The 57,671-nt window shown below is 70.2% G+C and carries 42 protein-coding genes (2 of these 42 running past the window's edge); 15 read left to right on the top strand and 27 right to left on the bottom strand.

Annotated elements, in window-relative coordinates; genetic code table 11:
* A protein-coding gene (locus ACT3T9_RS07960; RefSeq protein ID WP_444606256.1) for a sensor histidine kinase crosses the window boundary here: on the bottom strand, positions 1-1,095 show its 5' portion. It extends 483 nt beyond the left edge of the window; 1,095 of the gene's 1,578 nt are visible here — the first part of the coding sequence; the start codon lies at positions 1,093-1,095; the stop codon falls past the left edge of the window.
* A gap of 194 nt (positions 1,096-1,289) precedes the next feature.
* Between ACT3T9_RS07960 and ACT3T9_RS07965 the strand changes: the two genes are divergently transcribed.
* The 5 genes from ACT3T9_RS07965 to ACT3T9_RS07985 all read left to right on the top strand — a co-directional run bounded on the left by ACT3T9_RS07965 (position 1,290) and on the right by ACT3T9_RS07985 (position 7,217).
* The gene (locus tag ACT3T9_RS07965) at positions 1,290-2,432 is read left to right on the top strand and encodes a glycosyltransferase (protein WP_444606301.1); all 1,143 of its coding nucleotides are present in this window, start codon (positions 1,290-1,292) and stop codon (positions 2,430-2,432) included.
* Positions 2,429-3,598, top strand: a complete 1,170-nt coding sequence (locus ACT3T9_RS07970; protein WP_444606257.1) for a glycosyltransferase family 4 protein — start codon at positions 2,429-2,431, stop codon at positions 3,596-3,598. The genes ACT3T9_RS07965 and ACT3T9_RS07970 overlap by 4 nt, the downstream gene beginning before the upstream one ends.
* A 74-nt stretch (positions 3,599-3,672) precedes the next feature.
* The gene (locus ACT3T9_RS07975) at positions 3,673-4,518 is read left to right on the top strand and encodes a hypothetical protein (RefSeq protein ID WP_444606258.1); all 846 of its coding nucleotides are present in this window, start codon (positions 3,673-3,675) and stop codon (positions 4,516-4,518) included.
* A 37-nt stretch (positions 4,519-4,555) separates the two neighbouring features.
* Entirely contained in the window at positions 4,556-5,704 is a 1,149-nt protein-coding gene (locus ACT3T9_RS07980; RefSeq protein WP_444606259.1) for a polysaccharide pyruvyl transferase family protein, read from the top strand.
* On the top strand, positions 5,694-7,217 hold the full coding sequence (locus tag ACT3T9_RS07985; RefSeq protein WP_444606260.1) for a lipopolysaccharide biosynthesis protein: 1,524 nt from the start codon (positions 5,694-5,696) through the stop codon (positions 7,215-7,217). The genes ACT3T9_RS07980 and ACT3T9_RS07985 overlap by 11 nt, the downstream gene beginning before the upstream one ends.
* Here the strand turns inward: ACT3T9_RS07985 and ACT3T9_RS07990 are convergent.
* The 8 genes from ACT3T9_RS07990 to ACT3T9_RS08025 form a co-directional block, all read right to left on the bottom strand.
* Complete coding sequence (locus ACT3T9_RS07990; RefSeq protein WP_444606261.1) at positions 7,194-8,414, bottom strand: Coenzyme F420 hydrogenase/dehydrogenase, beta subunit C-terminal domain; 1,221 nt, start codon at positions 8,412-8,414, stop codon at positions 7,194-7,196. The genes ACT3T9_RS07985 and ACT3T9_RS07990 overlap by 24 nt on opposite strands.
* Before the next feature lie 166 nt (positions 8,415-8,580).
* Positions 8,581-9,948 (bottom strand): polysaccharide biosynthesis tyrosine autokinase, encoded by a 1,368-nt coding sequence (locus ACT3T9_RS07995; RefSeq protein ID WP_444606262.1) that lies wholly within the window; start codon positions 9,946-9,948, stop codon positions 8,581-8,583.
* A 52-nt stretch (positions 9,949-10,000) separates the two neighbouring features.
* Positions 10,001-11,281, bottom strand: coding sequence for a hypothetical protein (locus ACT3T9_RS08000; protein WP_444606263.1), 1,281 nt, complete (start codon positions 11,279-11,281; stop codon positions 10,001-10,003).
* A gap of 10 nt (positions 11,282-11,291) precedes the next feature.
* A complete protein-coding gene (locus ACT3T9_RS08005) occupies positions 11,292-16,907 on the bottom strand; it encodes a PKD domain-containing protein (RefSeq protein WP_444606264.1) in 5,616 nt (1,871 codons plus the stop codon).
* 39 nt (positions 16,908-16,946) lie between these two features.
* Positions 16,947-17,405, bottom strand: a complete 459-nt coding sequence (locus tag ACT3T9_RS08010; RefSeq protein WP_444606265.1) for a hypothetical protein — start codon at positions 17,403-17,405, stop codon at positions 16,947-16,949.
* Positions 17,365-17,604, bottom strand: a complete 240-nt coding sequence (locus ACT3T9_RS08015; RefSeq protein WP_444606266.1) for a hypothetical protein — start codon at positions 17,602-17,604, stop codon at positions 17,365-17,367. Before ACT3T9_RS08015 ends, ACT3T9_RS08010 begins: the two co-directional genes overlap by 41 nt.
* Before the next feature lie 217 nt (positions 17,605-17,821).
* Positions 17,822-18,451, bottom strand: coding sequence for an arsenate reductase/protein-tyrosine-phosphatase family protein (locus tag ACT3T9_RS08020; protein WP_444606267.1), 630 nt, complete (start codon positions 18,449-18,451; stop codon positions 17,822-17,824).
* Positions 18,448-19,170, bottom strand: a complete 723-nt coding sequence (locus tag ACT3T9_RS08025) for a CDP-alcohol phosphatidyltransferase family protein (RefSeq protein ID WP_444606268.1) — start codon at positions 19,168-19,170, stop codon at positions 18,448-18,450. Before ACT3T9_RS08025 ends, ACT3T9_RS08020 begins: the two co-directional genes overlap by 4 nt.
* A 216-nt stretch (positions 19,171-19,386) precedes the next feature.
* Between ACT3T9_RS08025 and ACT3T9_RS08030 the strand changes: the two genes are divergently transcribed.
* The 3 genes from ACT3T9_RS08030 to ACT3T9_RS08040 are packed head-to-tail and all read left to right on the top strand — an operon-like array spanning position 19,387 to position 22,654.
* Positions 19,387-20,334 (top strand): glycosyltransferase family 2 protein, encoded by a 948-nt coding sequence (locus ACT3T9_RS08030; protein WP_444606269.1) that lies wholly within the window; start codon positions 19,387-19,389, stop codon positions 20,332-20,334.
* On the top strand, positions 20,331-21,287 hold the full coding sequence (locus ACT3T9_RS08035; protein ID WP_444606270.1) for a glycosyltransferase family 2 protein: 957 nt from the start codon (positions 20,331-20,333) through the stop codon (positions 21,285-21,287). The genes ACT3T9_RS08030 and ACT3T9_RS08035 overlap by 4 nt, the downstream gene beginning before the upstream one ends.
* Positions 21,284-22,654, top strand: coding sequence for a phenylacetate--CoA ligase family protein (locus ACT3T9_RS08040; RefSeq protein ID WP_444606271.1), 1,371 nt, complete (start codon positions 21,284-21,286; stop codon positions 22,652-22,654). Before ACT3T9_RS08035 ends, ACT3T9_RS08040 begins: the two co-directional genes overlap by 4 nt.
* Here ACT3T9_RS08040 and ACT3T9_RS08045 read toward each other — a convergent pair.
* Together ACT3T9_RS08045 and ACT3T9_RS08050 are read right to left on the bottom strand one after the other, a co-directional pair.
* Positions 22,632-23,627 carry a glycosyltransferase family 2 protein gene (locus ACT3T9_RS08045; RefSeq protein ID WP_444606272.1) on the bottom strand — a complete coding sequence of 332 codons (996 nt, stop codon included), beginning with the start codon at positions 23,625-23,627 and terminating at the stop codon, positions 22,632-22,634. The two genes, ACT3T9_RS08040 and ACT3T9_RS08045, sit on opposite strands and share 23 nt — an antisense overlap.
* Positions 23,628-23,853: 226 nt before the next feature.
* Positions 23,854-27,309 carry an efflux RND transporter permease subunit gene (locus ACT3T9_RS08050; protein WP_444606273.1) on the bottom strand — a complete coding sequence of 1,152 codons (3,456 nt, stop codon included), beginning with the start codon at positions 27,307-27,309 and terminating at the stop codon, positions 23,854-23,856.
* 149 nt (positions 27,310-27,458) lie between these two features.
* Between ACT3T9_RS08050 and ACT3T9_RS08055 the strand changes: the two genes are divergently transcribed.
* Positions 27,459-28,820 (top strand): MATE family efflux transporter, encoded by a 1,362-nt coding sequence (locus ACT3T9_RS08055; protein WP_444601019.1) that lies wholly within the window; start codon positions 27,459-27,461, stop codon positions 28,818-28,820.
* 19 nt (positions 28,821-28,839) lie between these two features.
* On the opposite strand, the gene ACT3T9_RS08060 is transcribed toward ACT3T9_RS08055, so the two are convergent.
* From ACT3T9_RS08060 to ACT3T9_RS08070, 3 genes are all read right to left on the bottom strand, one after another.
* Positions 28,840-30,057, bottom strand: a complete 1,218-nt coding sequence (locus ACT3T9_RS08060; protein WP_444606274.1) for a glycine C-acetyltransferase — start codon at positions 30,055-30,057, stop codon at positions 28,840-28,842.
* 227 nt (positions 30,058-30,284) lie between these two features.
* Positions 30,285-31,352 carry an L-threonine 3-dehydrogenase gene (gene tdh / locus ACT3T9_RS08065; protein WP_444601017.1) on the bottom strand — a complete coding sequence of 356 codons (1,068 nt, stop codon included), beginning with the start codon at positions 31,350-31,352 and terminating at the stop codon, positions 30,285-30,287.
* Between the two features lie 551 nt (positions 31,353-31,903).
* A complete protein-coding gene (locus ACT3T9_RS08070) occupies positions 31,904-34,837 on the bottom strand; it encodes a hypothetical protein (RefSeq protein WP_444606275.1) in 2,934 nt (977 codons plus the stop codon).
* A 401-nt stretch (positions 34,838-35,238) separates the two neighbouring features.
* On the opposite strand from ACT3T9_RS08070, the gene ACT3T9_RS08075 reads away from it, so the two are divergent.
* Genes ACT3T9_RS08075 through ACT3T9_RS08085 form a run of 3 tightly spaced genes read left to right on the top strand, consistent with a single transcriptional unit; the run spans position 35,239 to position 38,131 of the window.
* Positions 35,239-36,306, top strand: coding sequence for an ABC transporter substrate-binding protein (locus tag ACT3T9_RS08075; RefSeq protein WP_444601015.1), 1,068 nt, complete (start codon positions 35,239-35,241; stop codon positions 36,304-36,306).
* Positions 36,303-37,358 (top strand): FecCD family ABC transporter permease, encoded by a 1,056-nt coding sequence (locus tag ACT3T9_RS08080; protein ID WP_444606276.1) that lies wholly within the window; start codon positions 36,303-36,305, stop codon positions 37,356-37,358. Before ACT3T9_RS08075 ends, ACT3T9_RS08080 begins: the two co-directional genes overlap by 4 nt.
* A complete protein-coding gene (locus ACT3T9_RS08085) occupies positions 37,355-38,131 on the top strand; it encodes a heme ABC transporter ATP-binding protein (RefSeq protein WP_444601013.1) in 777 nt (258 codons plus the stop codon). The genes ACT3T9_RS08080 and ACT3T9_RS08085 overlap by 4 nt, the downstream gene beginning before the upstream one ends.
* Before the next feature lie 37 nt (positions 38,132-38,168).
* Here ACT3T9_RS08085 and ACT3T9_RS08090 read toward each other — a convergent pair whose 3' ends face one another.
* The 6 genes from ACT3T9_RS08090 to ACT3T9_RS08115 all read right to left on the bottom strand — a co-directional run bounded on the left by ACT3T9_RS08090 (position 38,169) and on the right by ACT3T9_RS08115 (position 45,870).
* Positions 38,169-39,023 (bottom strand): PHP domain-containing protein, encoded by an 855-nt coding sequence (locus tag ACT3T9_RS08090; protein WP_444601012.1) that lies wholly within the window; start codon positions 39,021-39,023, stop codon positions 38,169-38,171.
* A gap of 61 nt (positions 39,024-39,084) precedes the next feature.
* Positions 39,085-40,503: a sugar nucleotide-binding protein gene (locus ACT3T9_RS08095; RefSeq protein ID WP_444601011.1), complete on the bottom strand. Its 1,419-nt coding sequence runs from the start codon at positions 40,501-40,503 to the stop codon at positions 39,085-39,087.
* A gap of 44 nt (positions 40,504-40,547) precedes the next feature.
* Entirely contained in the window at positions 40,548-41,552 is a 1,005-nt protein-coding gene (rfbB, locus tag ACT3T9_RS08100; RefSeq protein ID WP_444601010.1) for a dTDP-glucose 4,6-dehydratase, read from the bottom strand.
* The gene (gene rfbA / locus ACT3T9_RS08105) at positions 41,549-42,472 is read right to left on the bottom strand and encodes a glucose-1-phosphate thymidylyltransferase RfbA (protein WP_444601009.1); all 924 of its coding nucleotides are present in this window, start codon (positions 42,470-42,472) and stop codon (positions 41,549-41,551) included. The genes rfbB and rfbA overlap by 4 nt, the downstream gene beginning before the upstream one ends.
* 129 nt (positions 42,473-42,601) lie before the next feature.
* Entirely contained in the window at positions 42,602-44,935 is a 2,334-nt protein-coding gene (gene metE, locus ACT3T9_RS08110) for a 5-methyltetrahydropteroyltriglutamate--homocysteine S-methyltransferase (RefSeq protein WP_444606277.1), read from the bottom strand.
* Positions 44,932-45,870: a methylenetetrahydrofolate reductase gene (locus ACT3T9_RS08115; protein WP_193115767.1), complete on the bottom strand. Its 939-nt coding sequence runs from the start codon at positions 45,868-45,870 to the stop codon at positions 44,932-44,934. The genes metE and ACT3T9_RS08115 overlap by 4 nt, the downstream gene beginning before the upstream one ends.
* Positions 45,871-46,149: 279 nt before the next feature.
* Between ACT3T9_RS08115 and ACT3T9_RS08120 the strand changes: the two genes are divergently transcribed.
* On the top strand, positions 46,150-46,596 hold the full coding sequence (locus ACT3T9_RS08120) for an adenylyltransferase/cytidyltransferase family protein (protein ID WP_193115768.1): 447 nt from the start codon (positions 46,150-46,152) through the stop codon (positions 46,594-46,596).
* Positions 46,597-46,821: 225 nt separating this feature from the next.
* On the opposite strand, the gene ACT3T9_RS08125 is transcribed toward ACT3T9_RS08120, so the two are convergent.
* The 7 genes from ACT3T9_RS08125 to ACT3T9_RS08155 all read right to left on the bottom strand — a co-directional run bounded on the left by ACT3T9_RS08125 (position 46,822) and on the right by ACT3T9_RS08155 (position 55,962).
* Positions 46,822-48,345 carry a sugar transferase gene (locus ACT3T9_RS08125; RefSeq protein ID WP_319021458.1) on the bottom strand — a complete coding sequence of 508 codons (1,524 nt, stop codon included), beginning with the start codon at positions 48,343-48,345 and terminating at the stop codon, positions 46,822-46,824.
* A 322-nt stretch (positions 48,346-48,667) separates the two neighbouring features.
* Entirely contained in the window at positions 48,668-49,744 is a 1,077-nt protein-coding gene (locus ACT3T9_RS08130) for a transglycosylase family protein (RefSeq protein WP_193115769.1), read from the bottom strand.
* 184 nt (positions 49,745-49,928) lie between these two features.
* On the bottom strand, positions 49,929-50,720 hold the full coding sequence (locus ACT3T9_RS08135) for an ABC transporter ATP-binding protein (RefSeq protein WP_441446241.1): 792 nt from the start codon (positions 50,718-50,720) through the stop codon (positions 49,929-49,931).
* Between the two features lie 4 nt (positions 50,721-50,724).
* Positions 50,725-52,671 (bottom strand): SIP domain-containing protein, encoded by a 1,947-nt coding sequence (locus ACT3T9_RS08140; RefSeq protein WP_319021459.1) that lies wholly within the window; start codon positions 52,669-52,671, stop codon positions 50,725-50,727.
* A gap of 74 nt (positions 52,672-52,745) precedes the next feature.
* Positions 52,746-53,819, bottom strand: coding sequence for a FecCD family ABC transporter permease (locus tag ACT3T9_RS08145; RefSeq protein WP_319021460.1), 1,074 nt, complete (start codon positions 53,817-53,819; stop codon positions 52,746-52,748).
* Positions 53,816-54,895, bottom strand: a complete 1,080-nt coding sequence (locus ACT3T9_RS08150; protein WP_193115771.1) for a FecCD family ABC transporter permease — start codon at positions 54,893-54,895, stop codon at positions 53,816-53,818. The genes ACT3T9_RS08145 and ACT3T9_RS08150 overlap by 4 nt, the downstream gene beginning before the upstream one ends.
* Positions 54,892-55,962 (bottom strand): ABC transporter substrate-binding protein, encoded by a 1,071-nt coding sequence (locus ACT3T9_RS08155; protein WP_441446239.1) that lies wholly within the window; start codon positions 55,960-55,962, stop codon positions 54,892-54,894. The genes ACT3T9_RS08150 and ACT3T9_RS08155 overlap by 4 nt, the downstream gene beginning before the upstream one ends.
* A 284-nt stretch (positions 55,963-56,246) precedes the next feature.
* Between ACT3T9_RS08155 and ACT3T9_RS08160 the strand changes: the two genes are divergently transcribed.
* Both ACT3T9_RS08160 and ACT3T9_RS08165 read left to right on the top strand, forming a co-directional pair.
* Positions 56,247-57,350, top strand: coding sequence for a helix-turn-helix domain-containing protein (locus tag ACT3T9_RS08160; RefSeq protein WP_441446238.1), 1,104 nt, complete (start codon positions 56,247-56,249; stop codon positions 57,348-57,350).
* On the top strand, positions 57,347-57,671 hold the 5' end (the start) of the coding sequence (locus tag ACT3T9_RS08165) for an alpha/beta hydrolase-fold protein (RefSeq protein ID WP_193115774.1). The gene runs 968 nt beyond the window's last position; 325 of the gene's 1,293 nt are visible here — the first part of the coding sequence; the start codon lies at positions 57,347-57,349; its stop codon lies off the right edge, out of view. Before ACT3T9_RS08160 ends, ACT3T9_RS08165 begins: the two co-directional genes overlap by 4 nt.

Below are 57,671 nucleotides of genomic sequence, written 5' to 3' on the forward strand. Positions count from 1 at the left end.
GAGGATCCATTCGCGCTCCGCGATGTGCTCGATCCGGGCGAAAGCGGAACGAGCGAAGCCGGCCAGGTCCAGTGACGTCAGTCGCACATAGTCGGGGCGCGCCGAGGCTGCGAGCTCGGAGAGATCGCCGACGACCCGCCCCATCCGGTCCAGCTCCTCGAGCGCGATGTCGCGGGACTCGCGCACATCGTCGACATCCTCGATGTCGGTGGTCTCCAGGGTGCCGCGCACAATGGTCAGCGGCGTGCGCAGCTCATGGCCGACGTCGCTCATGAAGCGGCGCTGCTCGGCGAAACCTGCCTGGATGCGGCCCAGCATGCGATTGAAGTTCTGCGCGAGCGCACCGATCTCGTCCTGCTCCTCGGGGACCGGCACCCGGTACTCGAGATCGTCCACGGTGATCTGCTCCGTGGCCGCACGGAGATCCTCCAGCGGCCGCAGCAGGCGCCCGGTGACCACATAGCCCACCCAGCCCGCGACCAGCAGCGTGACCACCGCAAGCCCAGTAAAGGTGAGGACGCTCTGCCACAGGTCGCGGCGCTGGGCACCGATGTCGTTGGCGACCACGAAGATGCCCTCGGCCTCATCCCCCTCGACGTTCACGGAGACGATCAGGACCTGCAGGTCCCGGCCGTGAGCCTCCATCGGGACGATCACCGCGGAACCCGGCTGATACGCGGCCAGCAGCTGCTCCAGCACCTGCGGAGACTCCGCGGACCCGCTCGGCAGCAGCGCGAAATCCTGCTCCCGGGGCTGATAGAGAGGCTTCCCATCCAGGAAGGTGATCACGGATTCATAGTTCGACGGCGCCGCGGAATCGGTCGCATGGAGCAGCACGCTGTCCACTGTGGTGTGGACGCGGCTGCCATCCTCATTCACGCTCTCGGCGATCAGGGTGAGCTCGCTGTGCTCCTGCCAGAGCTCCGCATTGACACGCGTCTCGAGCGCGCGGAACTGCGCCGCATAGGTGAGCACCCCGGTGACGGCGAGGCCCACGGTCATGAAGGCCATCATCGCTGTCAGCACACGGAGACGGACCGTGCGCCCTCGCGTGAAGGCGCCGACGGGGCGGGCGCGGGGGCGTTCCTTGGCCATGGGGGAATGGTAGGCGAGGGGGCTGAGGTGGGGCCGGAGGTGGGCTGGCGCTGGACCTGACGACGAACACAGCGTAACTTAGGACAATGCCCCCCAAAACGGACATTTCGCCCTCTATAGCTGCTCGCCGCGTCGCCGGGGTCCCGGCCGTGGCGCCGACCCGCGTGACGCCGACCCGTCAGCTCTCCATCGCCATGGTGGGGACCCGCGGGGTCCCTGCAGCCTACGGCGGCTTCGAGACAGCGATCGAGGAGGTCGGACGCCGTCTCGTCACCCGCGGCCACCAGGTGAGGGTCTACACCAGGAACGCCGAGAATCGCAGCCGCGAGCACCTGGGCATGGACATCGTGCACCTCCCGGCGCTCCCCCAGAAGCAGCTGGAGACGCTCAGCCACAGCGCCCTGTCGAGCCTTCACCTGCTCCTGCGGAACCGCCCCGATGTCGCCTTCCTCTTCAACGCCGCGAACGCGCCCTTCCTGCCGATGCTGCGCGCCGCTCGCCTGCCGGCGGCACTGCACATGGATGGCCTGGAGTGGAAGCGCTCGAAGTGGGGCGGTCGGGGCAAGGCCTACTACCGGTGGGCGGAGCAGTTCGGGGTGCGCCAGGGCGATGCGCTCATCGCTGACGCCCCCGGCATCGCCGACTACTACCGCCACCAATTCGGTGTGCCCACGGAGATGATCCGCTACGGTGCGCCGCTGCTGGACGAGGTTCCCGAGGGCAGGGTGCGCGGTCTGGGCCTGACTCCCGGCGGGTACCACCTCGTCGTCGCCCGGTTCGAGCCCGAGAACCACGTGCTGGAGATCGTCGAGGGGTACCGCCGCAGCAGCGCTGCGGCCCCGCTGGTCGTGGTCGGGTCAGCGCCCTACAGCGCCGACTACACCCGCGCGATTAGCCATGCGGCCAACGGGGACCCCCGCATCCGCCTGCTGGGCGGGGTGTACGACCAGGGGCTGCTGGACGCGCTCTACTTCCATGCCCTCACCTACGTGCACGGCCACTCGGTGGGCGGCACCAACCCGTCCTTGCTGCGCGCCATCGGCGCCGGCACTCCGGTGATCGCCTATGACGTCGGGTTCAATCGCGAGGTGCTGGACGAGGACGGCTGGTTCTTCTCGGGAGCCGACGACATCGCCGGGCTGTTCCCCCGGACCGAGTCCGATCCCTCCGCCGTCGTCGCTCGGGGCCGACGGAACCGCGCCCAGGCCGCCCGCCGGTTCTCCTGGGACGACGTCGCCACGGCCTATGAGGACCTCGCCTTGCGCCTGGCCGCCGGCGATTCGATCCATTCCGCGGCCCATCGATCGCGGCGCAGAATGGACGAGTGGGTCGGATGACTCGCCCCGCACGGACCGTCCTGGTCGTCCACCCGGGCGCCGAGCTGTTCGGCTCGGACCGCATGCTCCTGGAGAGCGTGATCGGGCTGCGGGAGGCGGGGTGCCGCATCGTCGTCGCCCTGGCCTCGGACGGGCCGCTCGTCGCTGAGCTGCGCCGGACCGGGGCCGACGTGCGCATCGTGCCGATGCTCGTGCTGCGCAAGGCGCTGCTGAAGCCCCGCGGCTGGCCAGCGCTCCTGGCGAGCACCGTCAGCGGTCTGATCTCCGCCTGGCGACTGCTCTCCCAGGAACGCCCGGACAGGGTGTACGTCTCTACGATCATCATCCCGATGTGGCCGCTGCTCGCCCGGCTCCGCCGGATCCTCGCGGTCAGCCACGTCCACGAAGCGGAGCGCTCGGGCAGCCGGCTCCTCAACCGACTGCTCTACCTGCCACACCTGGCTTCTCGGCGCACCCTGGTCAACAGCGAGTTCAGTCTGCAGACCATCCGCTGGGCGCTGCCCGCACTCGCCCGGCGCTCGGAGATCGTCCATAACGGAGTCGCCTCCCCTGAGAATCCGAGGCCGCCCCGGGAGCCGCTCGAGGGGCCGCTGCGGATTCTCTACATGGGCCGGCTCTCACCTCGCAAGGGCCCCGACCTCGCCATCGAGGCGGCTGCGCTGCTCAACGAGCACGACCACCCCGCCGAGCTCACGTTGCTCGGCACTGCCTTCGACGGCTACGAATGGTTCGAGCAGGAGCTGCGAGACCAGGCTGCCCAGAGCAATGTGGAAGTCGAGTTCGCCGGCTTCCATCCGGAGATCTGGCCCTTCCTCGCGGACGCCGACGTGCTGCTGGTCCCCTCACGACTCGACGAGCCTTTCGGCAACACCGCCGTCGAGGGAGTGCTTGCCCTGCGCCCGGTCATCGCCAGCGACTCCAGCGGGCTGCGCGAAGCCGCCGGCGGCTATCGCACCACCCGCCTGGTCCGGCCCGGCGATGCTCAGGCGATCGTCCGCGCCCTTGCAGACATCGCCGAGAGCTGGTCAGACATGGTGGACTCGGTCGAGGCCAGTCGGGCAGAGGCTCTGCGGCGCCACGCACCCGAGGTGTACCGGGAGACCATCGCTCGGGCGTGCGGCGTTGAGCCATCGACACGGGAATCTTCGATCGGAGTCGGGATATGACAGACCCTGCGAGCGAGCGTTCACCTCGTCCAGCCTCCCCTCGAGCACGGAGAGGTCCAATAGGAAGGACATCCGTGCACAAGACCCGGGCCGTGGTCGCGTACAACGGCGCCACCACCGGGCTTGGGAACCGCGTACGGGTCACGCTCGGCGCTGCCCGCTACGCCACATATGTTGCTGCACCCTTCTACTACGTCTGGCCGACGACTCCTCACTTCGCCCCGCGAATCGACGAACTCTGGGAGTGGAGTGCTGGACGGAGAATTCCTCGATCCGTATCGCGGATGGCGGGCCCGATGACTGGTTACACAGATAACGATCTTCGTTCTGCAGGCCCTCGACAGATCATTCAGATCCGCACTGGCGCCGAATTGCTCCTTCCACCAGAGGCGGGCGACTGGAGACAAGATCTGCGAGCTCTCGTACCCGTCTCGGAGATTGCTGAAGACGTAGTTCGGATTCATCGTGAGGAGTTCGGAATCGAGCCGTACGTAGGGGTCCAGATCCGCGCGCACGAGGTTTCCCACCAGCGGACGAAGGACACATCCGCCGTCGAATGGTTCACGAGTCACATGGAACGTCTGGTGAACGAGCGCCCTGGGACTCGCTTCTACCTCTCCTGCGACGTGCTCGAGGTGAAGCTCCGGATACTCCAGGACTTTCCAACTGCGACCGCGAACGTCACTTCCGCCCCGTATAACTCCACCGCGGCTGTGCGCGCCGCGCTTGTGGATCTCTACCTTCTGGCCTCCTCGTCGTACATGCTCGGTCCACACTTCTCGAGCTTCATCGAATTGGCGCAGTTCCTCGCAGACCTGAAGGTGCCGACGGACAAGCCTGTCCAGCCGCCGTGCGGAGTCGAAAGCTGGTGGGAGCTCGGCGCTGCGTCGGACCCCCTCGCCCCGGCCATGCGGCGCTGACAACCACCATCCGCGCCACCGCTGGAGAAAGAGAGACATGACAGAACCTATGGACGCCTCGCCCCGCATCCTCGTGCTCTGGGCGGAGGAGACCTCGCCGAACCTCGGAGTGGCGGTCCTCGCCCGCGGCTCGCGTGACCTCCTACGGCGCGTGCATCCCGAGGCAGAGTTCGTCTTCGCGAACTACGGGGCGAGGCCGCCCCAGATCCCATGGGGCAGGCCCCGCTCCCTGCTGCGCGAAAGGGTCCAGAGCCGTTTCGGTATGCAGGAGTTCCTGCGGGGGTTCGACCTGGTATGGGACACCCGCTCCGGGGACAGCTTCGCGGACATCTACGGGATCGACCGCCATCTGACGATGAGCCTGGTGCACGAGTTCGCAGTGCAGGCCGGAGCGAGGGTGGTGATGGCTCCACAGACCGTCGGCCCGTTCGGCACCCGGCGCGGCCGTGCGCTGGGCCGCCGCACCCTGCACCGCTCTGCGCATGTGTTCGCCAGGGATCCGCTCAGCGCCCGTGCCGCCGAGGAGCTGGGACGGGCCGCGGACCTCATCACCGCGGATCTGGTGTTCGCGATCGACCCGCCGGCCCCGGGCCCCGAACGGGACATCCTGCTCAATGTCAGCGGTCTGCTGTGGCACGAGAACCCCCATGTGGATCACCGTGCCTATCAGCGGGTCGTCCGCGGGACCATCGACCAGCTCCGAGCCAAGGGGCGGGAGGTCGCACTGCTCGCCCACGTGCTCGACTCCCCGAACCCGGACAACGACGTGCCGGTGGTGCGCGCCCTGGCCGCCGAGGTCGGGGACGGGCTCGAGGCAGTCGTGCCGACGGGACTCGACGATGTCCGCGCGACGATCGCCGGAGCGAAGGTGCTGATCGGTTCCCGTATGCATGCCTGCCTCAATGCTCTGTCGGTGGGCGTCCCCGCCATCCCCCTCGCTTATTCGCGCAAGTTCGCTCCGTTGCTGCAGTCCGTGGGGTGGGAGGTCGGGTTCGATCTGCGCACCGATGACCCTCAGCGCCTGCCGGATGACATCGCGGCCGCGGTGGATTCAGCAGACCCGATAGCAGCCCGGGCAGCCGCAGCACGAGGACGCGAGAGCTTGGATGCCATCGTCCACCTGCTGCGCGAGACCTCACCGGACCGCATGCAGGGCAGCTCCGTGAGGAGCACCGGTGGCCGCTAGCCTCGCCTCCTCGGCGGCCAGAGGCGCAGCGGTCATGCTGTCCGGCCAGGGCATGCGCATCCTGCTGCAGTTCCTGGGCGTCGTCACCCTTGCCCGGCTGCTGACCCCCCACGATTACGGGCTCCTCGCGATCGTGGTCGTCCTGGTCGGAGTCGGTGAGATATTCCGAGATTTCGGACTGTCCTCAGCAGCGGTGCGCTCTCCGACGCTGAGCCGTGCCCAGAGCAGCAATCTTTTCTGGATCAACACCTCGATCGGGGTGCTGCTGGCTGCGCTGCTGTTCGTGGCCGCCGCACCACTGGCAGCCGCCTTCGGCCAGGAGGAGGTCCGGGACATCGCCCGTGCGATGGCTGTGGTCTTCCTGCTCAACGGTGCAACCACCCAGTTGCGAGCACTGCTGGTCCGAGGCCTGCGCTTCCGCTGGCTCGCCGGGACGGACGTGCTCGCCGCCGCCCTCGCGCTCGGCGTCGCGCTGCTCGGCGCCCTGGCAGGGTGGGAGTACTGGGCGCTGGTGGCCCAGCAGGTCACGCAGGCTCTGGTGGTCCTGGTCGCGGTGGCGATCGGGGTAGGCCGTCCCCCGGGCCTGCCCCGACGAGGCGTGCCGATGCGGTCGTTCCTGCGCTTCGGGGGCAATCTCGTGCTGTCGCAGATGGTCACCTACGCAACCGGGAACGTCGACACCGCCGTCGTGGGCCTCATCCATGGGGCGAGTCCGCTGGGCCTGTACAACCGGGCCTACCAAGTCGTAGTGACACCACTGAGCCAGATCCAGTCCCCGATCACCCAGGTCGCAGTCCCGATCCTGTCCAAGATCCAGGATGACCAGCAGAGGTTCTCGGCCTACCTGGTGCGCGGACAGTTCGCACTGGGGTACCCGATCTCGATCGGGTTGGGCATCGTGGTCGTGGCCGCGGAGCCGATCACCGCCCTGATGCTCGGCGATCGCTGGGATGCGGCGGTGCCCCTGCTGCGCTTCTTCGCCCTGGCCGGAATCGCCCGGAACCTCGCCTTCGTGGGCTACTGGGTGTACGTGGTGCGGGGCCTGAGCAACTCGCTTTTCCGCTACTCGCTGGTCACCGGTGCGATCCGGGTGGCCTGCGTGGTGGTGGGCGCACATTGGGGAGTCGTCGGCGTCGCCGCGGGCTTTGCGCTCGCCCCCTGGCTCGCGTGGCCGATCTCGTTAGCTTGGCTGTCCAGGATCACCGATATCCCCACCCGCTTGTTGTACGGCGGGGCCTTGCGCATCATCGCGGTGGCGGGGACGGCCGCGGGCGCGGCAGCGGTAGTGCAGGCCTCACTCCCGCCGCTCCCGCCACTCGCGGCGATCGCGGTGACCGTGGGGGTCGTACTCTTCACGCTGGTCGTGCTCTGCCTGGTCCCGGCCCTGCGCGCGGACGTGAGGGCGCTTTGGGAGATGGTCGCCCTGCTCCGGGCGCGACGAGTCACCGGCGACGGGAAGCCCGCGGCAACCTCGACGCCGTCAATGCCCTCAGCGGGCGCGGCTCGCCGCTGACGCAAGCGCCCGACGGCGCGCACCGCGGATCGCCCGCACAGTTCGGCGGAGGTCCTGCAGCGCCAGTCGTTGCAGGGGGAAGCCTCGGTAGCGGGGCACATGCCGCCCACCCAGGCGAGCTCCGACCAGTCGACCCCACAGGTTCGATCGGCGCCAGGTCTGGCCTGGCTGGACTGCAACAATCTTCTCGGCAGCAAGCGGCTCTCCGAGGAGCACCCCGGCCTCCAGCGCCGCGTGCAGCACGTCCCGGCCGCGTTCGGTGCGCACCAGCAGCCCACTTCGCCCGTCACCTTCCTCGAAGAGCGGATACCCCCGCTCATCGGTCTCCCAGTAGTCGCATGCGGCCAGGTCAGCAGACTCCCCGACTCCGTCGGGACAGATCTTGCAGCGCCACTGGACCGAAGGCCCCAGCCGGTCTCCCCACGAGGTCCGGTAGTCCATCGTGTGCTCTGCCTGCGGGGTGGTGACAGTGAAATCCCCGGGCCAGCCGCAACCTCGGTAGCGCAGCCCGGTGACGGTCTCGGGGTCCTCGACCCCGAGCTCCCGAACCAGGTCGTCCGTCGCCTGCTGGCTCGGAGTGCCAGCGCAGAAGAAAGACAGGATCACCGGCCGCTCTGCCTCCGGCAGCCCGGCGGCCATCCGCGCGAGTGCGCTGGCCTCACACGGCTTGGCGACCACTGCCCCGCGTGGATCCAGCACGTCCGGGACCGCCGCAGTGGCGACCGGTGCATAGCGGGACCCGGCGGCGGCCAGCGCAGTCGCTTTGTCGGTGATCGTCACGGAGATCGTTCGTCGCGGCTGCGGAGCGGCGGTCGCACCGACCACCCGATTCACTCTGCCGGTCTCGGTCAACCAGGTCGACAGCGCCGTCAGCGAACCACCGCTGGCTCCACGGTGCCTGCTCTCGGGGTCAGCCGCCCACACCACCCAGGACTCAAGATAGGAACCGAGCTGCGGGTGGCGGGACGCGCCGCGAGGGCGCGGCGAGGAGACTATCCGGCCCGGACAGGCGTTCTCGAACTGTGACAGCCGCTGGGCATCCGGTGTCGCGCTCCCCTCCCGTCGCACCGGCCGCAGGAAGCCGTCGCGATCCAGCGCCATCGACAGCCCCGGGTCCAGCAAGCAGCAGGCTCCGCAGCCGCTGCAGTTGTCGGAGACCACGACCTCGGAGATCGCTTCGTCGAGAGTTCTCGTCACACCCTATTCCTTCCCCGGGAAGACTGGGTCTGTCCTCTCCCCTATCAGGGAGCACCAGAATCCTACCGCCCGTAATGTCCGTTTTTCCAGAAGCCTGGAGTTGCCAACGCCGCGGAACTATGGTTCGCGGCTGGCATTCTTGGCACGCTCCGGGCCACGATCCGTTCTAGGAATCTGCCGGGGAGTCGCTGTAATAGGGTTCGCGTCGACGTTCTCGTCGAGCTCGGTTGAGCACAGTGCCGAGGATGCGCCCGCCCCCCGTCTCGAGCGAGCGCAGGCTCTTGGCCAATGCCGCCCGCCTGGTCCTGCCAGCGTCCACGACAAGAATGACGCCGTCAGCGAGCGGCAGCAGCAAGTTCGTATCGGCGACGCTGAGGATGGGCGGCGTATCGACGACGATGTAGCTGTACCGGTCCGAGACCGATGCGATGAGCTCCTCCATCCGGTGAGAGGTCAAGAGCTCCGCCGGATTCGGCGGGATCTCCCCTGCCGGAAGGACATCCAGGGTGGTCCCTCGCACGGTGTGCGTGGCAACCCCTACGTCGACCTCACCGACCAGCACGCTCGTGAGCCCGACCACGCCATCGATCCCGGCATGCTCATGCACACGTGGGCGCCGCAGGTCAGCATCGATGAGAAGCACCGATCGCTGCTGTCCGGCTAGGGTCATCGCCAGGTTCACCGAAACGGTCGATTTCCCCTCCCCAGGCATCCCAGCGGTCACCAGCAGCACTCGCACCCGTGAATTGACGTTTGCGAAGGTGAGTGCCGAACGGATTCTCTGGAACTCCTCCGCCGTCGCGCTGAGTGGCTCCTGGGCGACAGCGATCACTCGACTGGCCAGGAGAGGTGACTTGGTCACCACTCCGAGCACCGGGTCTCCACCTGCTTCCGTGAGGATCTCCTCGTTGCGCACCCGGGTATCGAGCAGTGCGATCAGGAGAGCGAGCGCCACACCCACTATGCCGCCGAGCACCCCACCGAGCAGCCCGTCCCGGGTCTTGTCCGGGGAGGACTGGAACTGCGGCGGCACCGCGCTGTCGAAGATCGTGACTGTGATCGAGGCCGAGCCGTTCTCCCCAGCCGCGCTGGTCCCATGCACCACCGAGATGAGTTGCTCGGAAACTGCGGTCGCAAGATCAGCGGAGCGCTGCGGGTCCGAGGTGGTCGCCGTGATCCGCATCGTCGCCGTGTCCTGCGGAATCGCGACCTCGATCGATCTGGCGAGTTCGCGTGACGTGGTGTCCAGGTCGAGCTCCTCGATCACCGGGTCGAGGACGAGAGATCCCTCCACGAGCTGGGCATACGAGAGCATCTGACCCTGGGTGTATTCAGAGCCCTGCTTGAGATCCGAAGCGGAGCTCCCCTGGGCCATAGCGAAATGCAGCGAGGTCGTCGACTGGAACTGTGGAGTCTGGAGCGAGGCGTAGCCATACGTCGCCACTGCTCCCAGAGCACCGCTCACCACGACGACCCACCACAGCTTGCGCAGAGCGCCCACGATCAAGCCCAGAGTTATCCTCGATTCAGACATTTCGCCCCCTTTAAGTCGATCGTAGCGGCCCGGTCCTTCTTGTGCGGACAGCTCACCCTCTGGAACCCACGGAAGCTTTGTGTGGAGTTCGTGCCTCACCGAGCACTTCGCCGTCGGCGGCGCCGCGGTCAGCCTGATGCCAGGACACCGCGAGTCCCACACAGAACCAGAGGAACATTCCGTACTGCGTGATCAGCGCTACCACGACGAGGCTCGGCAGCTGGCCCAGGACGGCGAGCGCAGCAGGACTGCGAGTCGCCGGCCGCGCGGCTGCCACGATGGCGCACGTGATCACACTCAGGAGCAGGAGGCTGGGCACTACGCCGAATCTGAGCAGCATCAGCACAAGTGCGTTGTCGATCGAGCGGGCGAAGTATCCGAGGTAGTAGTCCCCGGAGACCAGACTCTGCCAGTGGCCCGGGTTGCCGAACAGCTGCACCTCCCGGAGCAGCACCAGCAGGTCGGTGCGGTATCCCGCGCTTCCCTGGGCCTCTTCACCGGCGGCACCGAGCACCCTGCTCAGCACCGGCACTGCGATCGCAGCGGCACCGATTCCTGCCGATACTGCCACGGCACGGAACCGCGCAGACACCCCAGGCATGAGGCAGACCGACACTACCAAGGTGATCACCAGCGTGATCAGACCTGTGCGGCTGAAGGTCAGAACGGTCGCAGTGGCAATGACGCCCAGCGCGATGACCTTGGGAGCCGTTTGCCAGCGAGTCGCGACCACGAATGCTGAACACATCGCGAGCACCGCTCCCAGAGCGATCGAGTGCCCGAAGGCACCCTCCGCACGGATGACGCCACCCCGATCCTGCAATGGACTGAAGTCCTCATGCGCGGCGCCGCTGCCCGGGATGAGTACGAAGGGATTGAAGGAGGTGATGAATTCGAGCACCGCGAGTGACGCCGCCGATACCGCCATGATGGACAGAACGTTCACCACCAGATTGGTGCTCACCCGACCGAGCACCACTCTTCCGAATGCGTATGGCAGCACCCACTCCGACAGTGCCGTAACCGTATCTGGCAAACTCGCGCCGCCCACCACCAGCAGACCGACCACAAGCACGACGAAGGCCATGAACCATCCGTCTGCGGGCTGCAGGGGAACCTTGACAAAGCTGACCACGAGCAGCCCCATTGTGGCCAGCGTGATGATGGCCCAGAACGGCCCGACCGCGATTCCCACCCACACCGGGACGAAGAAGAACAGAAGCGCCCAGGCGACGAAGGCCGCTCTCGGAGCCGCTCTGACAGTGATGACGGCAATCGTCACCACTGCCAGAGCGGTCAGCGCGAGGAGCGCGTCCGGCACGGCTGTGCTCATGGTGCGGATCTTACGCGGATGCCTCGACCTCGAACCCCTCATAGAGCACGGTGACGGACGCGGTGGAGCCGTCCTCACGTCCGACCATGAGTCCGACAGCTCCGGCGCCCTGCAGAGGTTCAGAGTCGTCGGTGGTGGTCAGCTGCCATTCAGCCGGTGGCTCTGACGTCGTCTTCCAGAGCTTGGCGGAGATGGTGGTCAACCCGGTGCCGGTCACCGACACTTGGAGCGTGTACGAAGCCCCTGGCTCGAACTGCAGGTCTGAGAGTTCCACCGCGTGGATCTCCTCGTCGCCGGTGTGCACTCGCAGGGTCACGGCGCCATCCGTTTCCACGATTGCGCTCACCAGGTACCGGCTCTCATCCGTTGCACGGGCGATGATGCCCGCCTCGGTGCCATCCGGTCCATTCTCGCCATCGATACTGAACTGCATCTCCATCACGCTGTCGGTCACCGACGAGGTGGACAGGAGCGCGGTGCCGGCATCCCCGGCCTCAAGCTCGAGCAGCCCCGCGCCCGCCTCCAGGCGGACCGCCGATGACGGAAGGCCACGGATAGTCCATGGATCTTCCTCTGCGGAACGCTCCCAGCTCGGGGCATCGTCCCGCTCGAAGTCATCGCCGATCTCAGCACCGGAGGTCAGGACCGGATCAGACTCGGGGGCAGGTTCAGGCGCGGGCTCGGGGGCCTGCTCCGGTTCAGGCGCGTGCTCCGGCTCCGGCGCGGACTCCGGGACCGGCTCCGGTTCAGGCGCGGGCTCCGGCTCGGCCTCGGGCTCGGGCTCGGGCTCGGGCTCGGGAACGGTCTCCGCGCCAGGTTCCTGCGCGACGGGCTCCTCGGGCACTGTGGCCGGGGGGTCCTGCTTCTCCGCAGCGGGCTGCTCGGTCGGGGCCTGCTCTGGCCCGTTCGCCGGTACGGCCGTGCGCGCCGGGGCGTCCACGGTGCGGGCCGCGATGGCAGGAGCTGCCGCGATCTCTTGCACCCGCAGGTCGTCGAAGGCGACGGGTGCCAGTCCGATCGCCGACCCCACTCGATAGGCGTAGATGCCCGGCGAGCCCGGGGCCGTCACCGCGGTACCCGCGGCGTCAGTGGTCTCGAGCTGCCAACTGGACGGCTCGGGGAGGCCATCGGTCCAGAGCTTGACTCGGATCGAAGTCGCGCTGGTCCCGGTCACCTCGGTGCGTATCCGGAAGGTGTCGCCGGCACTCCAGGAACGGCCGGTCAGCGGCTGGGACGCGATCACTGCGCCGCCGCGCTGCACCAACAACCACATGGTGCCGTCGGCACGATGCCACACCGTCGAGCGATAGGCGGAGCCGGCGTCGAACCGGGACTCCAGCCCCACGTACAGAGCGCCGCTCGAGGGCGCCCCGGTCAGGGTGTAGACCATCGACGACTCACTGTCCTCGAGCGAGGTGCTCGACAGCACCATGCTGCGCCCGCCACTAGCGGGGAGCGTGAGCGTTCCGACACCACTCTCCACAGAGGCAGCAGAGCTCCCACCGCCGGTCACAGCCCATCCGCCGCCGGCGTCCGCCGTGCCCCACCCATTGGTCGTGGTGCGGCTGAAGGTGTCTCCGGCTGCCAGCACCTCGGCAGTGACGACCTGGGTCGCTGTCGTCGAGTGTGTGGCGCCGTCGTCGTCGGTCACGGTGAGCGAGATGGTGTAGGTGCCGGGATCGGCGTACTGGTGCGTCGCGGTGACGCCGGAGGCGGTCTCACCATCGCCGAAATCCCAGGCGTAGGTGGTGATCGAACCGTCGGAGTCGGTCGAACCGCTGCCGTCGACTGCGATCTCGAGTCCGGAGGCAGAAGTGGTGAAGGAGGCGACCGGAGCCTGGTTCGGGGCCGGCGGCTGTGGCCCGCTGAGGTCCTGGAGACGGTAGTCGTCGAAGGTGACCGGGGCCTGTCCGGTGCTGGATCCAGAACGATACGCATACAGCGCAGAGGCCCCCGGAGAAGCAAGGGCGGCCCCCGCGGTGTCGGTGGTCTCCAGCTGCCAGCCCGTCGGCTCCGGTGTCGCAACCGGCCAGACCTTCATCCGAATCGTCGGAGAGGTCGTGCCGACCACCTCGGCGCGCAGGTGGAAGGAGCTTCCTGCCGCCCACGTGCCCGGAATCCCTGGGAGTGAGGCGATGACCGCCCCGTTGCGTTGGATCAGCAGCCAGGAGGTGCCGTCGGCCCGATGCCACACCACGGTGCGGTAGCTGCTGCCGGCGACGAACCTGGCCTCCGTCCCGACGTAGAGCGCGCCGGTGGACGGGGCTCCGGTGAGCGAATACGTCACCGAGGTGCCGCTCTGGGAGAGAGGCACGTCCTGCAGGACCATGCTGATACCTGCGCCTGCCGAAAGCGTCAGGGCCCCCTCGCCGTCGGAGACAGAAGCCAGGGAGGCACTGCCTCCGGTGGGCGCCCAAGTGCCACCGGTATCCGCCGCACCCCAACCGCTGCTCACGGTGCGCGAGAACGTATCCGACGCCGCGAGGGACACTGCGGCCACGGTCACCGACTGCGAAAGGAGGTCGGAGGCGCCCAGCGAGTCGGTGACGGTCAACGTGATCTCGAAGACGCCGTCCTCGGCGTAGCTGTGAGTGCCTACTGCTCCGCTGGTGGCAGCGCTGCCGTCGCCCCAGTCCCAGGAGTGGGTGAGGGAGGCGCCATCGGACACGCTCGAACCGCCAGCATCTGCGGTGACGTCCAGTCCTGCGGCCACCGTCGTGAACCGGGCGACCGGAGCGTCGTGGGTGGTGAGGACAGTACGGCTGCTCTCGGTGGTAGCGCCGCGATCATCCGTCACGCGCAAGGTGACTGTGCGCTCACCAGCAGCGGCGTAGGCGTGCGAGGCGACCATCCCGGTGGAGGTGGCGCCGTCACCCCAGTCCCATTCGTACGAAGTGATCGTGCCGTCCGGATCCGAGGCTCCGGCGGCATCTGCGGAGGCGGTCAGGCCGGTAGCACTCACCGTGAAGTCGGCCAGAGGCGGCGCGTTCGGTCCGAGCACCGAGATCTCTCGGGTGGTGCTCGCGAGCAGCCCATTGCTGTCGGTCACGGTGAGGGTCACGGTGTACGTGCCGGTCGCGGCGTAGGTGTGGGAGGAGGTCGCGCCGGTCACGGAGGGACTGCCGTCCCCGAAGTCCCAGCGGTGCTCGACGAGGGTGGCGTCGCCAGCTGCCGCGGAGCTGCTGCCGTCGACGGCGACCTCCGCCCCGTCGGTGGTCACCGTGAAAGCTGCGCTCGGCGCTTCCAGCTCGGCACCCACCGCGAAGTGGGCGCTGATCTCAGCCGCGGTGAGAGCGCGGTCGTAGACGGCGACCTCATCGAGGGAACCGCTGAAGTAGTCGGAGGAGGGACGGTTCGGCCAGCCGCTGAGATTGTCACCGCCGAGCCGCCAGTATCCGCTGTACGGCTGCGCCGAGATCGTCGATGCATCCGACGCCACCAGTTGGCCGTCGACGTACAACTGCTGACCAGCGGCACCGAGGGTGGCGACGGCGTGGTGCCACTGTCCGTCGTCATATGCTTCGGGACTCCGCACCGTCCGGACCTCACCGGGGTGGACTCCGAACACGAGGCGTCCATCGTTCCTCATGTAGACGTGCCGGTCGTAGCTGCCCGAATTGCCGGAGCTCGCGTCCCCATAGCCGATCAGCTTCCCGCCACGTCCCGTGCTGGTGCGGAACCAGAGCTCGGTGGAGAACTCCGCTCCGACCGCGGCTCGTGTGCTCGAGGCGAGGCGCCCGGAGCTGGTTCCGCTGAGGTCGGAGCGGCCGGTCGCTGAGTTCGGGATACCGGAGGAGTCGGCGCTGACCCCGCTGCCGGCCACAGCCGGATTTGCCCCCGCCCAGTCCTGCAGCGTGCTGCCCAGTGGGTAGTACAGCTGTGGGGAGTCGTCGAGCACGGTCTGCACGTACTCGGGCGCGGTACCTGCCGCGACCGTGGCGGTGACGGAGCCGCTGGTGCGGCTGTTCCCATCGCCGTCACGCGCCACGACTGTGTAGGTGTGGGTCGACCCGGGAGCGGCCGTGGTGTCCTCCAGGGTGACGGTCGGCTGGTTCCACCAGGTGGAGGCGAGCGTTCTCGTCGCGACCGGCGTGCTCATCCCGGCGCGGCGCAGCTCGTAGGTGAGATTCAGGTCGTCGCGGTCCCAGTTGGCCGGGATCGAGACCCTCATCCTGCCGGGTACCAGCGAGTTCGCTGTCGGCTGCCAGGCGGAGGAGGTCAGCCGGGGGCCGTCCTTCGCTCCCCCGGGCGGGTTCTTGGCGAAGCGGACGATGCCCTCGAAGCGGCCCTGGTTCACACCTTGGAACTCGCCCGCTATCGAGATGGTGTCGCCCACCCCGGTGATCGAGAGTCCAGCCTGGCCCATGCCGGTGGTCCGACCGACGTAGAAATCCGGGTACCAGGCGTAGACGGAGGGTGCCGGGGTGCCCTCCCAGTTCTGATAGGTGCCGCCAGCGTGCGGGTTGCGTCCCAGGGTGCCGCGCACATCCGCGGTGTAGGCCTCGGCATAGCGGTGCTCACGAGGGCTCTGCTCAGGGTGGAGTCCCATCGTCGAGCAGGCATGGGTGTGACTGGTGGTGTAGACGGTCTCGCCGGTGGAATAGACGCCGTAGTGGTCGCCGAGGCAGTCGGCGATCCAGCGCACCTCACCGGAGTCGGCCTCGGCAGCGAAGGTGCCCTCGAGGTTGCCGATAGTGACGCCCGCGTAGACCCATCCGGTGCCGAAGACGGCGGTGTCGTCCGCGGCGAGCGAGAAGATCCCGGCCTTTCCAGTGGTGGCGCCGTTCTTGACGGTCTGCACCAACTGCCAGTCGGTGTCGACCTCCCCGGTCATCCTGTCCAGAGCCACCGCGCCGCGCATGCTCGTATTGCCGTTGACACGAGAGAAGCGGCCGCCGGCGATGATCTTCTCGCCACCGGGATCGGCCACCATGGCATCGATCTGCAGATCGGTTTCGGGCGCCCACGGCATGAGCGCACCGTTGCTCGCGCTGAACGCGGCGAGATTCTTACGCGCGGTACCGTTGCCCTGAGTGAACAGACCTCCGGCATAGACCATCGAACCCTGGGCGACCAGAGCGTAGACGCCGGTGCCTCCGATCGCGGGATTGAAGCCCTGCAGCAGCGCTCCGGTCGTCGCATCGAGGGCAGCGATATTCCACCGGTTCTGTCCGTTCACCGAGGTGAAGGAACCACCGATATAGATCCGACTGTTGTCCGGGGAGACGGCCACGGCCTTGACCACACCGTTGACCTGAGGCGCGAAAGGCAGCAGCGCTCCAGTCTCGATGTCATAGGCGAGCACGTTCGAGCGTGCGGTGAGCTGGGTGCCGGGATTCGCCATCGGTGCGCGGGCATTATCGAAATCACCGACGGCATAGACCGTGGTGCCGATGGTCGCCTGCGACCACACATACCCGTTGTCGATCTGCACTGTGGGGATCGGGTCCGAGGTGACGACGTTCTCGTCGCGCTGCAACAGCGGGGGCGGAGAAGGGAGCACGGCATCAACGGCCTGAGCACTCGGCTGGAGCACCGCCGTCAGGCCGGCACCGATCATCGCTGCCGCCAGAAGGGCGGCAAGCAGCCGACCCGCCGTCGCGGGCAGTCGTCGTAGGTTCTGCATGGTGCTGCTCTCCGCTTCCCGGCCCATGAGGACGGCGTGTCAGGAGGTATGCCCGGCGAAGACCGCAAGCGGTTCACCGGCCGAGGGATTGACGCTCACGGTCACAGCACGGTCAGGTGCCGGATCGAGCATGAAGACGTAGGTGCCCTCGGCGCTGCCGCCGCTGGTCACTTCGCCCTGAAGTGGTGCGTAGGGGGATGCCCAGGTCGGGATGCCCACCTCGCCGTCGTCCGCGATCAGCGAGACGACGGCCGAGTCGAGATCCTGTGAGCCGGGAGACGCATTGTCGACGTGGACGACCACGACCACGGCGGGTCCGGCGTACTCCCCGGGGGTCTGTGCGGTGAGATCAGTGGTGGTGATCGACGTCAGCGTGACGATGACGCCGGTGGGAAGAGCGAGCTCCTCCCCTGCGGGGCCATGGACCTCTGGCAGCTGCGGCGCTGCGGTAGGTCCTTCAGCGGTGGGATCCTCGGGAGCGCTCCACTCGGTCTCCAAGGGCTCGTCCGTCGGGGATCGCGATCCCGACGGATCGCCCGTCGGGGACGGCGATGCCGACGGGCCACTGGTCGGGGACGGAGCGTCCGAGGGCGGGTCGGCAGGACGAGGTGCGGGAGATCCCGACGGGATGGTCGGCGAGGACGTCCCCTGCGAGGGAGTGCTGGGGGCACCCGCTGGAGGGGGCTCCGGCGAGCATGCCCCGAGAATGAGCAGGAGCACCAGCGGCGCCGCGAGTGTGTGAACCGCGATCCGCGGGTGGGGTCGAGCACGGCGCGGTCCTCTGCTGAGGCGCATTCGAGACCCCCTCTGGTGCCTGGAGCGCTGATGTCGCACGGAGTCGACATGGTCGCGAGAAGCGACCCGGTCTGAGCATACAGTTTCGGACATACTTCCCACAACGGACTATTTGGACATTATGCGGGCGCCTCGGCGCGCCGGCCCTGCTGCGAGCCAGCGAGGGCCGCCACGACGGCAGACACGGCAGCGGTGACCTCATGGACCGCCGCCGCATGCCGTCGAGCGGAGCGGCCGTGTCCGTCTTCGATGCTCGACCAGTCCACCCCGGGTCGCCTTCGGCAGCGGGTACGGCGCGAGGTCGGCCGACCGCGCAGAGCGCGAGTCCGGTCCAGATGCATCGTGAAGCGGGAGACGATCCCGGCCCGACGCGTGGGCTCATCGGGTGAAAAGCCCTCGGCGAGGAGCGCCGCGTCGCGCAATGTGAAGACCCGGTCGCGAACCTCCGGCACAGAGCGCACCACCTCGGAACGGACCTCGCGATCCGCCACGAGAATCAGCGCGGCGTCGTTCAAGAGCTCAGGGGTCACAGCACGCGAGCGATGCGACCTCGCTGCCGATCTCCAGGTCTCCTCGTCGCCGCTCGTGGAGACCAGCTCGCAGATCTCAGCAGCTGCCCGGACCCTGGTGCCGGCGCTCTCGATGCGGATGTCAGCACGGCCAGCGAGTCCGCGCCTCAGGATCAGCTCCGCGAGCGGCGAACGACAGACGTTCGCCGCGCACACCACCAGCACCAGCTCCGAACTCATCCGGACCCCCTCAGCGACCCCATCTCACGGAACCACTTCCTCGCCGCCAGCGCGAGGAATGCCACGGCCACTGCGGTGAGCAGGCCGTAGCCGGCCAGGAATACCGATGGCCACCCCCAGAGCACGAAGACCAGGCAGACGAGACCGAAGTCCGTGGGTAGCACCAGGAGCGAGCGACCCAGGGTGCCGCCGCCGCGCTCATGAGTGGAGGCCTGCGCATGCTTGCCCTTGAGCAGGTCATTGAGGAGCATCGCGGTGAAGGTGGCCGTCGCGGCAACGCTGAAGAGCAGCGGGATCAACAGCTGCCACCCGGCGCCGTCCGGCGAGGCGCGATACAGCCCTACCAGGACGGCAAGATGGAGGGAGGAGATCTTCAGGGTGTCGATGAAGTGGTCGAGCCACTCACCCTGAGGGCTGCCCCCGCCCCGCAGCCGGGCGACCTGCCCGTCGGCTGAATCCCAGGCGTAGCCGAGCACCAGCAGCAGAGCGATCACGAGCCCGATCCACACCGTCGGCGGCGCGAGCGCGATGAGCCCGATGGCCAAGAAGGTATGGGCGGCGCTGATCAGTGACACCTGATTCGGGGTGAGCCCGAGGCCGTAGGCGAGGCTGGCGAACAGGCGGCCCAGCCTCCGATTGACATAGACGGAATAGGCGGGAGCGCCTCGAGCATGACCCTTCTGGGCACGCTCGAGACTGCGATAGGTCTCGACGAGCACAGCACCACCACTGTTCTTCCGGAATGCCGACTTCGGCGCCTCAGGACCGCGACACCTCGCGTCCGGGCCCACACAGGGCCTAATCGGACATACTACGCAACTTACTCGAATTGGACTATGCTCTGTCCACTATCCGTCCAAGCGCCACCGACGGCGCGAGCTGACCCGGGCCACCGTCACTGCCGTCGGGCCGCGGACTCACACCTGAGGAGCGATGTGGACGAGTCTCAGACCGACGCCTTCGCCGTGGTCATCGTCAACTACGGACTCCCCAACCTGCTGGCGCAGAACATCGGCGCAGATCTCGATGGCCAGGCAGGGGCACAGGTGGTGGTGGTCGACAACTTCCACTCCGAGCGTGCCCGCGAGCTCACCGCACGACTGTGCCGCGAGCGTGGATGGCTGCTGGTCCCCTCCCCGAATGACGGCTTCGGCGCCGGGGTCAACCGAGGGATCGCCGCCGCACGCGGACGGGGGCACCAGGTGTTCATCACCCTCAACCCCGACGCGGTGGCGTCGGCCCGCGTGCTGCGCGAACTCGCCCACCATGCACGCACCCACCCCGACGCCCTGATCTCCCCGTACATGGACGACGGGGAGGGGCGGCCGCACTTCCGCGGTGCTGGAGTGCATCGCCGCACCGGGCAGATGCGTTCCGGGTGGGCGACGGAGGACCAGGACCCGGTGTGGAAGAACTGGCTCAGCGGTGCCTGTCTCGCCCTCCGCGCGGAGGCGTTCGACCGGGTCGGGGGCCTCAGCGAGGAGTACTTCCTGTACTGGGAGGATGTCGACATCTCGCGGCGCGCGGCGGAGCTGGGCATGACCCTGGTGCTCCGCGACGATCTGCTGGTGGTCCATGACGAGGGCGGCACCCACACCGACCGTGACGCCCGGGCGAAGTCACCGCTGTACTACTACTACAACATCCGCAATCGGCTCCTGTTCGGGCGTCGGACGTTGAGCGGGCGCGACCGCCTGCACTGGCTGCTCGCGACCCCGCGGCAGTCACTGCTGATCTGGCTGCGCGGTGGCCGACGGCAGCTGCTCACCCATCCCCGCGGGGCCTGGGCTGCCCTGCGAGGCGCGGTCGCCGGCCTGGGATACCGGGGGTTCCGGCCCTCATCGTTCGCCCATGACGCCCTTACGGAAGGAAGCCTGCGATGACCGGCCCTCACTCCCTCGCCCCGCCTCGGCTCACCGTCGCGATTCCCACCTTCCGTCGGCCCGAGCGCCTGCGGGCCCTGCTGGAGGCCCTGCCGGAGAGGTTCGCCGAATGCACAGGGGTCGACATCGATGTGCTGGTCATCGACAACGACCTGGACCGATCGGGTGCTCCGGCGACTGTCGACACCGGGCTGCCGCTGCGCTGTGTCCACGAGCCCACGCCAGGGATCGCCGCCGCCCGCAACCGTGCCCTCGACGAATGCAGGGACAGCGATCTGATCGCCTTCATCGACGACGACGAGCTGCCGCGCCCCCAGTGGTTGTCGTCCCTGGTGGCCACGTGGCGCCAGTACGGCAGCAGCGCCGTGATGGGTCGTGTGATCTCGGTGTTCGACCATGACGCGGATCCATGGGTGCTGGCCACCGGTACATTCCGTCGGATCCCGCGCCCCACCGGCACTCCGCTGGAAGTGGCCGCCGCCGGGAATCTGCTGCTGGACCTGGTCCAGGTGCGCCGGCTCGGAGTGAGGTTCGATGAATCGCTCGGCCTCGCCGGAGGCGAGGACACCCTGTTCAGCCGGCAGCTGGTGGGACGAGGCGGAACGATCGTGTACTGCGCAGAATCCGAGACCGAGGACTTCGTCATCGCCGACCGACTCACCCGCGACTGGGCGACCCAGCGCGCCTACAGCTCCGCCAACGCCTGGTCGCTCGCGCGCCTGCGAATGGCCGACGGGAAGCTGCAGCGACTCGCCCTGCGCACGAGGATGGTCCCCGGCGGCGCGCTGCGGATCGGGGCCGGAGCCGCTCGACACCTGTACGGACGCCTGAGCCAACGGCTGGATCATGATGCCCGCGGCGTGCGCACTCACTTCCGTGGGCGTGGCATGGTCGCCGCAGCCCTCGGTCGCCGCTACGAGGAATACTCCCGCGGACCGGTCGAGGGATCATGAGCACCCCCGGGGTACGACAACGGCGGCGCGCCCTGCCCACCGCACGCTCCGCTCTGTTCTCCGCGAAGGCCACCACCGTCCGTGCCCGCTCCGGGCGCTTCCTGCGTGAGCTCAGGAGCAACGAGCGGTGTACTCCCCAGGAGCTCATCGCGCTGCAGGACTCCCTCGCCTGCGACATCGTGCAGTTCGCGATGCACAGTTCCCCGTACTACCGGAGGGTCTACGGAGAGCGGAGCATCGATCCTGCACGACTCCGCAGCCCGGAGGCCTGGGCAGAGCTGCCTGTGCTGGACCGCGCCACGGTCAAAGAGCACAGCGACGAGTTCTCGACCCCCGAGGCGACCCGGAAGACGATCCGACCAGCGCTCACCGGAGGCAGCACCGGCGAACCTCTGCGCACCATGCAGGACGCCCGGGTGCCCTCTCTCGCCCTGAGCTGGCGGATGTACTCCTGGTGGGGCGTGGAACCCTACGACGACCTGGCCCGGGTGGCGCGCTGGAACTTCGGGAGGCTGGCATCCGCGAAGAACACCGTCGCCTGGTGGCCCACCCGGCAGGTGTATCTCGACGCCGCCCTGATCTCCGAAGAGACCATGGCCCGCTTCCAGCGGGATCTGACGAGAGTGCGGCCGCGTCTGCTGGAGGGCTATGTGGGTGCCCTGCTCGCCTTCGCGGACTTCCTCGAGAAGCACGACGCCTCTGTGCCGGCGCCGCGTGCCGTCGCCACCACTGCTGCACCCTTGACCCCTTCCGTGCGGAAGCGGCTCGAGGAGTCCTTCGGTGCCCCGGTGTACGACGAGTACCGCGGCTCGGAGTTCGGGTGGACGGCCGGGGAGTGCGCGCGCCAGGACGGCCTCCATGTGTTCTCCGATGTGCGCCGGATCGAGGTGCTTGACTCGGAGGGAAGACCGGTTGCTCCCGGAGTGGTAGGTGACCTCGCGATCACCGATCTGCGCAACCGGGTCTTCCCGCTGATCCGCTACCGCACCGGGGACCGCGGGGCTCTGCGCGCCGACCCCTGTTCCTGCGGGTCTGCGCTGCCGTTGATGGAGCCACCGGACGGCCGCACCGTGGACGTCCTGCGTCTCCCCAGCGGCAAGCTGCTCGCCCACCGGCTGATGGCGATGTTCAGCGCCCACCCGGACGCGGTGCGCCAGTTCCAGATCCACCAGCTGGCGGACAGCTCGATCACCCTGCGAATCGTCGAAGGCTCGGGGGCCGAGTCGCGCCGACACATCGAGGCCGCCGCGCAGGAGCTGCGCGAGCGCATCGACCACGAGGTCCCGGTGCGGATCGACTATGTGCCGACGCTCCCCTACACCGGAGGCAAGACGAAGTACGTGATCAGCGACGTCCCGGCGACCTGAGGGCACCGTCTCCTGAAGCCTTCGACCGAGCGTACGGCCGCGAGAGGACTCCCAGCGTTCCGCCGAGCACGCCCAGCCCACTCGCCACCCTGCGCTCGCCCCTCGCCCTCGCACGGACGTCCTTGCGCGCCGCGCCCCAGCCGGTCTGCGCCGCTCCCTTGACGATCTGGCCGGAGCCCACGATCGCCCAGCGCAGCGTGTTGCGCACTCTGGCCCCATGACCGGGCTCGAGCATCCGCTCCACGGTGACCGTGGTCGCCGACTGCGCCCGGCGACGTCGGAGATGGAACGCTCGCGTGTTCCGCTCTGCCGGGACCAGATCGTCCACGGTTGCCTCGGCGCACCACACGATCTTTCCGCCGGCGCGTGTGAGCTGCCCTGTGAGCAGTGAGTCCTCGCCCCCGGTGAGCCCGAGCCGGGGATCGAAGCGCAGTCCCATCTTTCGCGCAGTGCGCAGGTCCAGCAGCAGGTTGTTGGTCGCCGCGCGGCGCAGCACGGTCCCCGTAGGGGTCCCTTCGCGCAGTGGCTCGAGATAGGCACCGGAGGCGGCGACCCAGGGATCCTCCGGGCCCTCGAACACGGCGTGGACCGGGCCGCTGACCGCGTCGGCGTCGTAGTCGCGATGGGTGGCCAGGAGGTGGAGCAGCCAGCCCGCATGCGGGGTCTCATCATCGTCGAGGAAGACGAGCACGTCCGCGCCCGCCGCCTCGTCCAGCACCCGGTTGCGGGCGCTGGAGATGCCCGGTGCCGGCTCGACGACGTAATGGATCTGCTGGTCCCCGAGCGCGGTCGCCGCGTCACGGGCGCTGCCGGCGGGATCGTTGTCGACCACCACGATGCGGATCTCCGGTGCTGCGTCCAGAGCGGACTGAACCTGCTCGATCTGCTCGAGCAGACGAGGCAGCAGCGCAGCGAGCAGCTCCGGCCGACGGAAGGTCGCCATCCCCACCACGACGCTCTGCGGTGTGCGCATCCCGGCCTCCTCACCTGCGGGGCAGCCCCGGACCTGCGTGCGGCGTGACGACGCCGGTGGCTGTATGGCGTGAGCCTATGGGGCGGCGGCGCGCCCGGCAGGGAACGACGCGGCGGCGCCTGGCGAAGAGCGACCCGGCAGAGCGCCGTGAGGCCCCCGTCGGCTCCGTCGGCTCCGTCAGCTTCGCTGACCCGCAGGCCCGCAGGCCCGCAGGCCCCGTGCGGAGTCAGTCCCGCCCGAGCCGCCGCTTCACGATCCCGACCAGCCCGCCGCGCTCCTTGAGGGACCTGCGGCGGCCATGGGCAGCTGCTGCGGGAAGAGGGGTGACCACGGTGCCGCCGGGGCGGTCGGTGCTACCGGGGCGGTCAGTGCCCCCGGCACGATCACCGCGGCCAGCAGCGTCGGCTCCCGCCGTTCCGGCGTCGCCCAGCGCGGCCCGCGCCTGCGCCCGCTGCTCGGCCTCGCGGCGCTCGCGCTTCTCGTTCTCGACCCTCTCGCGGCTCTCCCGCAGCTGCGCGAGCCGCGACTCCTCGCGCACCCGCCTGCGCTCCCCCGGGCCCTCGGCGATGCGGTAGAGCACCGGGACGATCACGAGGGTCAGCAGGGTCGAGGAGATCAGGCCGCCGATGACCACCACGGCCAGGGGCTGGGCGATGAAGCCGCCGTTGCCGGTGATGCCCAGAGCCATCGGGATCAGCGCGAAGATGGTTGCGGCGGCGGTCATCAGGATCGGGCGCAGCCGCTTGGCGGCGCCCAGATGCAGGGCCTCGTCCAGCGTCATCCCGTCCCGTCGATACTGGTTGACCAGGTCGATCAGCACGATCGCGTTGGTGACCACGATGCCCACCAGCATCAGCAGGCCGATCATCGAGGCGAGTCCCAGCGGCACCCCGGTGATGACCAGCAGACCCAGGGAGCCGATCGCCGCGAACGGGATCGAGACCAGCAGGATCAGCGGCTGGATCAGGGACTTGAAGATCCACACCAGCAGCACGTACACCAGCAGGATCGCGGCGAGCATGGCGATGCCGAGCTGACCGAAGGTCTCGTCGATGTCCGCCGCGGTGCCGCCGAGAGTCGCCTCGACGCCCTCGGGCAGCTCCGCGTCCTCGATCGCGACGTTCGCGGCCGCGGTCGCCTGGGAGACATCCTCCGTCGCGGGGGTGAGCGAGACGGTGACGGTCTCCAGGGAGTCCTGGGTGGCGATCGAGGGGCGGGAGAGCTCCTCCTCGACGCTCGCCACGTCCGTCAGCGGGATGGTGCCCATCAGCTGCAGGTCCTGCAGCTGGGTGAAGGTGTCGACGCTCTCGCCGCCGGCGACGTAGATGTCCAGCTCGTTGTCGTCCAGGGTGATGGATCCGATCGCGCCGGGGAACATCTGCTGGGCGACCATTCCGATCACGGCCTCCTCGGTGAGCCCCATGCGTGCAGCGGCCTCCCGATCGACGGTGACCACGGCAGTGGGCTGGTCGGCCTGGAGATCGCTGCCCACCTCGGCCACGCCGCTGGGCAGCGGGTCGAGCTCGGCGAGGAGCGCATCATTCGCACTCTGCCGAGCCTCGGCGGTGGGTCCGGTGATGAGGATGTCCACCGAGCTCGAGCCGGTGGGCGAGGCGATGTCCGCGGCCTCGATGGTGCCAGGCTCGGGCAGGGCTTCGAGGGTCGTGACCATCTCGTCCAGCAGGGCTTCCTGATCCGCGTCGGGATCAGTGGTGATCGAGAAGCTGACCTCGTTGCTCGCAGCGCCGCCGAAACCGAAACCGCCACCACCGATGGTGGTCTGGACGGTCTCGACGCCGTCGACCTCCAGCAGCGCCTCCTCGCTCTCGGCGGCCTTGTCCGAGGACTGTGCGAGGCTGCTGCCGGCGGGGAGGGTCTGGGTGAGGGAGGCGATGTTCTGCCCGGTGTCGCCGAGGAAGCTGATGTTCAGCAGCGGGATCAGGAACACGGTGCCCACCAGCACCAGGATCGAGGCGCCGACGGTGAGCAGGCGCCGCGGCAGCGAATCCAGCACCAGGTGCAGCACCGGCGCGTACATCCGGTGCAGCCAAGTGCTCTCCTCCTTCGCCTCGGACTGCTCCCGGATCGCCGCCGCCTGGGCGGGATCGTCGGGGTCGATGTCCTCATGCCCCTTGGGGACCTTGAGGAACCAGTAGGCGAGCACCGGCACGATGGTCAGCGCCACCAGCAGCGAGGACAGCATCGCGATGCCGACGGTCAGGGCGAAGGGCCGGAACAGCTCGCCGGCCATCCCGGCGACCACCGCGATCGGCAGGAACACCACCACGGTGGCGAGCGTCGAGGCGGTGATGGCGCCGGCGACCTCCTTGACGCCGTCGAGAATCGCTCGGCGTTTGGTCTTGCCATAGGCGAGGTGGCGGGTGATGTTCTCGATCACCACGATCGAGTCATCGACCACGCGGCCGATCGAGATCGTCAGCGCCGCCAGGGTCAGCATGTTCAGCGTGTACCCGGTGACATACATGCCGATGAAGGCGATCAGCAGCGAGGTCGGGATCGAGATCGCGGTGACCACCGTCGGGCGCACCCGGCGCAGGAACAGCAGGATCACGCCGACGGCGAAGAGCAGACCCAGCAGGCCCTCCTCCGCGAGCGCGAGGATCGACTCCTCGATAAAGGGGGCCTGGTCGAAGACGACGTCGGCCTCGGCATTCCCTCCGACGCTCGGGAGCGTGTCCGCGAGCACCCCTTCGACGCCCTCGGAGACGTCCACGACGTTCCCGTCGACGGTCGCGGTGACCATCAGCACCAGGGACTCGCGCCCGTTGGTGCGGGAGATCGAGGTGGCCTCCTGCTCGGTGCGCTCGACTGAGGCGACCTCTGCGAGGGTGACCGGCTGAGCGGGCTGCTGGGGCTCGGCGTCGGGCAGCGGCTGGCCGTCCGGGCCGAGCTGCTGCTCCTCGCCCTGCTCACTGCCCGCGGGAGGCATCAGCACGATCTGCTCGAGGCTCTCGATGCTGTCGATGTCCTGGCCGAGCACCACGTCCATGGTGCGGTCGCCGTCCACGACGGAGCCGCCGGGCAGGGAGAGCCCGTGGGCATCAAGCGCCGTGGAGATGTCGTTCTCCGTGAGCCCGGCCTCAGCCAGTGCGGCCTCGTCGGGGGTGATCTGCACGATCTCCTCGGGGGCACCGATCACGGCCACGGAGGAGACGCCGCTGACGCGCTCGAGCTCGGGGGTCACCGAGGTCTCGAGCCGGGAGGCGAGGTCGCCGGGCTCCAGGTCCGAGGAGACGGACAGCACCACAGCCGGCAGGTCGCTGGTGCCGCCGGAGATGACCTGCGGGTCGGCATCCTCGGGCAGCTGATCCTCGATGCGGGTCAGTGCGGCGTCGACCTGGTTCGAGGAGCGGGCGATGTCCGTGCCGTAGGTGAGCTCAACGGTGACCATCGACATGCCCGCCTGCGAGCTCGAGGAGGTGCCCTCGACGTTCTCCAGCCCGGACAGGGACTGCTCGACGGGGCCGGTGATCCGGTCCCGCACCTGCTCGGAGGAGGAGCCCGGGGAGACGGTCATCACCTGGATCTGCGGCAGCGAGACCGAGGGGATGAGCTCCTGGCGCATCGTGGTCATGACGAAGACGCCGATGATCGACACGGCGATGCACACCAGTGCGATGAAGGACCGATTGTTCAGGCTCAGCGTGGCCAGGCGGTTCATCCTGCTCCTCAGGGGTGCGCGGCGGGTGGCGGTGCGGCCCGCCGCCTCGCCCTGCGGCCCTGGCGTCGAGTCTTCCGCAAGAACCTTCTCACGGGAACCTGCGAGAACGGATCCGACGAAGAGAGGAGATCACGACGCACAATGGAGGGGTGCCCTCCGGTCCCTCCTCCGACGACTCCCCGCGCGAGGAGCGTGCGCGGCGCACCGTCGACCGGCAGATCCTGGTCCTGGCGATCCCGAGCCTCGGCGCGCTCGTGGCCGAACCGCTGTTCCTCCTCGCGGACTCGGCCTTCATCGCACGGGTCTCGACCACCTCGCTCGCCGGCCTGGGCCTGGCCTCGACGGTGCTCACCACCATCGTGGGCCTGGCGATCTTCCTGGCCTACTCCACGACCGCGGCTGTGGCCCGCTCCTTCGGCGCCGGCCGCAGCCGGGAGGCGATCTCCCGCGGGATCGACGCCTGCTGGCTCGCGCTCGTCGTCGGTGCCGCCTCGACGCTCCTGCTGGTGGTGGCCGGGAAGCCGCTGCTCGCGGCCTTCGGGCCCTCGCCCGAGGTGCTGGCCGAAGCGGTGATCTACCTGCGCATCAGCGCTTTCGGCCTGCCCGCGATGCTCGCCGTGCAGGCCGCGACCGGCCTGGTGCGCGGCCTGCAGGACGCGAAGCTGCCCCTGGTGGTGGCCGTCGGTGGCGCGCTGGTGAACATCCCCTTGAACTGGGTGCTGATCTTCGGGCTGGACCTGGGGATCGCCGGGTCCGCGATCGGCACCATCATCAGCCAATGGGGCATGGTGGCCGTGCTGCTCGCCGTGATCATCCACCGCGCCCGCCGTGAAGGGATCGCCCTCACCCCGCACCTGAGCAACCTGGTGGCCGTGGGCCGGGACGCGGTGCCGATGTTCGTGCGCACGCTCGGGCTGCGAGTGGTGGTGATCGCCGCGACCGTGGTCGCGACCGGTCTGGGCGAGGTGCAGCTGGCCGCGCATCAGCTCGCCATGACCGTGTTCACGGTGCTCTCCCTGGCGCTGGACTCCCTCGCGATCGCCGGCCAGGCCCTCACCGGCCGCTACCTGGGCGCTTCGGATCCCGGCACCGTGCACGCCGTGACTCGGCGCCTGATGACCTGGGGCGTGGGCGGCGGCGCGGTGGTCGCCGTGCTGCTGCTGGCCGGGAGCTACGTGGTTCCCGAGCTGTTCACCCCCGACGTCGCCGTGCAGGAGCACCTGCGCGCCGCACTGTGGGTGCTCGTGATCACCCAGCCGATCGCCGGCTATGTCTTCGTGCTGGACGGAGTGCTGATGGGCGCGGGCGACGCCCCCTACCTCGCCAAGGTGGGCAGCCTGATCGCGATCGCGATCCTGCCCGGCGCCGTCCTGGTGGCCTGGTGGGCACCGGCAGGGCCGCTGGGTCTCGCGATGCTGTGGCTGGCCTGCAACTTCTTGTTCATGGTGCTGCGCGCAGTGAGCCTGGGCCTGCGCGTACGCACCGACGACTGGATGCGGCTGGGCAGCTGAGGCCCGGCCGCACCCGGGCTCATCCCTGCTCGACCGCCGCGCGCGAGTCGACAAACGCCTGCACCGCGGCCTCGACATCCGCGTCGGTGTGGGCGGCGGAGAGCTGCACCCGGATCCGGGCCTTCCCCTGCGGGACCACGGGATAGGAGAAGGCCGTGACATAGACGCCGTGCTCGAGCATCGCGTCGGCGATCCGGCCGGCCAGTGCGGCGTCTCCGCACATCACCGGCACGATCGCGTGCTCCCCCGGCAGCAGCTCGAAGCCCTCCTCGCTCATCCGGCGGCGGAACAGCTCGGCGTTGCGGAACAGGGTGCCGCGCAGCTCGGCGCTGCCCGCGACCAGCTCGAGCGCGGTGAGGGTCGCGGAGACGATCGAGGGGGCCAGCGAGTTGGAGAACAGGTAGGGGCGGCCCTTCTGGCGCAGCATCGCCACGATCTCGCGCCGGCCGGAGACGTACCCGCCGCTCGCGCCGCCGAGCGCCTTCCCGAAGGTGCCGGTGTAGATGTCGATGCGCTCGGAGACCCCGAAATGCTCGGGTGTGCCCGCGCCGGTCGCACCCATGAAGCCGACGGCGTGGGAGTCGTCCACCATCACCAGCGCCCCGAACTCCTCGGCGAGATCGCAGATGCCCGGCAGCGGGGCGAGGTAGCCGTCCATCGAGAAGACGCCGTCGGTGACGATGACGGTGCGGCGCGCGCCCTTGCCCTCCCGCAGTGCCGCGGCGGCCTCGAGCTGGGTGCGGAGGTCCGCGAGGTCGGCGTTGCGATAGCGGAAGCGGGCCGCCTTGGACAGCCGGATCCCGTCGATCAGGGAGGCGTGGTTCAGCTCGTCGGAGATGATCGCGTCCTCCTTGCCGAACAGCGGCTCGAACACGGCGCCGTTGGCGTCGAAACAGGAGGAGAACAGGATCGTGGCCTCGGTGCCGAGGAAACCGGAGACAGCGGCCTCGAGCTGCAGGTGAAGGTCCTGGGTGCCGCAGATGAAGCGCACCGAGGCCATGCCGAAGCCCCGCTCGTCCAGGGCCCGCTTCGCGCTCACGACGATCTCGGGATGATCGGCGAGGCCGAGATAGTTGTTGGCGCAGAAGTTCAGCACCTCGGCGCCCCCGCGGCCCACGGGACCGGCGGTGATCCGGCCGGCCTGCGGGGTGGAGATGACACGCTCGTGCTTGAAGGTGCCGGCCTGCTCGATCTCGGTGAGCTCGGCGGTCAGCTGGTCCTTGAGGTCGGTGTACATCGGGGTGGGGTCCTTCCAGAGAGGGTGATCCGAGGGTGATCCTTCCGCCACGACCGGAAAGGTTCCACGTCGCTGGAACGTTTCCGGTCGTGGCGGAAGTGAGGGTCGGCGAGTTGGGGTGACGGGCGGCCGACGGAGAGGGCGGGACGGACGGGTCGGGCGGGTCGGGCGGGTCGGGCGGGTCCGGCGGGGATGGCGGGGATGGCGGGGCTGGTGGGTCGGGCGGGTCAGTCGTCCAGCATGCTCCAGTCCAGCACGACCTTGCCTGCGGTGCCGGCCTTGGCGATCTCGAAGCCGTGCTCCCACTCGGTGGCAGGGAGCACGTCCGTGATGGTGCGGGTGATCGCGGCGCGCAGCACCTCGGAGGTGCTGAGCATCGCGGACATCGCGTTCCAGGTCTCGAACATCTCGCGGCCGTAGATCCCCTGCAGGGTGAGCATGCGGGTCACGACCATGGTCCAGTCGATCTCGAACTGCTGAGAGGGCAGGCCCAGCAGCGCGATCTTGCCGCCGTGGTTCATGTTCTCGATCATCTCCTGCAGGGCCCGGGCCTGCCCGGAGATCTCGAGCCCCACGTCGAAGCCCTCCCGCATGCCCAGGCTGCGCTGGGCGTCGCGCACCTTCATGCTGGCCACGTCCAGGACCAGATCAGCTCCGCAGCCCTCCGTCATCTCCAGGCGCTGCGGGGAGACGTCGGTGATGGTGATGTAGCGGGCGCCGGCGTGGCGGACGACGGCCGCGGCCATCTGCCCGATCGGTCCGGCTCCGGTGATCAGCACGTCCTCGCCGACCACCGGGAACTTCAGCGCGGTGTGCACCGCATTGCCCAGCGGGTCGAAGACGGCGCCGAGCTCGGGGCTGATCAGCTCTTCGCCGCCGTCGTGCTCATGCACCCACACGTTCTGGTGCGGGACCGTGACGTACTCGGCGAAGGCGCCATCGCGCTGGACCCCCACGGAGCGGGTGCGGATGCACATCTGGCGACGGCCGGCACGGCAGTTGCGGCAGGTCCCGCACACCACATGGCCCTCTCCGGAGATGCGATCATCGACGCGCACGTCGCTGACCTCCTCCCCCACCTCGACGACCTCGCCGTAGAACTCATGGCCAGGAGTGAAGGGCACCGTGTCGCACATCGACTCTGCCGAGGCATCCCAGGCCAGGATGTGCAGGTCGGTGCCGCAGATGCCGGCACGCAGCACCCGCACCTTGACGTCCCAGGGCCCGCACCCGGGCTCCTCGACCGTCGTCCACTCCAGCCCGGCACCGGGTGCGACCTTGCGCAGTGCGCGCATTGCTCCTCCTCGTCCTCGTGCCCCGGGACCGGGGCGCTCGTATTGTGTCCTGCTCAGACGCTTTCTTCGGAATGTTCCAGCTCCGGCTCCGCGGCCTCAGAGGTGCGGCGACGATCAAGGCCGGGGATCAGTGCATCACGGGCGACCTCGTCGCGCGAAGCCCCGCACCCTGCGCAGTCAGCTGCAGCTGGCCCTCGAGGGCGAGAAGTCACTGGCTCACCTCCTTTCTGATCCCCGCGTTCCTGCTGGTCGGTTTCTTCGCCGTTCACCGCTTCGTGATCGCCCTGGGGAACAGATTCTCCTACCTGGGCCCGGTCACCGGGCAGCGCACCGTCGTGGGGCTGGACATTTTCGTCGCGGTCATCCAGGATCCGTTCGCGCTCGCGGCGACCTGGCGCGGTCTGAGAGCGACCAGCGCATGGGCTGAGCCAGCCGGACGCACCGGAGTGCACAGAACCCGGCCCCGACCCCTTTCATGGGGGCCGGGGCCGGGTTCTGCGGGAGCGGGCGAGGCTGCGCCGACGGTCCTTCAGGACCTCTCAGCGGTCAGCTCACCAGCCATCCTCCGAGAGGTCCACCGTGAGGGTGCCGTCCTCGGCGAGGGTCACGCTTCCCGAGACGCGGACCGTCGAGACGTCCGTCGCGTCGGTGGGGGCATCTTCCTCGCTCCAGCCCTTTTCCTGGTAGGCGAAGGTGGCTTCGCCCGGGCTGTCGTAGCTGGATACGCTCCACCCCTCTTGGGTCGGCTCGATCTCCACGGTCGGGTAGGTGTCGATGGTCCAGGAGCCGGAGCCCTCGACCATCCTGCTGGCCCAGGCCTCAAAGGGGCAGCTCTCGGGGGCGGACTCGGTGGACTTCGCGCACTCGTCGAGTGCGGTGTCGACCTGGGACTGGACCTCGGCGGTGCCGGCCTCGGTCAGGGTGTAGGTCGGGGCGGCGAACAGCTCGTACCAGCCCTCCGGATCGGCGGAGACGAACACCGGGCTCTCCTCGGAGCCGATGAACTCCGAGACCTCCGGCAGGCTCACGGTGTACTGACCCGGGAGCACTGCGGCCACGGCGTAGCCTCCCTCGGCGGCGAGGCTCTCCACCGCCACCTCCTGGCTGTTGACCAGGATGGTGCTCGCCCCTTCCGGGATCTGCAGCTCGAGGTAGGCGTACTCGGTCTCGCCCATCCGCCATTCGGGGAACACCAGCGCGGTGCGTCCGTTGCGCTCCACGAAGAAGTTGCGGGTGGTGCTGACACCGTCCTGGACCACCTTCGCGGTGACCCTCACGCTGTCATCCCCGGACTCCTCGGAGTCGACGATCTCGAAGCCGCTGATGCGGTTCTCGGCAGAGCCGGCGATCGCGTTGGTCAACAGCACCTGCTGGGCCGTCGGCGCGTTCGGGGCCGAGATCTCCACCGCCGTGGCGGCGTCCCCGTCCTGTAGTGCGCCGAGATACGCCTCGACCCGCTTCTCCGGGGAGAACACGGTGGAGGAGATGACGTTGAACGCGATCGCGATCCCCACCAGCAGCACGAAGGCACCACCCACGGCGATGCCGCCACCGATCATGAGCTTGCGCGCCTTCGGCGAGAGGGGCGCGGCAGGAGCCTGCTCCTGGCCCGCCGGTCCTGCCGCGACCGCAGCGGCTCCGCCGCCCATCGGCACAGTGGCGTAGGGGCTGCTGGTCGTGGACTGCGCGGTCGGCGCGAGACCCGGCGCACCGGTCTGCGGGGCACCGGTCTGCGCAGCGCTGTCCGCAGGCTCCGTCGAAACGCCCTGCGCGCTCGGCGCCAGAGCCTGATCGGTCGCAGTTGCTCCTGCGGTGCCTGCAGCGAGGGTCGCGGCACCCGTGCCCGCCAGGGCCGGGGCCAGCGGGCGCCGGAACCAGGACAGCACCTTGGCCGGGATGAAGGGGGCTGCCAGCGGGGTCACGAAGCGCGAGAGCAGCTCCACGATCACGCCTGCCAGGCCCGCCAGCAGGGGGGTCCAGGCGGCGAGGCCCAGCGAGGCACCGATCACCTCACCGTCCCCGAACGACCCGGAGTACCCCACGGTGGCCGAGAACCGCGCCAGGATCATCAGTCCGAGCGCGCCGACGAAGTAGACCACGGGCAGCGCAGCCCACGAGACCGCGAGGGCGACCACGTTGTTCGGGACCACCTGGCGCTGGTGCTGCCACAACAGCGCAGCCAGGATCAGGCCGACGGGGATCAGCACCAGTGCACCCAGCCACGTGTACCAGGGCATCGAGAAGACCGAGAAGAACTCGCTTCCGGTCACGCCGAACTCATCGAACAGCTCGGGACCGGTGATCGAGACGCCGAGCGCGGACAGCAGGTCCAGGCCCGTGAGGTAGGACAGGACGTAGCCGCCCAGCAGCGGCAGCAGCAGGATCACGTAGAGCATCGGCGGGGTCTCCCCGTCGATCAGCGCCTGGATGGTGGTGGCCACCGTGAGTCCTGCGAAGGCCAGCACCGTGACGATCAGCGCATGGGTGAGGGCGAGCTTGAAGCCCGCGGTGAGGTCGGTGACCAGCGGCCACCAGGCCGGGCGCGCGCGCAGGCTGATCCGACCGAGCGCGTGCGCCAGGGTGAGCAGGAGGAACGCGCCGAAGAAGGTGTCGAAGCCTGCCGCGTGCAGCCGCAGCGTGATGTCCTCGTCGACAGGGATCGGCTGCGCGAAGATCAGCGCGGCGATCACCGTGACCAGGGCGACCACGAAGCCGGCGAGGGCGGCGGAGACCCAGATGCCCAGCTTCCCGGCGGCCTGGCGGCGCTGCACGAAGCGGCCGCCGTAGAAGCTCAGCAGCACCATCACCACGGTGACCACGCCAGGCAGCAGGCGGATGGAGGCGCTGAGGCTCTCTCCGTCGAAGGTCTTGCTGAAGCCGAGGGAGCCCAGCATCGCCATCGCGACCAGCTGGAAGGGGAAGCGCAGCGCGGAGGCGAGGCCGCTGAGGGTCTCGTCCGGAGAGATGTCCATGCCCTCGAGCGTGGCCTGGACCGGGTTCCCCATGTCGGCGATCGCGGCTGCGATCGCGAGCAGCACGATCGCCAGGACGGAGACGAGGATGCCGCCGAGGTAGGTGATGCCACCGACCGCGAGCGACGGCAGCGGGTTGGACAGGCCGGCGGCGTCGAGCTTCTGCTTCAGCTGCTCAGGGGTCATCCCCGTGGCGACGACCGGGGCCGGCGCGACCCCCTGCGGCGCCGGAGAGCCCGGGCCGACGGGAGCGCCCTGCGGCGCCGGCGATCCGTGCTGAGGAGCGGATGCCGGGGAGCCGTACTGCGGGGCAGACCCTGCGGAGTCGTACCCCGCGGAGCCGTACTGGGGCGCGGAGGCCGGCGAGCCGTACTGCGGAGCGGGCGAGCCGTACGGAGGCTGAGCGCTCTGCGGCGGCTGCTGACCCTCCTGCGACGGTCCTGCATTGTGCTGCTGAGGATCCTGCGGATGCGGATCCTGTGACGGGTACTGTCCCCCACCAGGCACAGACATGTGCGTTCCTTCCGGGTCGTCGAGCGATTCGATGCGACGTGGTCCCAGATTCGACAGCGCAGCAGAGCGCGTCAGAGCGCGCTGCTTCTCCACAGTTCCCCACCCAGGTGTCCCCCACGACTCACCCAGGCTACCGATCGGTTGTGCGAAAGCCAAGGTCACCCCAACCACTGGACCGAGGGTGCAGGACCGCCATCACGCCCACCGCGAGAGCGGGTCGACGTCGAGCCGCACGACACCACTGGCGCTCCGCAGCGCAGCCGCAGCGCAGCCGCAGTGAGGACGATCACGGCACCGACGACCTCCAGCCTGCAGCGATGTCACTAAGGTTAGCCTCACCTTTCACCGAAGGTCGTCGTCATGCGGGTGCGCCCGCCCGTCCAGCAAGGATCCGCTTCCTCATGCCTCTGCCCCGCCGCCACCTGCTCGCCGCCGCCCCCGCTCTGGCCGCCCTCACCGCCCTGGCCGCCTGCGGGTCCGCCGAGCCCACGGACGCCGGCCGCGACGACTCGGGTCCCTCGGACGCAGGGGGCACCGGGGGCGCCCCGTCCGCCGGGGCACCGACGGATCTGCCCGAGGGCTGGACCTGGGTGGACGGCACGGGTGCCCCGACGGTCTCCGCAGCCCCGGCGCTGCCGGTCACCGTCACCGACGGCACCGGTGCTGAGGTGACCATCGAGGACCTCTCGCGCACCATCGTCGGCGGCGAGGACATCGCGGACATGCTCGCGGCGATGGGACTCTCCGCGCTGATCTACGCCGCCCCCACCAATTCCGTGGCCCCGGCCGCACTCGACGCCCCCGAGCAGTTCGAGTTCTCCCAGCAGACCGGCACCGAGGGGCTGCTCTCCGTGGACGGCACCTGCTTCCTCGGCAACAACGTCAAGCGTCATGGCGATGTCGCCGAGCAGTTCCGCTCCGCCGGGCTCTCCGCCGCGGTGGTCGACGACCAGCAGGCGGTGGCGGACAAGATCCGCACCGTCGGCACCTTCATCGGCGATCCTGAGTCCGCCGAGGAGCTGGCGGGCGCGGTCGAGGAGCAGCTGTCCCAGGCCTCCGCGGCCGCCGGGGACGCGGCCAAGGAGCTGCGCGTGCTGGTGGTGACCTCCTCCGGCGCGGGCGGCGCGAACGCGGTGGTGGGCACGGGAACCGCTGCCGCGGACATCCTCGAGGCCGTCGGCGCGGTGAACTGCGGTGCGGAGGCGGGCCTGCGCGGCTACTCGGTCGAGTTCAGCGACGAGGGCCTGCTGGATCTCGCCCCCGATGTCCTCATCACCGGCACCGGGGACCTCGAGGAGTGGGGCGGCCTCGAGGGCTTCCTCTCCGCCTTCCCCACACTCGCACAGACCCCCGCCGGGCAGGCCTCGAACTTCCTGCTCATGCCCAGCGAGCAGATCAAGGTCTCCGGTTCCGCCGTCGGTGCCGGGGCGCTCGCACTCGCCCAGGCGCTGGCCGACCTCACGGCGTGAGCCGCACCCGCACCGAGCGAACACGCCGCATCCCGCTCCTCACGGCACTCCCCGTCGCCGCAGGAGTGCTGCTGATCGCGATCGTGCTCGCGATCGGCTCCGGACCGATCGAGCTCACCCCCGCGACCGTGCTCGCGGTCACCGGGCGCGAGATCCTCGGCGTCGGCGCGGGCTCCGGGGCGCTCGAGACCACGGTGGTCATGGACCTGCGCATGCCGCGCGTGCTCTTCGGGACCCTCACCGGGGCGGCGCTGGCCGTCTCCGGCGCCGCCCTGCAGAGCCTGTTCCGCAACCCGCTCGCAGATCCCGGCATCATCGGCGTCAGCGCCGGCGCCTCCACCGGTGCCGTCGGCGCGATCGTGCTGCTGCCCCCGCTCACGGGAGCGCTGGTGGCGTGGATCGTGCCGGCCTCCGCCTTCGTCGGCGGTCTGCTCGCGACCGGTCTGATCTACGCCCTGGCCCGGCCGTCCGCAGGCACCGGCACCGCCCGGCTGCTGCTCGTGGGGATCGCCGTGGGCGCCGGTTTCGCGGCCGCCACCGGCTTCTTCACCTTCGCCGCCGATGATGACGAGCTGGAGTCCGTGGTGTTCTGGCAGATGGGCTCACTGGGCTCGATCACCTGGGTGCGGCTGGCGGTGGTGACGATCCCGGTGCTGCTGGGGATCGCCCTGCTGATCGCGCTCTCGCGGCGCCTGGACCTGCTCACCTTCGGAGAACGACAGGCGAAGCACCTGGGACTGGATGTGAACTCCACCCGCCGCCTGGTCATCGTGATCACCGCGCTGCTGACGGGCACCACCGTCGCCTTCACGGGCACCATCGGCTTCATCGGCCTGGTGGTCCCGCACATCGTGCGGCTGCTGTGCGGGCCCGGGCACCGCACCCTGCTGCCGGTCTCCGCCGTGCTGGGAGGGCTGCTGATCGTCGTCGCCGACACCCTCTCCCGGGTGGTCGCCCCACCGGCGGAGGTGCCGATCGGACTGTTCACCGCACTGCTCGGCGCGCCGTTCTTCCTCGCTCTGGTGCTGCGCTCGCGGGCGGTGCAGCTATGAGCGCAGCGACGGCTCCGGCGTCGTGCCTGCAGGTGCGCGAGGTCGGCTTCCGCATCGGCGGGGCGCAGCTCCTGGACGGGGTGAGCTTCGACGCCTCGCCCGGCGAACTGGTCGCACTGGTCGGCCCCAACGGGGCGGGGAAGTCCACCATGCTGTCCCTGCTGGCTGGGGACCTGGTGCCCTCCGAGGGCGAGATCCTGCTGGCCGGGACCGCGCCGCACCGTTGGCCGGCCAAACCCCTGGCCCGGCAGCGCTCGGTGATGACCCAGCAGCACGGCCAGGCGTTCTCCTTCACCGTGCATGAGCTGGTGGAGATGGGCCGCGCCCCGCACGACGCCTCGGACCGCGACGAGCAGCTCATCGCCGCCTCGCTCCGCGCCGCCGAGATCCAGGAGCTGGCCGAGCGCGATGTGACCACGCTCTCCGGTGGGGAGCTGGCTCGGGCGGTGTTCGCCCGCACCCTCACCCAGGACACGGCGATCGTCCTGCTGGACGAACCCACCGCGGCCCTGGACCTGCGCCATCAGGAGACCCTGATGCGGCGCGCCCGCACACTCGCGGACGACGGCCGGTGCGTGCTGGTGGTGCTGCACGATCTCTCCCTCGCGGCCCGCTACTGCGACCGGCTCGCCGTGTTCTCCGAGGGCGCGCTCACTGCTCTGGGAACGCCCGAGGAGGTCCTGACGCCGGAACGGATCGAACGGGTCTACCGCCAGCGGGTCACGGTGCTCGAGCATCCGGTGAGCGGACGGCCGCTGGTGGTGCCTCTCTGAACGCTCCGGGACCGTGGTCGACGACCGCGGCCCCGGGTCAGCGGCGCCAGAGCTCCTGGGGGGTGGCACCGGCCCGGAACCCGAAGGCCTCGACCATCGCGGCCGCCTCGGGGAACCCGTGGGCGAGGGCCCGGGGAGCATGCGCGTCGCTGCCGAAGCTGATCGCCCGACCTCCCTCCTCGCTCCACCACCGGGGCATCCACGGCCAGAGCCGTCGCGTGTTCATCTCCAGCGCGCGGCCGCTGCGGGCGATGGCGCGCAGCGCGGTGCGGAACTCGTCCTCGAAGTCCCGGGGATCGACGGGCCCCTCGAGCTCCTCGGGCCAGTACCGCAGGGCGTAGTCGAGGTGGGTGACGATCTCGAAGGGCTCGTCACCTGCCACCAGAGCCGGGACCCCGGCGAGGTAGCGGCGGATCACGTCGTCCGCCGGCAGGCGACGGAAGAGGGTGTCCGGCTCGGCGCGGCCCTCCTCGATCTCGAGGGTGTGGAGCGAGCCGAGCAGACGGTCGAAGCGGGAGAGGTCCAGCTGCTGCTGCACGGCCTCCAGGCGCAGGTGAGGCTGGCCGATCTCGAGCCCGGTGCCGATCCGCAGCTCGGGGAATGTCACTCGGCAGCGGTCGATGCTCTCGAAGTAGCCGTCGACGTCGAAGCGGGGGACGCTGACCCGACCGTCGGGCCCCAGCAGGTGGCGTTCGTGGTCACCGAAGTCCGCCGGGTCGCTGAACCAGGCGTCCTCGAGGTCGAGGTGCTCGGTGAAGAACAGCGCGGGCAGGCCGATGCGCATCGCGCGTGCGCAGGTGGCCTCCATGGTGCCGCGGGCGGCGGAGTCGGGGCCTCCCGTGTCCCAGGAGTACTCGCTGTGGACGTGACTGTCGGCGGGGAGGTGCGTCATGGCAGAAGGCTCCCACAGCGGTCGCTGCTCGGGATGATGGGCAGACGGTCCGAGACGGGAATCAGCGGCTCGGGAGTGCCAGGGATGCGGCGAGGTGATCCCGCAGCGCCGTGAGCTGGTCCCGCGGAGTGAGGCCGGTGGCCCGGAGTTTGGTGAGGTCGAGCGTCGAACTGGGTGGGCGCTGGGCGATGCGGTCCTTGCCGGCGTAGTACTCATGGGTGCTCACGGAGCTCACCCGCGCCGGGTCGTGGCCAGTCAGGGCGAAGACCTCGGCGGCGATGCGCGCCCAGCTGAGCGGCTCTCCGTCGTTCGTGGCGTTGTAGGTCCCGGGGCTCGGTCGGGTGGTGAGCAGGTGGTCGATCGCGGCGGCGAGGTCCACGGTGAAGGTGAGGCGGCCGATCTGGTCGTCCACCACAGCGGGGTCGATGCCGCGCTCGGCGAGGCCGACCATGGTGGCCACGAAGTTATTCCCCTCCCCGATCACCCAGCTGGTGCGCACGAGGTAGTGGTCCGGGAGGGTCGCGACGAGCTGGTCGCCGGCGGCCTTGGTCTGCCCGTACACCCCCAGCGGGCTCGGTGGCTCGGTCTCGTCGTGCACCGGGTGCGCGCCGTCGAAGACGTAGTCGCTCGAGACGTGCACGAGCGTCGCCCGGTGCGTGCGGGCCGCTTCGACCAGGTGGCCGACGCCGGTGACGTTCACCGCCCATGCTTCTCGTCGGCCTTCGGGCGTCTCGGCGGCGTCCACCGCAGTGTGGGCGGCGGCGTTGACGATCGTGCCGTACGGGGCGAAATCGAAGGCCTCGAGGGAGCCCGGATCGGCGAGGTCGAGCCGGTCGCGGCCGACGACGTCGACGTCGTGGCGATCCGACCACCGCGCGGCCAGGGCCCGGCCGAGCTGTCCTCCCCCACCGACCACCAGGGTGCGGTGCGGCGGGACCGGGACGACGTCCGCGAGCCGCGGGTGGGCGTGGTCCTTCGCCGAGAGCTCCGCCTGCTCCAGCGGGATCGGCCAAGGTATCGCCGCAGTCTCGTCGGCCAGGTGCAGGAAGGTGTACTGCGTCTGCGCGGCCGCGGACCAGTGGTCGTTGACCAGATAGGTGTAGGCGGCGGGTGCTTCGAGAGTCTGGAAGGCGTTGCCGACGCCGCGGGGCACGAAGATCGCGACCTCGGGAGTGATCTCGTGCCAGTACGTCGTCCCGAAGCTCAGCCCTTCCCGCAGGTCCACCCACGCCCCGAACACCTTCCCGGTGGCGACGGAGATGTACTTGTCCCAGGGCTCGGCGTGGATGCCGCGGGTGACCCCGACGGCCTGGTTGTAGGAGATGTTGTTCTGCACCGGCCCGAGGTCCGGCAGTCCCGCGGCGACCATCTTCTGCCGCTGCCAGTTCTCCTTGAACCAGCCCCGAGCATCCCCGTGCACGGGAAGATCGATCACCAGCAGTCCCGGGATCGGGGTGGTGCGGACTGCGAGCTCGGTCATGGGGTCCTCTCGGTCACGGGCTCGGACCGACGGGGCATCCGTGGTCACTGGCCGGCGAGCTGGTATTTCGCTTCAGTGGCTGCCTTCTGCGGTCGCCACCACTGTTCATTGTCGCGGTACCACAGGATGGTCGCCGCGAGGCCCGCCTCGAAGTCCCGGAACCGCGGGGACCAGTCCAGCTCCTCACGCAGTGCCGTGGCGTCGATCGCGTAGCGCAGGTCGTGGCCGGGGCGGTCGGTGACGTGGTCGTAGTCATCGCTCTCCCGGCCCATCATCTGCAGGATCAGCTCCACGACCTCCTTGTTGCTCTTCTCTCCGTCGGCCCCGATCAGGTACGTCCGGCCGATCTCCCCAGCGTCCAGGATCCGCAGCACCGCGCTGGAGTGGTCCTCGGCATGGATCCAGTCGCGCACGTTCAGCCCCGCGCCGTAGAGGCGGGGCCGGATCCCGTCGATCAGGTTCGTGATCTGGCGGGGAATGAACTTCTCCACGTGCTGGCGGGGGCCGTAGTTGTTCGAGCAGTTCGAGATCGTCGCCGCGACCCCGAACGAGCGCACCCACGCTCTCACCAGAAGATCCGACCCGGCCTTCGTCGCCGAATACGGACTCGACGGGTTGTACGGCGTGGACTCGGTGAAGCGCTGCGGGTCGTCCAGCGCCAGGTCGCCGTACACCTCGTCCGTCGAGATGTGGTGGAACCTGGTGCCGTGCCGTCGCACCGCCTCCAGCAGGGTGAAGGTGCCCACCAGGTTCGTCTGCAGGAACGGCGAGGGATCGGACAACGAGTTGTCGTTATGGGACTCCGCCGCGAAATGCACCACGGCATCGGCCGACGCCACCAGCGGATCCACCACCGCCGGATCGGCCACGTCCCCCACCACCAGCTGCACCCTCTGCGTCGGCAGATCGTCGAGAGAGGCTCGGTGACCGGCGTAGGTGAGCTTGTCCAGCACCGTCACGGTGTCATCGGTATGAGCCACGACGTGGTGCACGAAGGCGGAGCCGATGAAACCGGCACCGCCGGTGACCAGGAGCCGGCGGGCGGTCATGCCGATGCCCGCAGCGCCGCTGCCGAGGGGTGGAGGTGCAGCGGACGGTCCGCGATCTCGCGCTCGAGCGCGTCCAGCAGATAGCGGCCGTATCCGGACTTCATCAGCGGCAGTGCGCGCTCGCGGAGCTCGGCGTCGCTGAGGTAGCCCATGCGCCAGGCGACCTCTTCGGGAGCACCGATGGAGAGGCCCTGCCTCTGCTGCACGGTGCGGATGAAGTCGCCGGCGGCGGCGAGGTCGCCGAAGGTGCCGGTGTCCAGCCATGCCGTGCCGCGGGTGAGCACCTCGACGCTCAGGGCGCCGTCCTCGAGATAGCCGCGGTTCAGGTCGGTGATCTCCAGCTCGCCTCGGGCCGAGGGGGTCAGCGCCTTCGCGCGCTCCACGACCGTCTCGTCATAGAAGTACAGCCCCGGCACCGCGAGGTTGGACCGCGGGACCGTCGGCTTCTCCTCCAGGGAGAGGGCGCGGCCGTCCTCGCTCATCTCCACGACGCCGTAGGCGGTGGGGTCCTTCACCCAATAGCCGAAGACGGCGGCACCCTCGAGATCCTGGTGGCGTCGTAGCTGGGCCCCCATCCCCTGGCCGTAGAAGAGATTGTCGCCGAGCACCAGCGCGGCCTTCTGGCCGTCCAGGAACTCCTCACCGAGAGTGAACGCCTGGGCGAGGCCGTCAGGACTGTGCTGGACCGTGTACTGAAGGTTCACGCCGAAACGCTCTCCGTCGCCGAGCACCCGCCGGAAGGCGGCGCTGTCCTCCGGGGTGGTGATGACCAGGATGTCCCGGATCCCGGCGAGCATCAGTGTGCTCAGCGGGTAGTAGATCATCGGCTTGTCGTGAACCGGCATCAGCTGTTTGGAGACGCCGATCGTCAACGGGTGCAGTCGCGACCCCGTGCCGCCGGCCAGAATGATCCCTCGCATGACGTCAGTATGTCCGATTTGCCCGAAAAGGGGAAGGGGTCGACGGGCACGTCCGAAGGGGAGCTTCCCCCTCGCGCTGACAGGTCCGGCCGGCCCACCTGCGGCGGACCGGCCGGACCCGTCAGGAGCTCAGGCGCCGGCCGGGACCTCCGCGTCGGCGCGCACCTCGCGCACCGCCTGGACGAGGTGACGAAGACTGGCCTCGGTCTCGGAGTAGCCGCGGGTCTTCAGGCCGCAGTCAGGATTGACCCACAGCCGTTCAGGGCCCACCACGGCGCGTGCGCGGCGCAGCTGCTCGGCGATCTCTTCGGCGGCGGGGACGCGCGGGGAGTGGATGTCCCACACCCCGGGGCCGATGCCGCGGGGGAAGGCACCGGGGTCGATGGCTTCGAGGATCTCACCGCGCGAGCGGGCCGATTCGATCGAGGTGACATCCGCGTTCAGGGCGTCGATCGCGCCCACGACCACATTGAACTCGCTGTAGCAGAGGTGGGTGTGGATCTGCGTGGCGGTGTCCACACCGGAGGTCGCGAGGCGGAAGGAGCGCACGGACCAGTCGAGGTAGTCCGCGTGCTGCACCTCCCGCAGCGGGAGCAGCTCGCGCAGGGCGGGCTCGTCGACCTGGACGATGCTGATCCCGGCGGCCTCGAGGTCGGTGACCTCGTCGCGCAGGGCGAGGCCCACCTGGGCGGCGGTGTCCCCGAGGGGCTGGTCATCGCGCACGAAGGACCAGGCCAGGATGGTGACGGGGCCGGTGAGCATGCCCTTGACGGGGCGCGGGGTGAGCGACTGGGCGTAGGTCGCCCAGCCCACCGTGATGGGCGCGGGACGGTGCACGTCGCCGAACAGGATCGAGGGGCGGGTGCAGCGGGAGCCGTAGGACTGCACCCAGCCGTGCTCGGTGGTCGCGAAGCCCTCGAGGTTCTCGGCGAAGTACTGCACCATGTCGTTGCGCTCGGGCTCGCCGTGCACCAGGACGTCCAGCCCCAGCTCCTCCTGAAGGGTGATCACGCGCGCGATCTCCTCCTTCATGGCCTGCTCATAGCCGGCATCGTCCAGAGTGCCCTTGCGGTGGGCGGCACGGGCGGCACGCACCTCCCCCACCTGCGGGAAGGAACCGATGGTGGTGGTGGGCAGGTCCGGCAGGCCGAGGGCCTGACGCTGGGCCTCGGCCCGCTCCTCGTAGGCGACGCGCTCGGTGTCCGCGGACGTGACGGCGGCGGCGCGCTCGCGCACGGAGGGCACCTGCACGCCGTCGAAGGCGCGCGGCACGGAGCGCGGCCCATCGACCGCTCCGGGCTCGATGCCGCCGGCGGCGAGGGTGACGATCTCGATGATCTTCTCGTCGGCGAAGGCAAGGGTGGCCACGAGCTCGGCAGACAGCGAGGTCTCGAGCTCGAGCGTGTGCGGGACGTGCTGGAGGGACACGGAGGTCGACACGGAGATCGCGTCGGCCGCTCCCCCGGCCTCGGTGACGCGGCGGCGCAGCTCGGCCAGGCGGGCAGCGGCCGTCGGCAGCTCGGTGCGCCACACGGAGCGTCCCTCGACGAGGCCCGCGACCAGCTGCGTGGAGCCGATCCCGGCAAGCTGCTGAGCGCTGGGCAGCTCTCCGCGGGTGAGGTCGAGGTGCACAGCTTCGGCGCCGGTGGCGAGCAGCGCGGGCAGCAGATCGCCGATGCCTCCGTAGGGGGTGGTGACCAGCAGCTGCGGACGCGGCACCGTCTCGACGAGGCGGCCGATGGAGCGCTGCAGCGCGTCGGCGAGCTCGGGCTGGGCCAGGCGCTGATCGGCGGCGAGGGCGGGCTCGTCGAGCTGCACCCAGCCGGCGCCGGCGGTGTGCAGCGCATTCAGGAGCTCGGCGTACACGGCGACGACATCGTCCAGGCGGTCTAGCGGGTCGAAGCCCTCGGGCGCGCCGTCCTGCGCCTTGGCCAGCAGGAGCAGGGTCAGCGGACCCACCAGCACGGGACGGGTGCCGGTGCCGTCCTCGAGGGACTCGGTGAACAGGTCGACGATCCGGGTGGAGGCGAGATGGAGGTCGGTATCGGGGCCGATCTCGGGCACCAGGTAGTGGTAGTTGGTGTCGAACCACTTGGTCATCTCCAGCGGCGGCTGCTCCGCGGTGCCACGGGCGAGGGCGAAGAGCCCGTCGTCGTCGATCGTGCCGTCCGCACCCAGCACGGAGGCGAAGCGGTCCGGGATGATCCCGACGGCGAGCGCGGCGTCGAGCACCTGGTCGTAGAGGGAGAACGACTCGGGCGCGGCGCCGGCGGCGTCGAGGCCCAGCTCGGCCAGGCGCGCGCGGGTGGCGCGGCGCAGCTCGCGGGTGCGGCGGGCGAACTCGGCGTGGTCGATGCGCCCTGCCCAGTAGGCCTCCTCGGCCTTCTTCAGCTCTCGGGCGGGGCCGATGCGGGGGTAGCCGACGGGGGTGGCGGCGGGCAGCGGGGCGATCTGAGCGGTCATCGGGTCTCTCCTTGGGTGGTGGACCAGCGGTCCAGGTCGAGGTGATCGAGCACGTCGAGCGCGTCGCCGTGCGAGTTGAAGGTGTAGAGGTGCACGCCGGGGGCCCCGGCGTCGAGCACCCGACGGGCGAGGTCGACGGTGAAGCGCACGCCGATGCGGCGTCGCTCGACCTCGTCGGAGGCGATCTCCAGCTGGTGGAGGAGGTCGCGGGGCGCTTCGACACCGCTGATCGCGGCGAGGCGCTCGAGGCGGCGCGGGTTGGTGGCGGGCACGAGGCCGGGCACGATCGGCATCCGGATCCCCGCCTCGCGCGCCCGGGCGAGCAGACCGCAGTAGACGGAGGCATCGAAGAACACCTGGGAGATGGCGAAGTCCGCGCCTGCCCGCTCTTTGGCGACCAGCACCTCGGTGTCGTGGCTGGTGGTGGGTGATTCGGGATGACGATGCGGATAGGCGGCCACGCCGATGCTCACGCGGCCGCCGGCGAGGGTGGCGGTGCGCTCGTGCTCGATGGTGCGGATCAGCTCCACCAGGGGCCGCGCGAAGGGGATCTCGTCGTCCTCGAGGCTGTGCCCCTCGGACTGGTCGCCGCGCAGTGCGAGGATGCCGCGCACGCCGCGGTCCAGCAGCGCGTGGATGATCGTGGAGAGCTGCGCCCGGGTGGAGCCGATCGAGGTGAGGTGCACCAGGGGCCGCAGGCTGGTCTCGGCCAGCACGTGCTCGGTGACTTCGATGACGCGCGCGAGATTGCCGTGACGAGCACGGCTGGTCACCGAGACGTAGTCGGGTCCCGTCGCCTCGAGCTGCGCGATGGTCTCGCGCAGCCGCTCGAAGGACACATCGCTCCGCGCCGGGAACAGCTCGTAGCTGAGCGCAGGACGATGGCGCACCGGGGCGGTGCGCTCGAGCTCGGGCAGCGTCGTGGTAGCGGACATGACCGGAAAGCTACGAGCCTCCCGCGATCGCGGGAAAGAAAGATGTGCGCCTATGAACATCCTCGGCGAGCTGGTTCTCGCAGAGTCGCGCGGGTTCATACAGGACGCCGCAGAGCGTCATCCGGAGACTCATTCAGCCGCGCTGGTGCTGCGTCCGGCATGCCAGACCTTCCCCACGAATCGCGATGTCCGATTTACCCCTTTTTCCCTTTATGCCGGGTAGACTTGGGGGATGACCGGCACCTCAGCAATGTCGGCGGGACGGACCGGGAGGTCACTATGCGGATCGGATACGCAGCAGGAGCGTTCGACCTCTTCCATGTGGGGCACCTGAATCTGCTCCGCCGTGCCAAGCAGCACTGCGATGTGCTGATCGCCGGCGTGGTGAGCGACGAAATGCTGCGCGAGGTCAAGGGCATCGAGCCCGTGATCCCCACCGGAGAGCGTGCCGAAATCGTGCGCAACCTGCGCTTCGTGGATCGGGTCTACGTGGAGACCACCCCGTCGAAGCTCGATGCCTGGCGAGACATGCGCTTCACGCACTTCTTCAAGGGCGACGACTGGCGCGGCACCCCCAAGGGGCTCCTGCTGGAGGAGCAGTTCGCCGAGGTGGGGGTCGAGGTGCGATACCTCCCCTACACCGTCCACACCTCCAGCACCGCCCTGCGGCGGGCGCTCGCCGCGATCACCGCCTCCGCTGAGCTCCAGTCAGCCGGAGTCAGCTGAATCCTCCGACCAGCACTCCGCAGCATCCGGGACCCCGGTGATGACATGTTCATCACCGGGGTCCCCTTCCTCCGCACATGAGACGCTCGAGCCCCTTCGGGAGCCGCCGGCACCGTCGCCCACTCCCCCCGGCCCAGCCCTGCTCAGGACAGCGGAACGCCCCCGCATGAGGGCTCAGCACTTCCCTCACGCGAGGGCGTCACCCCGCCCCGGGGAAAGCGTCGCTCAGTACGCCCCTCGGGAGGCCAGCACGGCGCGCGCAGTGCGCACCAGGATCAGGAGGTCCTGCATGAAGGACCAGTTGTCGACGTAGAACAGATCCAGTCGAACGGTGTCATCCCAGGAGAGGTCGCTGCGACCGGAGACCTGCCAGAGCCCGGTGATCCCGGGCCGCACGGCCAGGCGCCGGTGCGCGTCCCCGTCATACCCGCTGACCTCCTGGGGCAGGGCGGGCCGCGGGCCGACCAAGCTCATGTCACCCCGCAGCACGTTCCACAGCTGGGGCAGCTCGTCGAGGGAATAGCGGCGCAGCAGCTTGCCCACCCGGGTGATGCGGGGGTCATCGGACATCTTGAACAGCACGTCGTTGCCGCGGTCGCGCGCGAGCTGCTCGAGCTCGGCCCGGCGGGCCTCCGCATCGACCACCATGGAGCGGAACTTCAGGAACTCGAAGGGTTCGCCGGTGCGGCCCACGCGCTGCTGACGGAAGATGACCGCGCCGCCATCGCCGAGGTGCACGAAGAGTGCCACGATGAGGAGCACCGGCGCCAGGATCAGCAGCAGCAGAGCGCTCGCGGCGATGTCGAACAGCCGCTTGCTCCAGCGCAGCGCCTTGCGGGCGCGCGGCAGGTCCATGTGCACCAGCGGGAGTCCGGCCACAGGCCGCATCCGGATCCGGTCGCCCGAGATCTCGCTGATGCCCGGGACCACGATGACTCCGACCTCGATCCCTTCGAGCTCCCAGGCGACGCGACGGAACTCCTCGGCGCTCGCCGACGAGCCGGCGGTGAACAGCACGACGTCAGGCTGCTGCGCGCGCACCAGATCCAGCAGCTGGGACTCGTCGCCGAGGATCGGCACGCCGGCGCCCTCGCCGCGGCGCGCATCGCTGATCGGGGTGATGGCACCGACCACGTCGTAGCCCAGCCAGACCTCTCGGGTCAGGGTGCGCACGATGCCGCGCACATGCCCGGTGGAGCCGACCACGAGCACCTGCGAGCGCAGGTGCCCCCGGGCGCGGGCAACGTTCACGCAGCGCCGGGCCAACACCCGTACCAGCAGCAGGAGCAGGGGACCCACCAGGAACAGGGCGACGAAGTAGGGGCGGGAGAGCGGGATATCCGCAAGGAAGAGCACCGCACCGGTGAGCCCCACCGCTCCGAGGCTTCCCACCAGCACGTTGCGGTAGATCTCGGGTCCAGCGGACACCAGTCGGGGGTTCGACGCGCCGGAGATCAGAATGGCGAGCATCCAGGCGGTGGCGATCACCACCGATGTGCGCACCACGTAACCGGAGAGGTTCGGAGCGGAATCCAGGAACGCGAGGTTCTGCCGGATCAGGACCGCGATCACGCAGGCCACCGCGAGCGCCAGGAGGTCCGCCGCGACGATCATGGAGACGACCAGGCGGTCATCGCTGCGGTCCTTGCGGCGAGGACGCGCGGACCAGGTGGAGGCTCGCAGCGGAGATCGACCGCCGAGCAGAGGGACCGAGGGTCCAGCAGCTTTGACTGTCTGCGGTAATGCCACGTGCACCTCTCAGCGATCGGAGCCGGGATGGAGCGGTCAGGCCCAGCACCGGGAGCGGGTCCGTCCGCACCATCGCGACCCACACCCATCTGATGTCCGTTTTGCCCTGCTTGTCCGGCTTGTCTGAAATGCGACTATACCTCTCCTCGTGGAGGAATGGGAGATGCACTGCACTCTGCGCCGCGAGGAGACCCCTCGGAACGAGGGGTTACGGCCACAGGGACGTCCTGGAAAGAGACAGCACGACGCAGCGCGCCAACCCCGAAGGGTCGGCGCGCTGCGTCAGGTGTCGGAGCTGAGCGGGGCTCCCGCCTGCGGCGGCTCAGCCGTTGAGGTGCTCCTGCAGCGCCTTCACGGTGGAGTAGCTGGTGCGGAAGTCCCACACGCCGTTGCTGCCGTGGCCGATCGCGGCACGGAGCTTCGCCGTCGTCTCGGCGCCGATCTTCCCGTCGGCGGTGGCACCGATCTTGGACTGCAGGGCCTTGATGTCGGCGGTCGAGAGCGAGCCGTCCTGGCTCACGCCCACCCAGGCCTCGAGCGCACGGGTGGTGGCCGGACCGAACTTCCCGTCCACGACGAGTGCGCCGCTGCTCGGCGCCGAGGGAGCCGGGGCGGTCGGTGCCGAGGGCGCGGGGGCGCTCGCGGCCGGAGCTCCGCTGTTGAGGAAGGACTGGAGCGCCTTCACGGTCGCGTAGTTCGAGCGGAAGTCCCAGGCGCCGTTGCCGCTCAGGCCCATCGCCGCACGGAGCTTGGTGGTGGTCTCGGCGCCGATCTTCCCGTCGGCGGTGGCACCGACCTTGGACTGCAGCGCCTTGATGTCGGCGGTCGAGAGCGAGCCGTCCTGGCTCACGCCCACCCAGGCCTCGAGCGAGCGGGTGGTCGCCGCCCCGAACTTGCCGTCGACCGCGAGTGCGCCGGGGCTGGTGCGCACGTCGTCGCGGGAGGCCGAGTCCTCGCGGCCGCCGGGCTGGGCGTTCGCATCCGCGCCACCGTTGGACCTGGTGAGACCTGCCCGCTTGCCGCAGGTGGGCCACGCTCCGGGGCCCTGCTCATGCAGGGTGCGCTGGGCGATGGCGATCTGCTCGGACTTCGTGGCCTGGTTCGCCTGGCTCGCGAACTCGTGGCCGCCGAAGGCCTTCCAGGTGGAAGGGGAGAACTGGAGCCCTCCGTAGTAGCCGTTGCCCGTGCTGATCGACCAGTTGCCGCCGGACTCGCACTGGGCGACCTTGTCCCAGACACCGGTATCGGCGGTGGCGACCCCGGCCCCGGAGATGCCCAGGCCGGCCGCGATCACGGCGCCGCCGGTCGCGGCCGCCATCTTCGGGGCCACGCGGAGGCCGTGGAAGTACACCGCGGAGCCGTCGGCACGATGGGTGGGGACACGGGCGGGTGCAGGCATTCGGGGGCTCCTGAGGACGGCCACGGGGGAAGGGGCGGGGAAGAGTGCGGCCGACGACGGGCGTCGACCCTCCCCCACCGTGCCCGTCCCACCAGCACTTCCGGTCAGTTCGATGCCAAGTCCGAGCCATTGTTTGGTGAAACTTTTACCGAGAATGGCACCTCGGAGAATGACACCCGGGGAATTATCGAGTACAAACCGTCGGGACCACCATGGGGGTGCCGGAGGCGGGATCGGGCACCACGAGGCAGTCCAGCGAGAAGACGTCCCGCAGCAGCGCGGGGGTGACCACGTCCTGCGGTGCCCCGGTGGTCACCACCTCGCCCTCGTGCATCACCACCAGGTCGGTCGCGTAGCGCGCGGCCTGGTTGAGGTCGTGGAGGACCACGACGAGGGTGCGCCCGTGCTCGTGGAAGCCCCGCAGCAGCTCGAGCAGCTCGTACTGGTGGGCGATGTCGAGGAAGGTGGTCGGCTCGTCCAGCAGCATCAGCTCGGTCTCCTGTGCGAGCAGCATCGCCACCCAGACCCGCTGCCGCTGGCCACCGGAGAGCTCGTCCACGAGGCGGTCGGCGAGCTCGACGGTGCGGGTGGCGGCCAGGGCGCGCTCGACGGCGGCGTCGTCCTCGTCAGTCCAGCGGCGCACCAGGCTGCGATGCGGGAACCGACCCCGCGAGACGAGGTCGACGACGGTGATCCCGTCGGGGGCGAGCGCGGTCTGGGGCAGCAGACCCAGCCGGCGGGCGACGTCCCGGGCGCGCAGGCGGTGCAGATCCTTCCCGTCCAGCACGATGCGGCCCGCCGACGGGGTCAGCACCCGCGCGAGCGACCGCAGCAGCGTCGACTTGCCGCAGGCGTTGGGGCCGAGGATCACGGTGAAGGAGCCGGGCCGGATCTGCAGGTCGAGGTCGCGTGAGATCGCCCGCTCGCCGTAACCGAGGGTCACCTGCTCGACGCCGAGCACCGGGCGTTGCCCCACGGGTTCAGGCGAGGACGCGGACATCGAACCCCCATCCCACGCTCGAGGCCGAGACGACCTCGAGACCGGCCCGGCGCACCAGCTCGTCGCGCTCGGCGCGGGTGCGCAGCCCCGCTTCGCCCCGGGCGAACGCGAGCAGATCGTCCTCGCACTCGTGCTCGTCCAGCGCCTCGTCCTCGAGCGCCTCGCCCACCAGCACCACGCGCCCGCCGCCGCAGGCCGCCCTTGCGGCGCGCAGCACCGCGATCGCGGCATCGTCCGGATAGCGGTCCAGCAGGTCCACCAGGAGATGAGCGTCCGCCGGGCTCGGCGACGGGGCGAACAGCCCCTGCTCCTCGACGGTGACGGCGGCGCCGGCGAGCCGTTCGCGCATCGCCTCGGCGTCCGTCGGATCCACCAGCACCGACAGCTCTGCCGCAGGTCGCGCACGGCGCAGGGCAAGGGCGATCTCGTCGGCCCCACGCCCCGAGATCCGCAGCGCGGACCAGTCGGCGAGCGCCTCCGCCTCCGCGAGCGGGCCGGCCAGGAAGACGGCACGGTCGGCCTCCGCCCGCAGCCGGTCCTGCCGCCGCTGGTGCCGGGTCGACGCCTCGACGATGCCGAGCCCCTCCAGCACCTGCTCGACGTCGGCGCCGACTCCGGTGCGCACGGCACGCAGCAGGCCGAGGATCGCGAGCTGCTCGAGCCCGTGGGGGCCGTCCAGCCGCAGGCGGTCCTCGTACCATTCGTCGCTCATCTCGAGCCCGCGGGCGGTGAAGACCCAGCACCAGGTGCCGGATGCCTCCCTGTCACGCCTGTCACGCTGCACGATCCCGATGGCCTCGAGATAGCGCAGCAGATGCGACAGACCGCTCTCGGAGCAGCCGCTGCGTGCGGCGAGCTCGGCGGTGGTCGCCGGGCCGTCGGCGAGGTGGGAGCCGAGGCCGATCGTGGCGGCGATCCGCAGCGCCATCGGGCCCACCAGCTCGGCGGCGTGGAGCAGATCCTCGTCCTCCTGGGGCTCGGCCCCGGGGGCCGACTCCTCCGGACCGGTCGCGGCCGCCGCAGCCGTCGCGACCTTCTCGATGGAGCCGTCGCCCGACGGCTCGGCACCCCCGGGGAGGGCTCCGCCGGTGGCCTCCGCGGGGCCCGAGGAGTCCGCGGCGGCGGGCCGGCGCCAGTACCCGGTGACGTCGAGCTGCTCGGGGTCGAGCTGCTTCTCACGGCGCAGCCAGCGGCGGAGCGGGGCGAGGGTCAGAGCCTCCCCCGCCGCCCAGGCGAACACCGTGCCCGGCCACCAGGGGGCGGCGCGGACGGCGTCGAACAGGAGGCTGGTGGACCCCGCCGGGGCGCCCTCGCGCACCAGCCAGGTGAGCTCCACCCCCTCCGGCACCGTCAGCTCCTGACGGTGCGAGTCCTCCCCCACCTCGACGAACACCTGCGCCCGTGCCCCCTCGGGGAACTCCTCGAGCCAGCGGCCGATCGCCGGCAGCGCGGTCTCGTCGCCCACGATCAGCGACCAGTCCGCCCCGCGGGGATGGGTGCCGGACATCTTCGGGCCGGCGATCTGCACGCTGTCCCCGACCTGCACCGTGCGCGCCCAGGCCGCTGCGGGCCCGTCCCCGTGCAGCACCAGGTCCACGTCCAGCTCCTGAGCGCCCTGGTCCCAGCGCCGAGCGGTGTAGGTGCGGGAGATCAGGTGAGGGTGGCGCGGCCAGTCGAGCACGCCGTCGAGCTGCGCGGGCACCAGGGCGACGGGCTCCTCGGGATGGCGCAGGAACAGCTTGAACTCGTCGTCGAAGCCGTCGGAGCGGAAGGCCTGCACGCGGTGGCCGGAGGGGGCGGTGTGCGCCGCCAGGCCGGGGCCGCCCAGGGTGACGCGGCGCATCGCCGGGGTCACGTCGACGGCGGCGCGCACCACCAGCTCGCGGGTGGTGATGGGGTAGAAGGTCCAGTCTCGCAGGGAGCGCACAGGGGTTCCTCTCGAACGGGGCGGGGTCAGGGATCGGCAGGGGCAGGGCGGGAAGGGAGGCGCAGGGGCGGGGGTCAGGGGCGCCGTCGGCGCCTCTCGCGCAGGATCAGATGGAGCAGGTAGCAGCCGCCGACCACGACGGTCACCAGGCCCACGGGCACCGGCTGGGGCAGGGCGTGCTGGCCCACCAGGTCGGCGGCGCCCAGCAGCACCGCGCCCAGCAGGGCGGTGGGCACGAGCGGGGCATCGCCCTGTCCCGCGAGGCGCCGGACGATCTGGGGCGCCACCAGGGACACGAAGGCGATCGGCCCGCAGGCCGCAGTGACCACGGCGGTCAGCGCCACGCCCGCGACCACGGCGACGGCCCAGACGCGCCGCCTCACCACCCCGTGAGCGAGGGCGACATCGTCGCCCAGCTCGAGCTCCCGCAGGGCCGGGGCGACGGTCGCGACGAGGGCGAGCAGCAGGCCGATGGCGAGCGTGCCCCACCGCAGCATGGTCGTGTCGACGCTCGCGAGGGACCCGGCTCCCCAGATCGCGGCGCCGAGGGCGATCTCGCGCCGCGCGACCAGCAGCAGATAGGAGTTCAGCGCGCCGAGCATGGAGGAGACCGCGATGCCGACGATGATCAGGCGGAAGCCCTGCATCCCGCGGCGGTGGGCGAGCACATAGATCACCAGCGCCGTGGCGATGCCGCCGGTGATCGCCCCGGCCGCGACCTGCAGGTAGCCACCGCCGAGCACGAGCAGCACCAGCAGCGCCCCGGTGTACGAGCCGGTGGAGAAGCCGATGATGTCGGGGCTGGCCAGGGGATTGCGGGTGAGGGACTGGAACACGGCGCCGGAGACGGCGAGCGCGGCGCCGAACACGAGGGCGGCGAGGGCTCGCGGGAGGCGCCAGTCCCGGACGATGACCGTGGTGATCTCGTCGCCCCGCCCGGCGAGCGCAGCGAACACCTGCTGCCCGGAGAGGCGGTAGTCCCCGAGCATCAGGGCGAGCAGGCTCACCACGGCCCCCGTCAGCAGCAGCACGGCGGACAGGCGCAGCGCCCGGCGCTCGAGGCGGAGCCGCACCGGGCCCAGGGCGAGGTGGAGGAAGCGGTCCCGGTGCGCCGAGAGCACGGCCGGGCGGCGGTCGAGGTCGGTCACAGCCCGCTCAGCCTCCTGCGCGCGCGCACCAGCACGATCAGCACCGGGGCGCCGACGAAGGCGGTGACCACCCCGGCGGGCATCTCCGCGGGCGCCACCAGGACACGTCCGAGCACGTCCGCGGCCAGCAGCAGCACGGCACCGCCGAGGGCGCTCAGCGGCAGCAGCCGCACCTGGTCCGGGCCCACGCACCAGCGGATCACGTGCGGCACCATCAGCCCCACGAAGCCGATCGGGCCGCAGATCGCCACCGCGCTCCCGGCCAGCAGGGTGATCGCCGCGATCACCGCGACGCGCACGGCGCGCACGGGCACGCCGTGGGCGATGGCCACCTCGTCCCCGAGCGCGAGGGCGTTCAGCGAGCCGGCGCAGGCCAGGGCCAGCAGCCCTCCGAGGCCGAGATACGGGAGCATCGGCAGCAGGTGGGCGGTGCCGCGGTTCTCGAGGGTGCCCACCGTCCAGGAGCGCATGGCGTCGAAGGTGTCGGGATCGGCGAGGGTCACCATCCCGGTGATGCCGCTGAGCACGGCGCCGAGGGCGAGGCCCGCCAGCACCAGGCGCAGCGGGTCGGGGCCGGAGCGGCCGGTCGCGCCGATGAGGTGCACCGCGACGGTGGTGAGCAGCGCGCCGGCGAAGGCGAACCAGGCATAGCCGCTGATGCCCACCACGCCCGTGAGGGCGATGCCGAGGGTGACGGAGAAGGCGGCGCCCGCGTCGACCCCGAGGATGCCGGTGTCGGCGAGAGGGTTGCGGGTCAGGGCCTGCACGAGCGCCCCCGCGACACCGAGGGCGGCGCCGACGGCGAGGGCGGTCAGGCTGCGCGGCACCCGCATGGACAGCACGATGTAGCGCTCGTCGGGATCCACGACGAGTTCCACCCCCAGCTCAGCGCGCAGCACGTCCAGGACGGCCACCTCCCGCGCCCCGACCGCGATCGAGCAGGCCACAGCCAGCAGCAGCAGGACGACCAGCGCCGCTGCGGTGAGGCCGACGGCCCGCCGACCGCGGCGGCGGGCCGGCCGAGCTGGGGCACCGCGGTGCGGCCGTCCCGGCGCCGCCGTGGTCGCCGTGCTCACCCGAGGACCGGCGCGACGGCCTCGGAGAACTTCGCGACCGTCCAGGGGGTCGAGAGCGCATTGGGGTAGTCGAAGCCCCAGGCGATGGGGAGGGTGCCGTCCTCGTCGGGCTCGATGATCGCGACCCGTCCCTCCTGCACGGCCGGCAGGGACTGGTACAGCTGGTTGGCCTCGAGCCACGCCTGTGCCTCCTCGGGCGTGCCGTGGCCTCCATGCTGGGCGATCACCACGAGATCCGCCTCGATCATGTCCAGGTTCTCGAGGCTGACGTCGCCCTGGGCGGCGGCGAGGGCGTCGGCCTGCGGCTGCGGGGCGAAGCCCCAGGACGTGGCGACCTCCTCGACGACGGAGCCGGTGTAGTTCGAGACGGAGATGCCGGCCTGCTCGCCGCGGTTGAGCACGAAGGAGAGGGTGGTGCCCTGCCATTCGGGGTGGGCGGCAGCGGTGTCCACGGCGAGCTGCTCGGTCTCCTCGACGACGCGCTCGGCGGTCTGCGCGAGGTCGAGGGCGAGGCCGACCCGACGGATCACGTCCCGCCAGTCGTACTCCCAGGACTCCTGGTCCTCGTAGGACTCCATGGTCAGGACCGGGGCGATCTGCGCGAGCCGCTCGAAGTCCTGGTCGAGGCTGCCGTAGGTGGTCGCGACGATGAGATCGGGGGCGGCGGCGAGGAGCTGCTCGAGGGGCAGGCCGGCATCGGCCCAGATGTCGTACTCCTCGACCTCGTGGCCCTCCATCGCCTCGCGCTGCCACGGGGTCCAGATCTCATCGGTGATCACCGGGAAGGCGCCGAGGGCGAGCACGGCCTCGAGGTCCTGGATGCCGGAGACGACCGCGATCCGGGAGGGACGCTCCTCGAGGGTGGTGGTGCCGAAGGGGGAGACCAGCTCGAGCGGGTAGGTGGTGGCGCCCTCACCGGCGGGCACGCGCGAGGCGTCCGGGGCGGCGGCGTCCTCCGCGGCCGCGGCGTCTCCGTCGGCGCCGGTGCCGCAGGCGGCGGCGAGGCCGCCGAGTCCGGCGGCGCCGAGGGCGGTGAGGGCATGACGGCGGGTGAGGTGCAGGGGCACGATGGGTCCTTCGCTCGAGAGGGTGCGCTGGGCGGCGGTCGACGCGCAGCCCCTAGTAAGGTAAGCCTCAGCTACATCGGTGGGACCACACGGAGGAGGCCATCACGTATCCGATCGCGACACCGGACCGCGGCGGCGCAGCGGCGACCACCCTGCCGCGCACCGTGCGCCTCCGCCCGCGCGTGCACGCCGAGGCCGATCTGGTGCTGTGGTGCCGCACCGGGTGCGCGCGCGTCGGAGTGTCCGACGCAGTGCCCGGTGCAGAGGAGGCACGCCCTCTCGCGGTGCCTGCCGACAGCGCCCTGCTGCTCCGCGCGGGGCAGCGGCACACCGTCGAGGTCCCCGCCGGGACGCTCCTGCATCCCGTCTTCCTGCCGCCGCGCGGCGCGCCCGGGACCGGTTCGCCGACAGGGAGCCCGGTGGTCGAGGTGGACCGGGGCCTCGCGGCCGCGCTGCTGGCGCTCTCCGTGGCGGGCACGACGGATCTGCGCCCCGCGGAGTCCCGCCTGCGGGCACTCGGAGAGGCGGTCCGCTCGCGGATGGCCGGCGGGGCCTCGCACCGGATGCGCCCTCCTCCCACCTCGCACATCGAATGGGTCACCAACCGGGACGAGCACGTGCTGGTGATCGCCGCCTTCGGGCCGGCCACCGTGATGGTCCGCGATGTGGCCGGGGGCTGCGCCGCGGTGGACCTGGCCGAGCACATGGCGCTCGCGGTGCCGCCGGGGGTGCCGCACCGGATCCTCACCCGGGAGGCGGGTGTCGCTCTGCCCGTGTTCCATCACGGGACCGGGCTCTCCCTCGACGGGGCGGAGGGGCGCATCGAGCTCATGTACCTGCCGGCGCGGACGCGGCTGCGCGCGGAGCATCATGCGGTCGCCGGCTCTTCGGCGCTGCGACCTCCGGGCTTCGACGAGACCGCGCTGCCGCGAGCGCTGGCCGGCCTCGTGCAGCGCACCGGCGTGCTGCGCCTCGACGGCGGCGCCCCGGCACCGGTGGACCTGCTGCGCGAGCGGGTGATCCGGGACCCGGCCGGGAGCTGGTCGCCGGCGACCTGGGAGCGTCTGGAGGGCGGCGCGACCGCGCCCTGCCCCCACCGTCGCACGCTCGAGCGCGCCGTCCGGGAGGCGACCGGCACCGGGTTCGTGAGCTGGCGGAACCAGGTGCGGGCGGAGCAGGCGGAGGATCTGCTCGCCGCCGGGATGCCGGTGAAGACGGTGGCCCGACGCATGGGCTTCGCCCACGCCAGCGGCTTCTCCCGCGCCTTCCGCCAGGTCACGGGTGCCGCCCCGGAATCGGTGACCCGCAGGACCGTCCCCGGGGATCTCGCACCGCCCCTCCCCCCTCCCGTCCCGCCCTGGCGGGCCCAGACCAGGAGCCGCCCATGACCCCCGCGACCGAGGACCAGCTGTTCCCCGCCGAGCTGTGGGAGCCGCTGCCCCGTCCTCCCGGACGCGAGGAGCCGACGCCGATCCGTCGGCGCGACGACACCGCGCACGGCAGCGCGCACGGCAGCGCGCACGACGCCGCTGACGGGGCGGGTCCGCACCTGCTCCGGCGCGAGGGCGAGGGCGCCCTGGTGCGCATCCGCCACACCGCAGAGGCGGCGAGCGCGGTGGCGCTGCAGGCGAGCGGCTGGTGGCACCCTTCCCCGGCGGATGCCTGCGAGCTGCGGCCGCAGGGGAACGGCCGCTGGGAGGGCGTGTTCG

This window comes from Brachybacterium sp. AOP29-B2-41, assembly GCF_052378395.1.
In the GTDB taxonomy this organism is placed as follows: Bacteria; Actinomycetota; Actinomycetes; order Actinomycetales; family Dermabacteraceae; genus Brachybacterium.

Coding starts and splice junctions, on each gene's coding strand:
- ACT3T9_RS07965 (WP_444606301.1), top strand. CDS start 1,290: ATGGTGGGGACCCGCGGGGTCCCTGCAGCCTACGGCGGCTTCGAGACA.
- ACT3T9_RS07970 (WP_444606257.1), top strand. CDS start 2,429: ATGACTCGCCCCGCACGGACCGTCCTGGTCGTCCACCCGGGCGCCGAG.
- ACT3T9_RS07980 (WP_444606259.1), top strand. CDS start 4,556: ATGACAGAACCTATGGACGCCTCGCCCCGCATCCTCGTGCTCTGGGCG.
- ACT3T9_RS07995 (WP_444606262.1), bottom strand. CDS start 9,948: ATGTCTGAATCGAGGATAACTCTGGGCTTGATCGTGGGCGCTCTGCGC.
- ACT3T9_RS08000 (WP_444606263.1), bottom strand. CDS start 11,281: ATGAGCACAGCCGTGCCGGACGCGCTCCTCGCGCTGACCGCTCTGGCA.
- ACT3T9_RS08005 (WP_444606264.1), bottom strand. CDS start 16,907: ATGCAGAACCTACGACGACTGCCCGCGACGGCGGGTCGGCTGCTTGCC.
- ACT3T9_RS08015 (WP_444606266.1), bottom strand. CDS start 17,604: ATGCTCGCCGGAGCCCCCTCCAGCGGGTGCCCCCAGCACTCCCTCGCA.
- ACT3T9_RS08020 (WP_444606267.1), bottom strand. CDS start 18,451: ATGAGTTCGGAGCTGGTGCTGGTGGTGTGCGCGGCGAACGTCTGTCGT.
- ACT3T9_RS08035 (WP_444606270.1), top strand. CDS start 20,331: ATGACCGGCCCTCACTCCCTCGCCCCGCCTCGGCTCACCGTCGCGATT.
- ACT3T9_RS08040 (WP_444606271.1), top strand. CDS start 21,284: ATGAGCACCCCCGGGGTACGACAACGGCGGCGCGCCCTGCCCACCGCA.
- ACT3T9_RS08045 (WP_444606272.1), bottom strand. CDS start 23,627: ATGCGCACACCGCAGAGCGTCGTGGTGGGGATGGCGACCTTCCGTCGG.
- ACT3T9_RS08050 (WP_444606273.1), bottom strand. CDS start 27,309: ATGAACCGCCTGGCCACGCTGAGCCTGAACAATCGGTCCTTCATCGCA.
- ACT3T9_RS08060 (WP_444606274.1), bottom strand. CDS start 30,057: ATGTACACCGACCTCAAGGACCAGCTGACCGCCGAGCTCACCGAGATC.
- tdh (WP_444601017.1), bottom strand. CDS start 31,352: ATGCGCGCACTGCGCAAGGTCGCACCCGGTGCCGGGCTGGAGTGGACG.
- ACT3T9_RS08070 (WP_444606275.1), bottom strand. CDS start 34,837: ATGTCTGTGCCTGGTGGGGGACAGTACCCGTCACAGGATCCGCATCCG.
- ACT3T9_RS08075 (WP_444601015.1), top strand. CDS start 35,239: ATGCCTCTGCCCCGCCGCCACCTGCTCGCCGCCGCCCCCGCTCTGGCC.
- ACT3T9_RS08085 (WP_444601013.1), top strand. CDS start 37,355: ATGAGCGCAGCGACGGCTCCGGCGTCGTGCCTGCAGGTGCGCGAGGTC.
- ACT3T9_RS08090 (WP_444601012.1), bottom strand. CDS start 39,023: ATGACGCACCTCCCCGCCGACAGTCACGTCCACAGCGAGTACTCCTGG.
- ACT3T9_RS08095 (WP_444601011.1), bottom strand. CDS start 40,503: ATGACCGAGCTCGCAGTCCGCACCACCCCGATCCCGGGACTGCTGGTG.
- rfbB (WP_444601010.1), bottom strand. CDS start 41,552: ATGACCGCCCGCCGGCTCCTGGTCACCGGCGGTGCCGGTTTCATCGGC.
- rfbA (WP_444601009.1), bottom strand. CDS start 42,472: ATGCGAGGGATCATTCTGGCCGGCGGCACGGGGTCGCGACTGCACCCG.
- metE (WP_444606277.1), bottom strand. CDS start 44,935: ATGACCGCTCAGATCGCCCCGCTGCCCGCCGCCACCCCCGTCGGCTAC.
- ACT3T9_RS08115 (WP_193115767.1), bottom strand. CDS start 45,870: ATGTCCGCTACCACGACGCTGCCCGAGCTCGAGCGCACCGCCCCGGTG.
- ACT3T9_RS08120 (WP_193115768.1), top strand. CDS start 46,150: ATGCGGATCGGATACGCAGCAGGAGCGTTCGACCTCTTCCATGTGGGG.
- ACT3T9_RS08130 (WP_193115769.1), bottom strand. CDS start 49,744: ATGCCTGCACCCGCCCGTGTCCCCACCCATCGTGCCGACGGCTCCGCG.